The organism is Pseudomonas sp. D8002, assembly GCF_013385695.1.
Lineage (GTDB): Bacteria > Pseudomonadota > Gammaproteobacteria > Pseudomonadales > Pseudomonadaceae > Aquipseudomonas.
In genome coordinates this window covers 70752-127996 of the sequence record NZ_JACAPM010000020.1, presented here as the reverse complement: position 1 = coordinate 127996, position 57245 = coordinate 70752, and the positions used below count along the sequence as shown (strand labels likewise).

The window sequence follows — 57245 nt, the reverse complement described above, 5'->3', positions numbered from 1 at the left end:
TACCCACTGCTTTGCCGCCCCGGTTCGGGACGCCCAAGGCATCAGCATTGCGACCCTGTGCATCGTCGCCCCACGGGCCGATGCGATCAAAAACTACAACGACTACCGCCGGGTGCTGATCGACAGTGCGAACAACCTGGCCCGTCGCATCAACGAATAGGAAACCCTTATGTCTGCCTTCAATGCCGTTGAAAAAGGCGCCGCCGCCATCGGTGCACATCTGGTCCGTGACGTCAGCCTGCCAGCCCTGGTGTTGCACCGTGACGCCCTGGAACACAACATCCGCTGGATGCAGGATTTCGTCAGCAACAGCGGTGCGCAATTGGCGCCTCACGGCAAGACCAGCATGATGCCCGCGCTGTTCCAGCGGCAGATCGAGCAGGGCGCCTGGGGCATCACCCTGGCCAACGCCGTGCAGACCCGCGCCGCGTATGCCGGTGGGGTTCGCCGGGTGTTGATGGCCAACCAACTGGTGGGCGCGCCGAACATGGCGCTGATCGCCGACCTGCTGGCCGACCCTGAATTCGACTTCCACTGCATGGTCGACCACCCGGACAACGTCGCCGACCTGGGCCTGTTCTTCGCCGCCCGTGGCCTGCGCTTGAACGTGATGATCGAATACGGCGTGGTCGGCGGGCGTTGCGGTTGCCGCACCGAACAACAGGTGCTCGACCTGGCCAAGGCGATCAAGGCCCAGCCTGCGCTGGCCCTCACCGGCATCGAAGGCTACGAAGGGGTGATCCATGGCGAGCACGCCATCAGTGGCATCCGCGAATTCGCCGCCTCCCTGGTACGCCTGGCCGTCGACCTGCAAAACAGCGGCGCCTTCGACCTGGCCAAGCCCATCATTACCGCCTCGGGTTCGGCCTGGTACGACCTGATTGCCGAATCCTTCGAAGCCCAGAACGCCGCCGGCCGCTTCCTCAGCGTATTGCGCCCGGGCAGCTACGTGGCTCACGACCACGGCATCTACAAAGACGCGCAGTGCTGCGTACTGGATCGTCGCAGCGACCTCAACGAAGGCCTGCGCCCGGCGCTGGAAGTCTGGGCCCACGTGCAATCGCTGCCGGAGCCGGGCTTCGCGGTGATCGCCCTGGGCAAGCGCGACGTCGCCTACGACGCCGGCCTGCCGGTGCCGCTCAAGCGCTACAAGGCTGGCGTGCTGCCAGCCGAGGGTGATGACGTGACCGCGTGCAAGGTCACCGCCGTGATGGACCAGCATGCGTTCATGGTCGTCGCACCGGGGGTTGAGCTGCGCATTGGCGACATCATCTCCTTCGGCACATCCCACCCGTGCCTGACCTTCGACAAGTGGCAAGTGGGTAATCTGGTGGATGAGCAGTTGCAGGTGATCGAAAGCCTGCATACCTGCTTCTAGACCGAGTCGCGCCTTTCGCGAGCAAGCCCGCTCCCACATTCGACCGAGTTCCTTCAGTTGAAATGCATTCAAATGTGGGAGCGGGCTTGCTCGCGAAGAGGCCCTCCAGTACATCGAGAGACCCCAGGCATGAACACAAAACCCCGCATCGCCCTCATCGGCGAATGCATGATCGAACTGCAACACCGCGCCGACGGCAGCCTGCAACAAAGCTTCGGCGGCGACACCCTGAACGCCGCCGTCTACCTGCGCCGCGAGCTGGGTGAGCCGAGCACCGTCGACTACGTCACCGCCCTGGGCGATGACAGCTTCAGCGATGCCATGTGCAAGCACTGGGCCGAAGAAGGCCTGGGCCTGGGCATGGTCCAGCGCCTGCCCGGGCGCCTGCCGGGTTTGTACTGCATCCAGACCGATGCCAACGGCGAACGCAAATTCCTCTACTGGCGCAATGAAGCGGCCGTGCGCGACTGCTTCACCACTCCGGCGGCCGAGCCGATCCTGGCAGCGTTGCCGATGTACGACGTGGTGTATTTCAGCGGCATCACCCTGGCGGTGCTGGGCGAAGTGGGCCGTGCGCGCCTGCTGGAAACCCTGGTCGAAACCCGCAAGCGCGGCGGCAAGGTGGTGTTCGACAACAACTACCGGCCACGCCTGTGGGCCAGCGTGGACGCCGCACGCGCGGCGTATCACGCGGTGTTGGCCGAGGTGGATATCGCCTTGCTGACCGAGGATGACGAGCGGGCGTTGTTCGGCTATGAAGACAGCGAGCAGGTGTTTGCGGCGTACCCGGCGATTGCCGAGGTGGTGCTCAAGCGGGGCGCGGATGCGTGTTTGATTCGCTGTGACGGTGAGCGGTTCGAGGTGCCGGCGTTGGTGGTGGAGAAGGTGGTCGACACCACGGCGGCGGGGGATTCGTTCAGTGCGGCGTACCTGGCCAGTCGGCTCAAGGGCGGCTCGCCGCAGGATGCAGCACTGGCCGGGCATCGGCTGGCGAGCCGGGTGATTCAGATGCCAGGTGCACTCATTCCCCGAGACTGACGCTGATCGTTCCCACGCTCCGCGTGGGAATGCAGCCAGGGACGCTCTGCGTCCCAAGAGCGGACGCAGAGCGTCAGGTGAGGCATTCCCACGCGGAGCGTGGGAACGATCAGCCATCAATCGCGGTAAAACACTTGCACCAGGTGATACCCGAACTTGCTCTTGATCGGCCCATGAACCACCTTCACGGGCTTCTTGAAGATCACCGCATCAATCACCCCCACCATCTGCCCCGGCCGCACTTCACCCAAATCACCGCCGCGCTTGGCGGAAGGGCAGGTGGAGTACTTCTTGGCCAACACATCAAACGCTTCGCCCTTGGCAATACGCTGCTTGAGCTGTTCGGCTTCCTCACTGGTTTTCACCAGAATGTGACGGGCTTGGGCTTTCATTGATCGGTCCTGATGTGAAACGGCGCGCGATTATGCCTGAAGTCAGGCCTCTGAGCTGATCATGCTGCGGATTTTGTTGGCCAGCAGGTCAATCGAAAACGGCTTGGCCACCATGTCCATGCCTTCCTCCAGGAACCCCTGGCGCTCGGCGGCTTTCTCGGCGTAACCGGTCATGAACAGCACCTTCAGGTCCGGCCGGTGTTGCCGGGCGATTTCCGCCAGTTGCCTGCCGTTCATCCCCGGCAAGCCCACATCAGTCACCAGCAAATCCACGCGCAAGTCGGACTCCAGCAACGGCAGCGCCGCCCGTGCATCCGCCGCCTGGTGTGCGGTGTAGCCCAGTTCATCCAGCACATTCACCACCAGCATCCGCACTGCCGGGTCGTCCTCGACCACCACCACGGCTTCGCCTTCCAGCGCTACCGGGGCTTCGCCCTGGGTAGCGGGCGTGGTCCGCTCCAGTGCCGTGCCATGCAGGCGCGGCAGGTACAGGCGCACGCAGGTGCCCTGGCCCGGTTCGCTTTGGATGGTCACGTGGCCGCCGGATTGCTGTGCAAACCCATAGATCATCGACAGCCCAAGCCCGGTACCCTGGCCGATGGGCTTGGTGGTGAAGAACGGGTCGAAGGCCTTGGCGAGGATTTTCGCGGTCATGCCGGCGCCGTTGTCGCTCACGCCGAGCATCACATAGTCGCCGGCCTTGACCGGTTCCAGGGTGGTGATGTCGGTGCCGTCGAGGTAGCTGTTGGCGGTTTCGATGCACAATTGCCCACCGTCGGGCATCGCATCGCGGGCGTTGATCACCAGGTTGAGCAGGGCGTTTTCCAGCTGGCTGGCGTCGGTGTTCACCGGCCACACGTCGGTGCCCAGTTGCACCTTGAGTTCGATGTGCGCGCCTTTGGTGCGGCGGAACAGGTCTTCCAGGGACGCCACCAATTGATTCGGGTCGACCGGCTTGCGGTCCAGGGATTGGCGGCGGGAGAAGGCCAGCAGGCGATGGGTCAGCGCAGCGGCGCGATGAGCCGAGGATACGGCGGCGTCGGTGAAACGGCCGATCTCGTCGCTGCGCCCGGCGGCGATATAGCGTTGCATCAGGTCCAGGCTGCCGATGATCCCGGTGAGCATGTTGTTGAAGTCATGGGCGATGCCGCCGGTGAGCTGGCCGACCGCTTCCATCTTCTGGGCATGGCGCAGGGCGTCTTCGGCACGCTCGCGCTCGAACATCTCGTTTTGCAGGCGCTGGTTGGCTTCGGCCAGGGCCTGGGTGCGCTGGCTGACGCGCTCTTCAAGGTTTTCGTTGAGGTGGCGCAGGGCTTCCTCGGTGAGTTTGCGCTCGGTCTCGTCGATCACAAAAATATAGAAACCGTTGACTGAACCGTCAGCGCTGAAACGCGGCAGGTACTTCATCAGCGCGTGGCGTGGCCGCCCGTCATGGTGCGGGGTGACGGTGACAAAACTGCAGGCCTTGCCCTTGAGCGCCGCCTCGATCTTGTCGACGCGCCCGGCATAGATTTCGTCGCCCACGACTTCGCGGATGCTCTTGCCGTACAACTCCTGCGGGGTCATGCCGTACCATTCCAGATAGGCACTGTTGTTCAGGCGAAAACGCTGCTCGTGGTCGACATAACCGATCAACACCGGCATGGCGTTGATGATCAGTTGCAGCTCGGTCTGGCTTTGGCGCAGGGCCTGTTCGGTGTGCTTGCGCTCGGTCAGGTCGAGGGCGGCGCCGAGAAAACGCGCCGGTCGGCCATGGTGGTCCTTGTAGCAGCGGCCCCGGGCAAACACCCAGCGCACTTCGCCGTCGGCGCGCTGCAGGCGGTATTCCTCGGCGTACTCGGTGCCGTGGGTGATGCAGTGCTTGATGCTGCGGGCCACCATGCCACGGTCTTCGGGGTGCACGCCTTGCAGGTAGTCGCTGATGGGCAGCAGGTCGGCGTCGCACGGGTCAACACCGTGCAGTTGGGCGAAATGGGCGTCGGCGATAAAGCGGTCTTCGCCGATATCCCAGTCCCAGGTGCCCACGGCATCGGTGGCGGCCAGGGCCAGCTGCAGGCGTTGCTCGGTGTTGCGCTGGGCCTTGAGGCTGTTCTCGGTGCGCTGCTGCAGTTCCAGGGCGATGCGCCGGCGCTCGTTGGTTTCGATGGCGGTAATCAGGATCCCGGCGACCTCGCCACGTTCGTCGCGGATCGGGCTGTAGGTCAGGTCGAGCCAGATCTCGGTGTCGCGGTCGTTGCGCTGCAGGACGAAACGCTGCTCGGTGAAGGTGCGCACCTGGCCCATGAGGACGGCGCTGTAGATCGGGTCGGTAAACGGCTTGAGCTCAGGCCAGATCAGGTCAGCCGGTTGGCCGAAGGCTGCCGGATGCTTGTTGCCCGCCAGCATCGCGAAGCCATCGTTGTAGATCTGGGTGAGTTCGGCGCCCCACAGCAACAGCATCGGCATCGGTGAATGGATCACGATGTCGACGGCTGTACGGAGGCTTTGCGGCCAATCAATGGCGTCACCGAGGGGGCTTCGTGCCCAGTCCAGCCGCGCAATCAGTGCTGCGGCCTCGCTGCCGGTGGGTGATACGTTCATGTAAATGCCCTGCGCGTAACGCTTGAAGAATGACAAAAGCCGATTATCCCGCGACCCGGGGCCGGCTTTCCACCCTCGAAAAATAGCATGCTTGAGGGGTTTGTCTTCAAATGAGTGCTTAAAGGCTAAAACGTTTCATCTTTCTGCCAGCTCCCGGCGATCACGAAATTGCTCCAGCGCCTCGGGGTTGGCCAGTGCGTCGGTGTTCTTGACCGCCTCGCCATGCACCACGTTGCGCACCGCCAGCTCGACGATCTTGCCGCTGATGGTGCGCGGGATATCCGTCACCGCGAGGATCTTCGCCGGCACGTGGCGCGGCGTGGTGTTGGCGCGGATCACCTGGCGGATCTGCTGCTCCAGGCCGTCGTCCAGTTCGATGCCATCGTTGAGGCGCACAAACAGCACCACCCGCACGTCATCCTGCCAGCGTTGGCCGATGGCCAGGCTTTCCAGGACCTGAGGCACTTTTTCCACCTGGCGATAGATCTCTGCGGTGCCGATGCGCACGCCGCCGGGGTTGAGCACGGCGTCCGAGCGGCCATGGATCAGCAGGCTGCCGTTGGGCCGCTGTTCGGCGTAGTCACCCTGGGCCCACACGCCGGGGAACTGGCTGAAATACGAAGCCCGCAGTTTTTCCTGGTGCGGGTCATTCCACAGGCCGATGGGCATTGCCGGGAAGTGCCGGGTGCACACCAGTTCGCCTTTTTCGCCCACCAGCGGGTGGCCCTGGTCGTCCCACACTTCGATAGCCATAGCCAGGCTCTTGCACTGCATCTCGCCACGGCGCACCGGCAGCACCGGGTTGCCGATCACGAAGCAGGACACGATGTCGGTGCCGCCCGACATCGACGACAGGCACACCTCGGGCTTGATCTCGCGGTACACGTAGTCGTAGCTCTGGGGCGACAGCGGCGAGCCGGTAGAAATCAGGCCCTTGAGGCTGCCCAGGTCATGGCTCCGCCGCGGTTGCAGCCCGGCTTTCTCCAGGGTGGCAAGGAACTTGGGGCTGGTGCCGAACACGCTGATTTTTTCCTGGTCGATCAGGTCCATCAGGCGTTCCGGCCCGGGGTGAAACGGCGAGCCGTCATACAGCACCGCCGTGGCGCCGATGGCCAGTACCGACACCAGCCAGTTCCACATCATCCAGCCGCAGGTGGTGTAGTAGAACAGGCAGTCATCCCGCGACAGGTCGGCGTGCAGGCCGTGTTCCTTGAGGTGGGTGAGCAATACGCCGCCGGTGCCGTGGATGATGCACTTGGGCACGCCGGTGGTGCCGCTGGAATAGAGGATGTACAGCGGCTGATCGAAGGGCACGGCGACGAAATCGGGCTCGCCGCCGGGGGTGTAGAAGTCGTCCCAGAGCGCGACGTGGGCCCGGGTCTGATACTCCTCGGGACGCGCCTGCGGGCGGGCATACGGCACGATGATCAGTTGTTGCAGGGACGGCAGCCGTTCGAGGATTTCATTGAGCTTGCTGCTTTGGTCGATGACCTTGCCGGCGTAGCGGTAACCGGCGCAGGTGATCAGCACCTTGGGTTCGATCTGGCCGAAGCGGTCGATCACGCCCTGGGTGCCGAAGTCCGGCGAGGAGCACGACCAGATGGCGCCGAGGCTGGTGGTGGCGAGCATGCCCACCAGGGTTTGCCAGGTGTTGGGCATGCACGCGGCCACCCGGTCCCCCACGCCCACGCCGGCCGCCCGCAGGCTGCGCTGCAGGCCGGCGACATGGCGGGCCAGTTCGGCGTAGGTCAGTTGCTCGCGCTGGCCGTCTTCGCTGATCGCGACCACGGCGGGGTGATCGTCGCGGCGGCGCAGCAGGTGTTCGGCAAAGTTCAGGGTAGCGCCGGGAAACCACTGGGCGCTGGGCATCTCGGCGTCTTCGATCAGCACCGCGCTGGGCGGCGTGCGGAACTGCACGTCGAAGAACTCGACAATCGACTGCCAGAAGTCCGGGCGCTGGTCGATGCTCCACTGGTGCAGGGCCGGGTAGTCGCTGATCTGCAAGGCATGGCGATCATTGATGAAGCGCCGGAACTGGTCCATCCGGGTGTTGTGGATGCGTTCGGGGGAGGGTTGCCAGAGTATTTCGGACATCAGGAAATCTCTTTTTTATTATCTGATCTATCTAACGACACCGATCAAAATGTGGGAGCGGGCTTGCTCGCGAATGCGGTGGGTCAGTTCCAGATGTGTTAACTGATACACCGCATTCGCGAGCAAGCCCGCTCCCACATTTGAGCTGCGGTGTCTTGGGAATCGTCGTTTACTGGGCCAGCCAGCCACCGTCGATATTCCACGCCGCGCCCCGCACCTGGCTGCCGGCTTCGCTGCACAGGAACAGCACCAGCTCCCCCAATTGCGGCGGTGTCACGAACTCCAGCGAAGGCTGCTTCTCCGCCAGCAAATCCTGCTGCGCCTGCTGCGGGTCAATCCCGCTGGCAATGCGGTCATCAATCTGCTTCTGCACCAGCGGCGTCAGCACCCAGCCCGGGCAGATGGCATTGCAGGTGACATTACTCTGGGCTGTTTCCAGGCCCACCACCTTGGTCAGCCCGATCACCCCGTGCTTGGCAGCGACGTAAGCCGCCTTGCCCACCGAACCCACCAGCCCATGCACCGAGGCGATATTGACGATCCGCCCCCAACCCTTGGCTTTCATGCCCGGCAGGCTCAACCGCGTGCTGTGGAACACCGACGACAGGTTGATTGCAATGATCGAATCCCAGCGCTCCACCGGGAATTCGTCCACCGGCGCCACATGCTGGATCCCGGCGTTGTTCACCAGAATGTCGATGCCGCCAAACTCGCGCTCGGCGTAGGCGATCATCTCGGCGATCTGCGCCGGGTCGCTGACGTCGGCCGGATGATGCCCGACCTTGCCGCCGAAGGCCTGCACCTGGGCGATCACCGCGCTGGCATCGCCGAAGCCGTTGAGGATCAGGTTGGCGCCGGCCTTGGCCAGGCTCAGGGCGATGCCCAGGCCGATGCCGCTGGTGGAGCCGGTGACCAGGGCGGTCTTGCCGTTCAATGTCGTCATATCAACCTCACACAATGCCGGTGGCGTAGAAAGTACCAATCACCACGAACACCGCGAGGGTCTTGATGATCGTGATGCCGAAAATATCTTTATAGGCTTCGCGGTGGGTCAGCCCGGTGACCGCCAGCAGCGTGATCACGGCGCCGTTGTGGGGCAGGGTGTCCATGCCGCCGCTGGCCATGGCCGCGACCCGGTGCAGTACTTCAAGGGGGATATTGGCCGCATGGGCCGCTGAAATAAAGCTCTCCGACATGGCCGCCAGCGCGATGCTCATGCCGCCCGAGGCGGAACCGGTGATGCCGGCCAGCAGGGTCACGGTAATCGCTTCGTTGACCAGTGGGTTGGGAATGCCCTTGAGCCAGTCCGCCAGCACCAGGAAGCCCGGCAGCGAGGCGATCACCGCACCAAAACCGTATTCCGAAGCGGTGTTCATCGCCGCCAGCAGCGCGCCGCTGACGGCACTCTTGCTGCCCTCGGCGAGCTTGCTGCGAATCGCCGAGAAGCCGAACACCAGCACCACGATAATCCCCACCAGCAACGCCGCCTGCACCGCCCAGATTGCCGTGAGCTTGGCGACTTCGGTCTGCACCGGCGCGCTCATGCCCGGCAGGCTGAGGGTGTGGGTCTTGCCGTACCACAGCGGAATCCAGTGGGTGAACAGCAGGTTCATGAGGCCCACCAGCAGCAGCGGCGACAGGGCGATCCAAGGGTTGGGCAGCTTGATGTCTTCGGCGGTTTCCGGCTCGTTGCGCAGCTCGGTCCCATAGCCTTCACCGGCGCGCTGGGCCTTGTTGCGCTGGCGGGCCAGGTACAGCATGCCGGCGCAGAACACGAAGATCGTGCCGATCAGCCCCAGCCACGGCGCGGCCCAGGCGGTGGTGTTGAAGAAGGTGCTGGGGATGATGTTCTGGATCTGCGGCGTGCCGGGCAGGGCGTCCATGGTGAACGAGAACGCGCCGAGGGCGATGGTCGCCGGCAGCAAGCGCTTGGGGATATTGCTCTGGCGGAACATCTCGGCGGCAAACGGGTACACCGCGAACACCACCACGAACAGCGACACGCCGCCGTAGGTCAGCAGGGCGCACACCAGCACGATCACCAGCATCGCCTGGCGGGTGCCGAGCAACTGGATCGCGGCGGCGACGATGGAGCGCGAGAAGCCGGAGATTTCAATCAGCTTGCCGAACACCGCACCGAGCAGGAATACCGGGAAATACAGCTTGAGGAAGCCGACCATTTTCTCCATGAACACCCCGGTGAACGCGGGAGCGACGGCGGAAGGGTCGGTGAGCAGCACGGCGCCGAGGGCGGCGATGGGGGCGAACAGGATGACGCTGTAGCCACGGTAGGCGGCCAGCATCAGCAGCGCCAGGGCCGCTAGGGCAATGATCACACTCATGGTGTGTCTCCATCTGATTGTTATTTTTGTGGGGGTGAGGCGGTGGGGAGGGGCTTTAGCGAGATGTGTGCCAAGTTATTAACCTGTTGAAATATATAGAGAAATTCTTGATCTGTGAGAGCGTTCTCAGGTTTTGTCCCGAATTTGAGACTGTTGGAGATCAAATGTAGGAGCGGGCTTGCTCGCGAATGCGGTGTATCAGGCAGTAATTCAGGCACTGACACACCGCATTCGCGAGCAAGCCCGCTCCCACATTGGATTTTCTCTGTATTTGGAATTGTGTCTCTTTTTGGAGACTAGGCGATGCCCAGGGCAACCATTTTCTTATACAAGGTCGACCGACCCAGCCCCAGCCGCTTCGCCGCCTCCACCACATTCCCCTCACAGTGCTTCAACGCCGCCCCAATCACCTGCCGATCAAACCGCTCCCGGGCCGCGCTGAAACTCTCGCCCTCAACGGTCTCTACCGAACTCTGCTCAACCGGGCTGAACGTACCAATCGCCGCGCGAATTTCACTGGCATCCAGCACCAGGTCATCACTCAACAGTGCCGCCCGCTCCAGCACATTGCGCAGCTCGCGGATATTCCCCGGCCACGCATGCTGCGCCAATAACGCCAAGGCCTCGCGGTCCAGCTCATGCTGGCTGCGCAACTCCTCCAGAATCGCCTCGCTCAACGCCGGCAAATCATCCAGCCGCGCGCGCAACGGCGGCACCTGGATCGGCAGCACGTTCAGGCGGTAATACAGGTCCGCCCGAAACTCGCCGCGCTTGATTGCCGCTTCCAGGTCCATGGACGTGGCCGCAATCACCCGCACATCGCTGTGGATCATCTCGTTGGAGCCCACCGGCTCAAACTCTTTCTCCTGCAACACCCGCAGCAATTTGCTTTGCAGTGGTAGCGGCATGTCGCCGATCTCATCCAGAAACAGCGTGCCGCCCTGGGCAATCTGCAACTTGCCGGGGCGGCCCTTGCGATCGGCACCGGTAAATGCGCCGGGCGCGGTGCCGAAGAATTCCGCCTCCAGCAAATCATGCGGGATGGCTGCGCTGTTGATGCTGACGAAAGCTTTATGGGCGCGAGGCGATGCACCATGAATCGCCTGGGCCAGCAGCTCCTTGCCGGTCCCGGTTTCCCCCAGCAGCAACACTGGCGACTCCGCGCTCGCACTGCGCCGCGCCCGACGTTTGACTTCCAGGCTGGCCGCGCTGGTGCCGATAAAGTGCGCGAAGTTGTATTTACTCTGCCGCGACCTCAGCAGCGACCGAGTGGAAGCCAGTTCCTGCTGCATGCTCAGGTAGCGCTCGATCAGCGGCGACAGGTTGCGCAGCTCATCAAACAACGCAAACCCGATGGCGCCGATCACCTTGCCGGCGTCGTCATGGATCGGCAGGCGCATCACCACCAGCGGGCCTTTGGGCGTGTCCTGAATATCCAGCAATATCGGCTGGTCGTTACGCACCACCTGGCGCAACAGGCTGTTGGAAATCACCTGCTCGCAGGGTTGCCCGATGGCTTCGTCGGCGCTTTTCAGGCCGAAGCGCTTGGCGTAGCGCTCGTTCATCCAGACGATGTTCGCGTCACCGTCGACAATCACCGTGCCTTCGCTGGACTGCTCGATGATCTCGAACAGCGACTGGATCGCCAGGCCGCGAACGTATTGGTAATCCTTGAGGCTGCCAGTGGTGCTCATGGGTGCGCCGCCGCGAGGAGTTCCCGGGTGTAAGGGTGTTGAGGCGCGGCAAACACTTCATCGCTGGGCCCGCGTTCCACCACCTTGCCGTCCTTGATCACGATCATGTCGTGGGCCAGGGCCCGCACCACCGCCAGGTCATGGCTGATAAACAGGTACGTCAGGCCGTACTTTTCCTGCAACTCAAGCAACAGGGCGACCACCTGTTTCTGCACGGTACGGTCCAGTGCAGAAGTGGGTTCGTCCAGCAGGATCAGCGCCGGCTTGAGCACCAGCGCACGGGCGATGGCGATGCGCTGGCGCTGGCCGCCGGAGAATTCATGGGGGTAGCGATGGCGGCTGGCAGGGTCCAGGCCCACGTCTTCCAGCACGCGGATCACTTGGGCTTCGCGGTCCTTGAGGCTGCACGGCGCATGCACTTCCAGGCCTTCGCTGATGATCTGCGCCACCGACATCCGCGGGCTGAGGCTGCCGAACGGGTCCTGGAACACCACCTGCATCTGCTTGCGCCACGGTTGCATCTGCTTTTGCGTCAGGCCGTCGAGGGCCTCGCCCTGGAAGCGAATCGCGCCGCTGGAATCCAGCAGCCGCAGAATCGCCTGGCCCAGGGTGGATTTGCCCGAGCCGGACTCGCCGACAATCCCCAGTGTCTTGCCGCGCTGTACCTCCAGGCTGATGCCATCCACCGCTTGCAGGTATTGCTTGCGCCGGAACAGTCCGCCGCCCAGCGGGAACTGCACACTCAGGTTATCCACCTGCAACACCGTCTCCCGCGCCTCGTGATTCAAGACGATGCCTGCCGGTTCAGCATCCAGCAGCAGGCGGCTGTAAGGGTGCTGCGGGGCGCAGAACAGGGTTTCGCAATCCGCCTGTTCGACAATTTCCCCGGCCTTCATCACGCACACCCGCTGGGCAATGCTGCGCACCAGGTTGAGGTCGTGGCTGATCAGCAGCAGCGACATGCCCAGGCGTTGTTGCAGGGACTTGAGCAGCAGCAGGATCTTGCGCTGCACCGTCACATCCAGTGCAGTCGTCGGCTCATCGGCAATCAGCAGTTCCGGTTCACAGGCCAGGGCCATGGCGATCATCACCCGCTGGCGCTGGCCGCCGGAGAGTTGGTGGGGGTAGGCCTTGAGGCGTTCCCGGGGCTTCTGGATGCCCACCAGTTCGAGCAATTCAAGGATCCGCGCCTGGGCCTGTTTGCCGCCCAGGCCCTTGTGCAACAGCAGGGTTTCGCCGATCTGCTTCTCGATGCTGTGCAGCGGATTCAGGGACGTCATCGGCTCCTGGAAGATCATCGCAATCCGGTTGCCCCGCAGTTTTTGCAGGGTGGCGGGCGAGGTGCCGAGCAGTTCCTGGCCGCGATAGCGCACCGAGCCGGTGGTTTCGGTGCCGGCTTCGGGCAGCAGTTGCAGGATCGAATGGGCGGTCACCGATTTGCCCGAACCCGACTCGCCCACCAGCGCCAGGCACTCGCCGGGGCGCACGTCCAGGCACAGCTTGCGCACCACGGTCTGGCCGTTGAAGGCGACACTCAGGTCGCGAATCTCGATCAGGTTTTCAGTCATCTCAACGGCCTTCATGAGCGTGGGTCGAAGGCGTCACGCAACGCCTCGCCGATAAACACCAGCAACGACAGGATCAGCGCCAGGGTGAAAAACGCGGTCAGCCCCAGCCACGGCGCTTGTAGGTTCTGCTTGCCCTGGGCGATCAGCTCACCCAATGACGCGCTGCCGGCGGGCATGCCGAAACCGAGGAAATCCAGGGCGCTCAGGGTAGAAATCGCCCCGGTCAAAATGAACGGCAGGTAGCTCAGGGTCGCGGTCATCGCGTTCGGCAGGATATGCCGGCGGATGATCTTGCCGTCCCCCAGGCCCAACGCCCGCGCGGCCTTGACGTACTCCAGGTTGCGCCCCCGCAGGAACTCGGCGCGCACCACGTCCACTAGGGCCAGCCAGGAAAACAGTGCCATGATCCCCAGCAGCCACCAGAAATTCGGTTCGACAAAGCCTGACAGGATGATCAGCAGGTACAGCACCGGCAGCCCGGACCACACTTCCAATATTCGTTGCCCGAGCAAGTCGACCCAGCCGCCGTAATATCCCTGCAACGCACCCGCCGCGATGCCGATGGCGGCGCTGATGGCGGTGAGAGCCAGGGCAAACAGGATCGACACCCGGGCGCCGAAGATCACCCGCGCCAGCACGTCGCGGGATTGGTCATCGGTGCCCAGCCAGTTCACGCTCGATGGCGGGCTGGGGGCAGGGCGGGTCAGCTCATAGTTGGGGGTGTCGTCGCTGAACGGGATTGGCGGGAACAGCATCCAGCCGCCGTCCTTCTTGATCAGGTTCTGCACGTATTCACTGCGGTAATCCGCCTGGAACGGCAGTTGCCCGCCGAACTCCTGCTCGGTGTAGCGCTTGAACACCGGGAAATACAGTTCGTTCTGGTAGCTGAGCACCAGGGGTTTGTCATTGGCGATCAACTCGCCGCCGAGGGTCAGGATAAACAGGCCGATAAACAGCCACAGCGACCACCAGCCGCGGCGGTTTTTCTTGAAGCGTTCAAAGCGCCGACGGGCCACGGGAGAGAGCTTGAGCATCAGGCGTTCCTCGCGGCGAAGTCGATACGCGGGTCCACCAGGGTGTAGCAGAGGTCACCGATGAGTTTTATCAAAAGGCCAAACAGCGTGAAGATAAACAATGAACCGAACACCACCGGATAATCCCGTGAAACCGCCGCTTCGTAGCTCATGCGACCGAGGCCGTCGAGGGAGAAAATCACCTCGATCAGCAGCGAACCGGCAAAGAACACCGCGATAAATGCCTGGGGAATCCCCGAGATCACCAACAGCATGGCGTTGCGGAACACATGCCCGTAAAGCACCCGGCGTTCACTCAAGCCTTTGGCCCGGGCGGTGACCACGTACTGGCGGGTGATTTCATTGAGGAACGAGTTTTTCGTGAGGATGGTCAAGGTGGCGAAGCCGCCGATCACCAGGGCGCTGACCGGCAGTACCAGGTGCCAGAAGTAATCGGCGATCTTGCCGACGGTGCTCAACTGGTCAAAGTTTTCCGAGACCAGCCCGCGCACCGGAAACCAGTTCAACGAAGTGCCGCCGGCGAACACCACGATCAGGAACATCGCAAACAGAAATGCCGGCATCGCATAGCCAATCACGATCGCGGTGCTGCTCCACACATCGAAACTGCTGCCATGGCGCACCGCCTTGCGAATCCCCAGCGGGATCGACACCAGGTAGGTGATCAAGGTGGCCCACAGGCCGAGGGAAATGGTCACCGGCATCTTTTCGAGGATCAGGTCGGTCACGCTTTTGCCACGGAAGAAGCTGTTGCCGAAGTCCAGCTGGGCGTAGCTCTTGAGCATCAGCCACAGGCGTTCCGGCGCGGGCTTGTCGAAGCCGTATTGTTTTTCGATGTCCTTGATCAGTTTCGGGTCCAGGCCTCGGCTGGCCCGTGAACCGCTGCTGAGGCTTTCGGCAGACGAGCCGCCGACGCCACCGCCACCGATGCCTTGCAGGTGGGCGATGGCCTGTTCCACCGGCCCGCCGGGCGCGGCCTGCACGATAACGAAGTTCACCAGAAGGATAATCACCAGGGTGGGAATGATCAGCAGCAAGCGCCGCACGATATAGGCAAACATCAGCGGGCTCCCGGGCGTTTGGTCAGTTCGGCTTTCATCTGCTCGTTAGTGAGCGGTGTGGGGCTGATTTCCCACCAGGTTTCCAGGGCCTCATCGGTCTTGGCTTCCACGGCCGGGCGGCCGAAGCGGTTCCACCACGCGGCGGAGGTGCCCGGCGGGTAGTAGTTGGGGATCCACAGGTAATTCCATTGCAGCACGCGGTCCAGGGCGTGGGCGTAACTGAGCATCAGCGACTGGGTATCGGCCTTGACCAGGCCGTTGATCAGGCTGTCGACGGCCGGGTCTTTCAGCACCATGTAGTTGTTGGCGCCGGTATCAAACGCGGCGGCCGAACCGAAGTAGTTGTACAGCTCCATCCCCGGCGAGGTGGTAACCGGGAAGCCGGTGACGATCATGTCGTAGTCCCGGGCCATCAGGCGGTTGACGTATTGCGAGGAGTCAATGCGGCGGATGTTGAGGGTGATGCCGATCTGCGCCAGGTTGCGCTTGTACGGCAACAACAGGCGCTCAAGGCCGTTCTGGGCGTTGAGGAAGGTGAACTCCAGCGGCTCGCCCTCGGCATTCACCAGCTTGTCACCGTCGGGCTTCCAGCCGGCCTGTTCCAGCAGGGCCAGGGCTTGCAGCTGCTTGTCGCGGATCATCCCGGTGCCGTCAGTGGTGGGGGCCTTGAACACCTGGGTGAAGACTTCGTCGGGAATCTGCCCGCGCAAAGGTTCCAGGATCGCCAGTTCCTGGGCGTCCGGCAGTTGGGTCGCCGCCAGCGGGCTGTTGGAGAAGAAGCTCTGCTGGCGGATGTACATGTTGCGCATCATCTGCCGGTTGGCCCACTCGAAGTCCCACAGCATGGCCAGGGCCTGGCGCACGCGGCGGTCCTTGAACATCGGTTTTTGCACGTTGAATACGTAGCCCTGGGCCGGCTGCGGTGCCTCCTTGGCCAGGTGCGCGCGTTGCAGGCGGCCATCATCGAGGGCCGGGCCGTTGTAGCCGATGGAGTAGCCGGTGGCGGAGAATTCGCGGTTGAAGTCGTAGGCACCGCCCCGCAGGACCTGGCGCGCCACTTCGGTGTCGCCGAAGTATTCCAGGCTCAGGTGATCGAAGTTGTACAGGCCGCGGCTGATGGGCAGGTCTTTGCCCCACCAGTTCGGGTCACGCTTGAACGTGATGGTGTTGCCGGCATCCACCTTACTGATGGTGTAGGGGCCGCTGCCGAGGGGAATCTCGTAGCCGCCGCCGTCGGCGAAGTTGCGGGTCTTCCACCAATGCTCGGGGAACACCGGCAGGGTCGCGACATCCAGGGGCAGGGTGCGGTTCTCATTGCTTGCGAAATCGAAGCGCACCTGGCGCGGGCCTTCGACTTCGACGTGTTTGACGTCGGCGAACAGCGTGCGGTAGCGCAGGCTGCCCTGGGTCATCAGCAGGTCAAAGGAGTAACGCACGTCTTCGGCGGTGATCGGTTGGCCATCGGCGAAACGCGCCTTGGGGTTCAGGTAGAAACGCAGGGACAGACCGTCGTCTGACCGCTCCATCTTTTCCGCCACCAGGCCGTAGACCGTGTAGGGTTCGTCCAGCGAACGCAGGGCCAGGGGCGAATACAGCCAGCCATCGACCTGGCTGACCCCGATGCCTTTGTCGCCATAAGGCAGTACATGGTCGTAGCGCCCGATTTCGATCGCCGAACGCCGCAGGCTGCCGCCCTTGGGGGCATTGGGGTTGGCGTAGTCGAAATGGGTGAAGCCGGGTTGGTATTTGGCCGGCTCGCCGTACACGGTCAATGCCGATTGCGGCGCGGCGATCACGGCGGTGCTGGCCAGCAACAGGGCCAGGGTGGAGCAAAACAGGGTAGAAAAAGCGACTCGCATTATCAGCCTTGGGCGCCGGGTGAAGAGGTAAAGGGATTTGTACGCTATGCGCGTACGCCTCGCCAGTCATCACACTGTCACAGATGCACAACGGCCCACCAAAGGGTGGGCCGTTGTTTTAAACATTAGCGCGGACTGGATCAGTCCTGACGGCTGGTTACTTCCAGCAGGTGATAACCGAACTGGGTTTTCACTGGGCCTTGCACGGTGTTGACCGGGGCGCTGAATACGACGGTGTCGAATTCCTTGACCATTTGGCCCGGGCCGAACGAACCCAGGTCGCCGCCTTGACGGCTGGACGGGCAGGACGAGTTGGCTTTGGCAACTTCGGCGAAGTCGGCGCCGCCTTCGATTTGCGCTTTCAGTTCGTTGCACTTGTCTTCGGTGGCAACGAGGATGTGACGGGCGGTGGCTTTGGCCATGAGGGGTATCTCCTTGGGTAAAAATGCTGAGCGTACCGGATTCAGGTGGTTATTTCCTGGCAAAGTTCCCCTGGGTTGCCTGGACGGTCAGGATCGGGCCATTACGCCGCTGTGGGTCAGCCAATCGATAAACAGCGCAAACAGCTCCGCCTGGGAGTTGATTTCAAGCTTGGTATACAAATGCTTGCGGTGCATGCGCACGGTTTCCGGGGAAATGCCCAGCACCTGCGCGGTGGATTTCACCGAGTGCCCGCGCAATATCAGGTGGGCGATTTCCCGTTCGCGCACGGTCAATACGCCGCTGCCAAAATGCATGAACGCCGCTTCAATCTGCTGATGCACCTGGGTCTGGGTGAAGGCCTCGTCGCTGATCACCTTGCACAGCCCGCCCGTGGTGCCGAAGCGGCGCAGCAGTTCGCGCACGATGGGTTGGGCGGTTCGTTGCAGTGCCAGTTGTTCGTCGCTGAACTGGCCGGCACTCAGCCCCTGGAACATGCACAACGAAATCTTGCTGTTGGGGCACAGGTCGACGATGTAGTAGCTCTCCTGGGCGCCGCCGCTGCGCAGGTAGTAGGTTTTGTAGTACTCGCTGTTGAAGAAATCGTCCGGGGCGATCTGCGCCAGGTGGTAGAAACCTTCGGCCAGGCCCTTGTCTACCGCGAGGCAGAACGGGTCCAGCAGGTAGCCCCGGGAGAAGTAACGGTTGATGATCTCTTCGTAGTGCGGCCGGGGGATGCCTTGCTGGTAGAGCAAGTGTGGCGCCTGGCCCTGGCGCTCCAGGCTGATCATCATCGATTCGATAGGGGTCAGCGCACTGAGGGCGCAGGCCAGGTGTTCGAGAAATGACGCTTCGTCGACGCTGGCGAAGGCGTGGGCCAACGCACCATTCCAGGCGTCAAGCACCTGGAAGGACGGGGCAGGGCAGTGATCGGCATGCTGGTTCATGCCGGCCAGTCTACCCGCCGGCCAGGGCCCCGGCAAAAGCACCGGGGCGCCCAGGCTCATCGGCCTTGATACTCGCCGCTCTGGCGCAGCTCTTCGGCGGTGTCGAGGATGCACTGGCGCAGGATTTCCACCACTTGATCCACCTGGGCATGGGTGATGATCAGCGGCGGCGACATCACATTCAGGTGGCCAATGGGCCGTACCAGCAAGCCTTTGGCCTGGGCCCGCAGGTGGATCTTCTCGCCGATGTTCACCGCGTCCGGCAGCAGCGCCTTGGTGTGTTTGTCGGCGACGAACTCAATGCAGGCCATCAGCCGCTGGCAGCGCACATCGCCCACCAGCGGCAGGTTGGACAGGGTTTGCAGGCGCTGTTCGAGGTACACACCGACGTCTTCGACATGGGCCAGCAGGTTTTCCCGCTCGATGATCTCGATGTTCTTCAGCGCCGCCACACAACTCACCGGGTGGCCGCTGTAGGTGAACCCGTGGGTAAAGCAGCGGCCCTTGCCCGGCTCGCCGATCACTTGCCAGATGCGCTCCGAGAAAATACACGCGCCCAACGGCAGGTAGCCGGACGTCAGGCCCTTGGCGGTGGTGATGATGTCCGGTTGCATGTCGAACACTTCCTGGGAGGCGAAGAATTTTCCCAGCCGGCCGAAGGACGTCACCACTTCATCCGCCACGTAGAGCAGGTCATAACGTTGGCAGACTTCCCACATGCGCCGGTGGTAACCCTTGGGCGGAATGATCACGCCGCCCGAGCCCATGATCGGTTCGGCAAAGAACGCGGCCACTTTGTCGGCGCCGATGGTCAGGATCTTGTCTTCGAACTCATCCACCAGGAAATCGAGGAACTGCGCCTCGCTCATGCCCTGCGGCGCCCGGTAGTAGTTGGGGCACGAAATGTGGTGGAACAAGTCGCTCATGAAATCGAATTCCGGCGCGCGGTCGGCGGCCTTGTTGCCGATGGACATCGTGAGGAACGTCGAGCCGTGATACGCACTGAAGCGCGAGATGATGTGTTTCTTCTCATGCTTGCCGCGACTGTTCTGATAGAACTGCACCAGGCGGTAGGCAGTATCGACGGCGGTGGAGCCGCCGGTGGTCAGGAACACATGATCAAGATCGCCGGGAGCCAGGCTGGCAAGCTTGGCGCACAGTTCGATAGCGGTGACGTTGGCCATGTCGCAGAACGGGTTGGAGTACGCCAGCTGGCGAACCTGGTTGGCGATGGCGTCTGCCATTTCCTCGCGGCCCAGGCCGATATTCGTACACCACATGCCGCCGACCGCATCCAGGTAGCGGTTGCCGGCGGTGTCGTAGATGTAGGCGCCGTCACCCGCCGCGATATTCAGTGAGCCTTGTTCACGGTGTTCGTCGAACATATGAAAACCGTGCATGTAATGGGCCTTGTCGGCGGCGTCCAGTTGGTCGTGGTCGAACTGGGCGAAAAAGTCAGGATTTGGCAGGGTCATGGCGTTTACCTTCAATGGCTGGGTTTCACTTGCCGGTCTTCACGGCATTCCAGGTACGGGTGATCAGGCGCACGGCGGCTTGGGACTGGCTTTTCTGGGTGAACAAGCGTTGCATCGTCGCCGAGTCCGGGTAGATGGCCGGGTTGTCGCGTATATCGGCATTTACAAAGGGCTTGGAGGCCAGGTTGCTGTTGGCGTAGTGAATGGTGTTGCTGACGCCGGCGATCACTTGCGGTTGCAGGAGGAACTCGATGAACTTGTGGGCATTCGCCACATGGGGTGCGTCGGCCGGGATGTAGAAGTTATCGAACCAGATCAGCGAGCCTTCCCTGGGGATGAAGTAACTCAGGTTGACCTTGGCCCCGGCTTCCGCCGCCCGGGCCTGGGACGTGGCGTAGTCGCCGGACCAGGTGGTGGCCATGCACAGCTCGCCATTGGCCAGGCCGTTGATAAAGCCGCTGGAGTCGAATTTGCGGATGTACGGGCGCACGGCCATCAGCACATCCTGAGCGGCCTTGAGGTCTTTGGGCGCCACGCTGTTGGAGTCCAGGCCGAGGTAGGTCAGGGCCAGCGGGATCATGTCGGTAGGGGAGTCGATGAAGGTGATGCCGCAGTCGGCAAAGCGCGAAATGATCTTGGGGTCGAAGATCATCGCCAGTGAGCCGATGGGCGCATCCGGCATGCGTTCCTTGATCTTGTCGATGTTGTAGGTCACGCCATTGCTGCCCCAGGTGTAAGGCGCGGAATAGGTCACGCCCGGATCATGGGTTTCCAGGCTTTTCAGCACTTGCGGGTCGAGGTTGTTCCAGTCCGGCAGCAGCGCTTTGTTGAGGGGCTGGAAGGCCTGGGCCTTGATCAGCAGCGGCACCAGGGACGCGTTGAGCACCACCAGGTCATAGCCCGAGCGCCCGGACAGCAGCTTGCCCTGCACGGTTTCGTAGGAGTCGTAGGTGTCGTAGATCACCTTGATGCCGGTGGCTTTCTCGAAGTCGGCGAGGGTGTGTTCCCCGATGTAATCGGCCCAGTTGTAGATGCGCAAGGTGTTGCCCGGGTCGTCAGCGGCCTGGCTGACGGACGTTGATGCAAGCAAGACAGCGCTGAACAGGGCGATAACGGCTTTATGCATGGCGAACCCACCTTGATGTTGTGCTTGTTGTCAGGCCGAGGGGCTGATTGCACTTTCAGGCAGGTGGCGGGTGGGGCGCCATACCCCGTTCGGGTAGGAGGCGGTCAGGGCAGTACGATGTAGTCGTTTCGCGTGATGACCGGGCGGTGTACGCCGGGTTCCAGGTGGATGTAGCGCCCGTCTACCAGGTCGATGGGCAGGCAGTCGTCGATATCCAGTACGCCGTCGGTGTGGGATTGCGTCCAGTGCGTGAGCATCTGCTGTTTGCCTTGGGCTGCCGCCTCCCTGGCCGTGCGCGCAACCACCAGCAGGTAGTGGTGTGCCTCGCCAAAGACGTTCGATTCATACCCGCCCAGGTTGATGAAGTACAGGCGCGGCGCCGCGGCGTTCGGCGCCAGGTGGCTGAGCTGGACTTTCCAGCCGTCAACGCCATCCACCGTCATCCAGGAGTCGATATGCACACCTTTCTGGCTGCCGAACCAGCCCTCGCGCAGTTGCGGGTAGGCGGCTTCCAGGGTGTCGGCGACGGCGAACACCACATCATGCACTTCGATTTTCGCCCGGGGGTGCTTACCCCCCAACATGACCACAAACAGCATTGCATGCCCTTTCTATGGCTGGGATGGAAAGGGCCACCTTCCTTCGATTGAACCCTTTTGTCCAGTCGGTGCCACACTGTTAATTCGCAAATTCATCAGGAGGTTGTCATGCGCACCATTGATCTGGCCGGCGTACCCGTCCCTGTCATCGGCCAGGGGACCTGGCGCATGGGCGAGGATCCCGGCAAGCGCAGCGCCGAAGTGGCCGCGTTGCAACTGGGTATCGATGAGGGCATGACCCTGATCGATACCGCTGAAATGTATGGCGAAGGCGGTGCCGAAGAAGTCGTCGGCGAGGCGATTCGCGGCAAGCGCGACCAGGTGTTCCTGGTCAGCAAGGTGTACCCGCACAATGCCAGCCACAAGGGCATTCCACGTGCATGTGAGGCCAGCCTCCAGCGCCTGGGCACCGACTACATTGATCTGTATCTGTTGCATTGGCGTGGGCAATACCCCCTTGAAGAAACGGTAGAAGCCTTCGAGCGCATGCGTGAGGCAGGCAAGATCGGTCGTTGGGGTGTGTCCAACTTTGATGTAGCAGACCTGCAGGAGCTGGCTTCCCCGGCCTGTGCCACCAATCAGGTGCTCTACAACATCGAGGAGCGCGGCATCGAGTTCGACCTGCTGCCATGGTGGCAGCAACACAATTTACCCTTGATGGCCTACTGTCCCATCGCCCAGGGTGGCGAGCTGTTGGCCAGCCCGACCCTCAAGCAAATTGCCCGTCGCCACGAGGTCACACCCGCCCAGGTTTCCCTGGCCTGGGTCTTGCGCCAGGACGGGGTGATCGCGATTCCCAAGGCGGTTACGCCAGAGCATGTCCGGCTCAATGCCGCAGCGGCGAAGCTGGTGCTGGATGAGCACGACCTGGACGCGATTGACCGGGTTTTTGGGGCGCCGAAGCGCAAGCATCCGCTGGCGATGGTCTAGTGGCCGACAGAAACGGTGCCGTCCATGGCGATGCCGTTTCTGTTTCGGTGGCTGCTTAGCCGGCTACCGGGCTGCGCCAGTCATCAGAGCCAGACGTACCGGAGACCTCATGGGTCCAGACGATTTTCCGGTAAGTGAAATACACATCCTCCAGATGCGTGAAGTGTGCGTTGTTCGGGTCCTGGCAATTGGGCATCCGTGACTGGATGTCCACCAGGATCGCGTCTTCCAACTCGATGGTGAAGTAGTGTTCCTGGGTTCCGGCTGAAGAGGTTCGGTACCACTCAAGGCGGCACTTGACCATTTCCCCGGAGGTCAATGCGCTGAACAGCAATGGCGACGATTTATCGAATACCTTGCTGATCATCAGGGGCTTGTGCACACGCTGGCCGGTGGGCTGGCCGGATTGCGGGTCACGGGGAATGATCACCTGATGCTGGAATGCTTCCACCAGGATCTGGTCTTCATGGCCTTCCTGGTAAATGTTGCCGACCGAGTCCTGGGTGAACGTGCCTGCCGTGATCAAGCCTTGCTTGGTGCCGGTGATGGATAGATACGCGGGTGTTGGCATGACGGGTTTCCTTGCCTGATAAATGAGGTCGTCCCGGCCGACGGACTTGCCGGCCGGGTAATGCTCGATATCAAGAAGCGTGCCGGAAAGTTCGAGCGTCAATGAAAGCAGGGGGTTAAGGTTTTATTGGTTTTAATTTTGAACGGCATTAAAGGTTTTAATTCGATTTAGTTGTATTTGTTTGCGCAGGGGTGTGCAGTTAGTTGCTCATGTTGATGGGCGTTGTTATTCGCAGAGTTCACCTCATTCATGACGATGCCTGGCGCCTTGGCTGCGCAAATTCTTGCGCGTCGGCGATTTTTCTATTCTTGTAGGAAACTCCTTAACTGCTATTTGGTGGCTTGAACAATGCTTTTTGCATGGATAAGGTTAGTGCTCTTCTCGTAGGGAAGGCAAACTTTAATCAATGTCCTGATGTGCGCTTGAATGGCCATTAGTTCACTGAACATGTTCAGGAAAGTAAAGTGCGGCCCATAATGGTTTACTCAGACAGGCTTTCCGATTATTACCTCGAACTTGCGCAGGCACCCAACTCGAAAACGAGTTATGCGGGGGCCGATATGCGTTTTTCGACCGAGTATGAGGCGCTTGAAACTGAACTGGGCAAGGCGCACTCCATTCACGGAAACAGTCAGCCTGACTGGCAATGGGTCGTGGAAAAAAGCGAGGCGCTGTTACGCCACCAGTCCAAGGACTTGCGGGTCGCTGTCTGGTTGACCTGGGCCTTGCATCAGCGCGAGTCCTTCCCCGGGCTACTCGCAGGCCTCGGATTGCTGCGCTACCTCTGTGAGCATCATTGGGCGGTCGTTTATCCGGGCAAGCTGCGTACCCGCAGTGCCGCCTTTGGCTGGCTGGTCCCGCGCCTCGAGCAGGTGCTTGCACAACCTGTTTCGCTCAAGGATCAGCGGCCCTTGTTCCACTGCATGCTCGAACACCTGGCGCGGCTGGACGAGTTGTGGACCGAACACCTTCTCGAAGATGCGCCACTGTTACTGCCGGTTCGCAGGCAGCTGTCGGACCGATTGCAACAGTCCACCGAAAGCGAACCTCCAGCAGGCGGTAGCACAGGGGTGATCGCCCATATCAAGCAGGTCGCGACTCAGTTGATGGCGCCCGAGCCCATTGTGGAAAACGAAAAGGACGCCCACAAGCTGCTGCGCACGCTGCAGGAACATGCCCGGCCCTTGTCGGCCTGGTGGCAGCGCCAGAATGCCACTGACCTGCGCGCACTGCGTCTGAACCGAACGTTGACCTGGCTGACGATCACCAGTCTTCCGGACTGTGACAGCGAACAGGTAACGCCTTTGCGCGGGCCGGCGCCCGACAAGCTCAAGCGGTACCAGGAGCGCTTTGCCCAAGGGCAGCATACCGACCTGCTGCTGGAGCTTGAGGGCAGCCTGGCCGGAGCACCTTTCTGGTTCGACGGCTTGTACCGGGTGTGGGAGTGCCTGCAGGCACTCCAGGCCGATCTGGCCATGACCGAGCTGGAAGTGCACTTCGCGCTGTTGCTCCAGCGTTTGCCGGGGCTTGCACAGCTGCGCTTCCACGACGGAACACCCTTCGCCGACGACGTCACCCGTGGCTGGATCAACACCCAGGTTGCCCGCCATTTGCAAGCCCCGGTTCCACTCAGGTCGGCACCTGATGCCCCGGCTGCGCCTTGGGACAAAGCGTTGCACGACGTCATGCCCGTGCTGCGCAAGGACGGGTTCAAGGTGGCTGTGCGGTCCCTCAAGCAGGGCATGCAAACCGCAACAGGTGATCGTGCCCGGTTTCATTGGCGGCTTGGCCTGGCCAGGTTGTGTTTGCTGGCAGGCAAGCATGACCTGGCCAAAGTCCAGCTCGATCACCTGGACCACGAGCTGCAGCACTCAGGCCTGCAGCGCTGGGAGCCCGAGTTGGCGGTTGAAGTGCTGCAGCTCTTGCATGGCTGCTGTGACGTATTGCCCCAGAGCCATTCCGTGCGTGAGCGCAAGGAAGATGTCCATCGCAGGCTGTGCCACTTCGATCTCGAAGCGGTACTTGAATAGGCTTTCGAGCCCCCCGAAAAAGGAGAAACACCATGGCGAAAGAAGGTTCGGTAGCCCCCAGGGAACGCATCAATATCACGTTCAAACCCGCCGTCGGCACTGCGCAGGAAGAGGTCGAGCTGCCGTTGAAATTGCTGGTGCTTGGTGACTTCACCCAGCGTGAAGACCTGCGCAAGCTCGAAGACCGCAAGCCCGTCGGCATCGACAAGAACAGCCTCGACGAGGTGCTGGCCAAGCAGGCCTTGGGCCTGGCCTTGAGCGTCCCCAACCGGCTGCAGGATTCAGCCGAACCTGACGAGTTGGCGATCCGGGTCAGGATCAATTCGATGAAGGACTTCAATCCTGCACAGCTGGTTGAGCAGATACCCGAGCTGAAAAAGCTCATGGACCTGCGCGATGCACTTGTGGCGCTCAAGGGGCCGCTGGGCAACACGCCGAGCTTTCGAAAGGCCATTGAAAATGCCCTCGCCGATGACGATTCGCGCAAGCGGGTATTGGCTGAATTGGGGCTGGACAGCTCCGCCGTATGACTCTCTCAGTTAAAAGGACACTGACACCATGACTACCAGCCAAAGCCCGTCGCATGCGCCCATCACGGATGAGTACAGCATTCTCGACAACATCATTGCCCAGACCCGCCTCAGCGCCGACGACGAGGCCTACAGTATTGCAAAGCGCGGAGTCTCGGCATTTATCGAGGAGCTGATCAAGCCGCAAAACAAGGGCGAGCCGGTCAAGAAGCGCCTGGTTGACCGGATGATTGCCGAGATTGACGCAAGGCTCAGCCAGCAAATGGATGAAATCCTGCACCATCCCGACTTCCAGGCACTGGAGTCTTCCTGGCGTGGCCTGCAGTTGCTGGTTGATCGCACCAATTTTCGTGAAAACATCAAGATCGAACTGCTCAGCGTCTCCCGCCAGGACCTGCTGGATGACTTCGAGGACTCACCGGAGGTGACTCAGTCCGGACTCTACAAGCACATCTACAGTGCCGAATACGGTCAGTTCGGCGGCCAGCCCGTAGGGGCAATCATCGCCAATTATTTCCTTTCCCCCAGTGCTCCCGATGTCAGGCTGATGCAGTACGTTTCCAGCGTGGCCTGCATGGCCCATGCACCGTTCATTGCGGCGGCCGGCCCTGGCTTCTTCGGCCTGGAGAGCTTTACCGGCCTGCCTGACCTCAAGGACCTGAAGGACCATTTTGAAGGGCCGCAGTTTGCCAAATGGCAGAGTTTTCGCCAGAGCGAAGATGCCCGCTACATCGGCCTCACCGTACCGCGCTTTCTATTGCGCACGCCGTACGATCCCGTTGATTGTCCGGTCAAGACGTTCGCCTACCAGGAACATGTGGCCAGCAGCCACGAACACTATCTGTGGGGTAATACGGCCTATGCCTTTGCTACCCGCTTGACGGACAGTTTCGCCCGGTATCGCTGGTGCCCGAACATTATCGGCCCGCAGAGTGGTGGTGCAGTGGAGGACTTGCCGCTGCATCACTTTCACAGCATGGGCGAGATCGAAACCAAGATTCCTACCGAGGTGCTGGTATCCGACCGACGCGAATACGAGCTGGCGCAAGAGGGCTTCATTGCCCTGACCATGCGCAAGGGCAGTGACAATGCAGCGTTCTTTTCCGCCAGTTCGGTGCAAAAACCCAAGTCTTTTGGAATCAGTGCCGAAGGCAAGGCTGCCGAGCTGAATTACCGGCTCGGTACCCAATTGCCGTACATGATGATCGTCAATCGCCTGGCCCACTATCTCAAGGTGCTGCAGCGTGAACAGCTGGGGTCGTGGAAGGAGCGCACCGACCTTGAGCTGGAACTCAACAAATGGATTCGCCAATACGTAGCCGACCAGGACAACCCCAGCACCGAAGTGCGTGGACGGCGCCCGCTTCGGGCTGCGCGCATTGTTGTCAGTGATGTCGACGGGGAGCCCGGCTGGTATCGCGTCAACCTGAGCGTTCGCCCGCACTTCAAGTACATGGGGGCAGACTTCACTCTGTCGCTCGTCGGCAAGCTCGATAAAGAATGAGCCGCCGCCACGTGATTACCCAAAACCGCAGCCTTTTCGAGCGCCTGGAGTCCGGCGTGGGGCGCAGCCCGCAAGGTTGCGTCGTGGAATCCGTGGCGGGGCATCTGGCGAAAATGCTCAGCACCCGTGCGGGCAGTGTCCAGACGCTACCTGATTACGGGTTACCTGATCTGAATGACATGCGCCTCAGCCTGCATGACGCGTTGAGCCAGGCTCGGTTCCTGATTGAGCGCTTTATCCAGGCCTACGAACCCCGTCTGAAGGATGTCCGTGTCAAGGCATTGCCACAGGACCGTGACCCGATGGTGCTGGCTTTTTCCATCGAGGGGGCCATGGAAGTCAATGGCATGACGCAAGCGGTCGCCTTTTGCGCCAGCCTGGCTCACGGCGCACGGGTCGAGGTCAAACCGAATGTCGTTTAGCCGCTACTACCAGGGCGAGCTGAGCGCACTGCGACAGTTGGGGCGACGGTTCTGCGAGCGCAACCCGGCACTCGCGCCGTTTCTTGGGGACGCTGGCCAGGACCCGGATGTAGAACGGTTGCTTGAGGGTTTTGCATTCCTCACCGGTCGCCTGCGGCAGAAGCTTGATGATCAATTGCCGGAGTTGAGTCACTCGTTGATGCATCTGCTGTGGCCCAACTATATGCGGCCGCTGCCGTCGTTCAGCATGCTGCAGTTTGATCCGCTCAAGCGCACAGGGCCGGCCATCAGGGTCGAGCGGGATACACCGGTGGAAAGCATTGCGATCGACGGTGAACGCTGCCGTTTTCGTACCTGTTACCCGACGCAGGTCTTGCCGCTGCAACTGGCCGCCATGGAGTACTCGGTACAGGGCGAGGGCGCTTTGCTCTGCCTGCGTCTGGAGATGACGGCCGAGGGCAACTTCAGTGAGCTGGAACTGAACTGCCTGCGTTTGCATCTCGCGGGGGAGCAGCCCGTCAGCCAGGCGCTTTACCTGGGGCTTTTGCGCCACCTGGACGGGTTCGAGTTGCTGCCTTTCGGGCGCGACGGGCTGCCGGTCATCGGCGCCGACGGCGAGCCTGTTTCGTTGCGTCTGTCCAGCAACGATATCAGTCCTGTGGGCTTTTCCGAGGATGAGGCACTGATCCCTTATCCGTTGAATACCTTTCGTGGCTATCGCCATTTGCAGGAGTACTTCGCCTTTCCCGACAAATACCTGTTTGTCGATGTGAGTGGCCTTGGCGCGTTGAGCAGGTTGCCTATTGACGTACTCAAGCAGCTACATGGCGTGACGTTACGCTTCGACATGCGTGGTCGCGGTATTGAGCGAATGGCGCCTACCCTGGACAACGTGAAGCTGTACTGCACGCCCATCGTCAATCTGTTCAAGCACGACGGCGTACCGATTCGCCTGGACGGCAAGCAGGACGAATACCTGTTGTTGCCTGGCGAATACGCCAGGGGGAACTGCGGTGTATTTTCCGTCGACAAGGTCACGGGATGGCGGCCGGGAGGCCTCGGGTACCAGGAATATGTTCCGTTCGAATCGTTTGAGCACGATTTTGGCAGCGCCGCGCCCAGCTATGGCGTTCGCCAGCGGCCATCCCTGCAACATGCCGGCCTGGATACCTGGCTGAGTTTCGACCGGTGTCCAGTGCATGAACAGGAAACCCTGTCGATTGAACTGACCTGCACCAACCACAACCTGCCATGCCTGCTGCAGGTGGGCGATATCAATCAGGCGTGCGAACAGACGCCCGAGTTTCTCTCGTTTCGCAACATCACCGCGGCAACCCCCAGCTTTGCGCCACCCCTGGACAGCGACTTCCTGTGGCGACTGATCAGCAATATGTCGCTCAACTATCTGTCATTGACCGATATCAACGCCTTGAGGGTGATCCTCGAAACCTACGACCTGCCGCGTTATCACGACCGCCAGGTGGAAAAGGTCAGCAGGCGAAGGCTGGGCGCCCTCCGTTCGATCAGTCACCAGCCCGTAGACCGGCTGCACCGAGGCCTGCCATTTCGCGGCTTGCGGGTTGACCTCACCATCGATCCTGAAGGCTACCTGGGGGAGGGCGACGTGTTCGTCTTTGCTTCGGTGCTCAACGAGTTCTTCGCGCTTTACGCCAGCCTCAACTCGTACCACGAACTGCGAGTCATCAGCACACAAGGAGACGTGTACCTATGGCCACCCCGGATGGGCCAGCAGCCCCTGCTTTAACCGCACTGTCCCGAGTGATTCGCGAGTACTCGGTGTTTCAGGCGGTTGCGCAGATTATCGAGCGCCTGCGCGAGGCGCATCCCTCGCTGGACGATGAGGCGCTTTACGATCAATTGGAGTTCCAGGCCAACCCAGGCTTTGGCTTTCCCGGCAACGACATTGATCGTGTGGAGTTTTTTGTCGAGCACGGCCATTTGCGGGCACGGCTTCGCCTCAATGTGCTGGGCCTGTTTGGTACAGGGTCACCGCTGCCGGCGTTCTATGGCGAGCAAGCCTTTGCCGAGGTAGCGGGCGGTAATCCGACGCGGGAATTTCTTGATCTTTTTCACCATCGCCTGCACCGGCTGATAGTGCCGATCTGGCGAAAATATCGTTATCAGGCGAGTTTTCAAACGGGCGCCCGCGATCCTTTTTCCGAGCAGATGTTTGCATGGGTGGGCCTGGGTGGCAGCGCGATTCGCAGCGCGGCTCAACTGAACTGGAAACGCCTTTTGCCCTACCTGGGGCTGCTGAGCCTGCGCGTGCACTCCGCCGCGCTGATCGAGACCGTGCTGCGTTATTACTTCAAGCACAACCGGCTGGTCATCGAGCAGTGGGTCGAGCGCAGGGTAGTGATCGACCAGGAGCAGCGCAATGACCTTGGTCGCGCCTATAGCTCGTTGGGTTCGGACCTGGTGCTGGGGGAGTGCCTTATCGACCGCAGTGGCATGTTCAGGGTTCATGTATTGGCACTCGATTGGCAGCGTTTTCACGAGTTTTTGCCCACCGGGGCGGGTTACGAGCCGCTGTGTGCGCTGGTGCGTTTTGCCGCCCGGGACCCCTTGGAATACGACGTGCGACTGGTGTTGGCGGCGGGCGAGGTCCGGCCGTTGCACCTTGGCGAGCACAACGTCTGCCGCCTGGGCTGGACCAGTTGGCTGGGGCATGAGCGGGCAGACGGCGTGGTCATCCTGGCCAGTAAAAATCATTAGGGATTGATGGATATGATGAATGTGGATCTGCAACAACTTATCCAGGCATTGACGGCGTCCACACGGCGCGACCTGGAACGCAGCGCCGAGCGTTGTGTCACCCGGGGCGGCGGCGAGGTGCTGGTGGAAGACTTGCTGCTGACGCTCCTGGAGCATCCCGAGGGTGTTCTTATGCGAGCGCTGCAGGATGCGGGCGTGGATGCCGGGGAATTGCAGGCCGTGCTGCAACCTCGGGTCGACCAGAGCGCGTCCCGCAATCCGGTGTTTTCGCCCGCCCTGGTGCAATGGCTGCAGCAGGCGTTGCTGGTTGCCCATCTGGAGCTGGGCCGACGGGAAGTGGACCATGGCGCCTTGCTGCTCGCCTTGTTGCGCAACCCGATGCAGCACGCTGGCAGCCGTTACCAGGCGGTGATGAGCACGCTTGATGCACCGCGTGTGCTCGGATTTCTCTTGAGTGAAAACGCGCAGGCGGCTCCCGCTGAGGCGGGGAGTTCCTTGCTGGAGCGCTTTACCCATGACCTGACTCGCCAGGCCCGGGACGGGAAACTCGACCCCGTGCTCTGTCGCGATAACGAAGTCCGGCAAATGATCGATACGCTCGCGCGGCGGCGCAAGAACAACCCCATTCTGGTGGGCGAGGCGGGTGTCGGGAAAACCGCGATAGTCGAGTGCCTGGCCCTGCGGATCGTCAGCGCGCAAGTGCCAGAGGTGCTCAGGAAGGTGCGCCTGCTGACGCTGGACATGGGCCTGCTGCAAGCCGGTGCCAGTATCAAGGGTGAGTTCGAGCGCCGCCTCAAAGGCTTGATCGATGAGGTCAACGCCTCGCCGCAACCGGTCATCCTGTTCATCGATGAGGCCCATACCCTGGTCGGCGCAGGCGGCTCGGCCGGCAGCTCCGATGCCGCCAACCTGCTCAAGCCAGCGCTGGCACGAGGTGAGTTGCGTACCATCGCCGCGACGACCTGGTCGGAGTACAAGAAGTACTTCGAGAAAGACCCGGCGTTGGCGCGGCGTTTTCAGCCGGTGCAGGTGCACGAGCCGACGGTTGACGATGCCGTGACGATTTTGCGTGGGTTGGTCCCGGTGTATGAGGCCAGCCACGGAGTCTACGTGCGCGATGACGCCGTGGTCGCCGCCGCGCAGTTGAGTGCCCGCTACCTGGCCGGCCGCCAGTTGCCGGACAAGGCTGTGGACGTGCTGGACACCGCTTGTGCCCGGGTGCGGATCAGCCTGGTCACGGCGCCGGACGAACTGCAGCAGTTGCGCGCCGAACTGGCCGAGGGCACGCGCCAGCAACGTGCCGTGCGCAGGGATGCCGACGCGGGGTTGGCCATCGATGAACAGGTGCTGCAGCACCTCACCCGGAGACTGGAAGAAGTAGAAGTCGCACAGTTACAGCTTGAACAACGCTGGACCCACCAGCGCGAACTGGCCGAGAAGGTGCTCTCGCTGCGCCAGCAACTTGCCGACGCCGGTAACCTTGGCGAAAGCACTGAGGCTCTCGCTCCGCTCCTGGCCCAGAACCATCAGGCGTTGCAGGCCATACAGCACGAACAGCGATTGCTCAGCTTCGAAGTATGCCCACGGTTGGTGGCACAGGTTATCAGCGCCTGGACGGGTATTCCCCTGGAGCAGCTTGCCCGCGAACACAGCGCGAAGGTCCTGAACTTTGCGGATGATCTGCGTGGTCGCATCCTCGGCCAGGAAGGTGCCGTGCAGGTCCTGGACCGTTGCCTGCGGGCTGTCGCGGCCGGCGTGAACAAGCCTGATGCCCCCGTGGGGGTATTTCTGTTGGTGGGCCCCAGTGGTGTCGGCAAAACTGAAACAGCCCACGCCCTGGCCGACCTGTTGTATGGCGGCGAGCGCTTTGTCACCACGATCAACATGTCTGAATACCAGGAGAAACACTCACTGTCCCGGCTGATCGGCGCACCACCGGGTTATGTCGGTTACGGGGAGGGCGGGGTGCTGACTGAGGCGGTGCGGCAAAAGCCCTATTCAGTGGTGCTGCTCGATGAGGTGGAAAAGGCCGATCCGGATGTCCTGAACCTGTTTTACCAGGTGTTCGACAAAGGGGTAGCCAATGATGGAGAAAAACGTGAAATCGACTTTCGCAATACCCTGATCCTGATGACTTCCAACCTGGGCAGCGATCTTGTCACCGGGCTGTGCGCCGACAGTCAACGACCGGCTGTCGAAGTACTGCACGCCGCGATCCGGCCGGTACTGACAGCTCATTTCAAGCCGGCGCTGCTGGCCCGTATGCGAGTCGTGCCGTATTACCCGGTGGCAGGCGCGGTGCTGCACCAACTGATTGAACACAAACTTCAGCGCCTGGGCCAGCGTCTGCTTCAGCGCAAGCTCGCATTCAGTCACGCAGGGGATCTTGTCGCACACATGGCCGAGCACTGTAGCCACAGTGGGAGTGGCGCGCGGTTTGTCGACCAATGGATCGAGGAAAACCTGTTGCCGCAGGTGGTGGATCGCCTGCTGGATGCGATGGCCGTTGGCAAGTCCCTGCAGTTCGTCCATGCCAGGCTGGATGCCAACGGCACCGTAATCTGTGAGTTCAGCTGATGGCGGACAATCCGTTTACCCAGTTGCCAAGCCCGCTGGACTACGCCGCTGCCTTGTTGGGATGGTTTACCCGGTTGGGCATCAATAGTGACGAATCGACATTGGCCGATGACTTTGCGGCAGGCGCCGCGCAATTGAGCGGCTGCGAGCTTGGCCAGTTGTACTTGCTCGACCAGGCCACCGGCCGCCTCGAACTGGCTGCCCAGTATTTGCCGGGCCTGTCGCCGCCAGGGGCGGTTGTGAGCTCGGGCGCGGATTTTCGGAACGAGCAACTGTTGCAGTACGTGCTGCAACAGAACCGGGTGTTTAACCTCACCGAGGCAGGCAGCAGTGTGTATGACACGGGGTTTCTGCCAGCGGGCGCGGCGTCCTGGCAATCACTCCTGTGCGTGCCGTTACCGGGGCCGAGCAAGCAGGTATCCGGGATGGTGTTGTGTGCCAGCCTGCGAGCGACGGAGCTGGCTGGCTACGGTGCGTCCCTGGGCCAATTGGGCAGTTTTGTCTTGAGCCAGTTGGCCCTGTTGCGGCGAATGCGCCGGGCTCCCGGTGCGTTGAAGGTGGTTCGCAGCACCCGCAGCACCAGCGCCTACGGCTTGATCGGAAACAGCACGGCCATGGACGAGACGTGCCGCCTGATCGGCAAGGTGGTGCATAGCCCCTACACCGTGCTGCTCCGGGGCGAGACCGGCACCGGTAAAGAGGTGGTCGCCCGGGCCATTCATGCTGCCGGCCCGCGCAGCAGCAAGGCATTTGTGGTGCAAAACTGCGCAGCGTTTCCCGAAGGCTTGCTCGAAAGTGAGTTGTTCGGTTACCGCAAAGGCGCGTTCACCGGGGCCGAAAGAGACCATGCCGGCCTGTTTGACACCGCCCACGGCGGCACGCTGCTGCTCGACGAAATCGGTGATATGCCGCTGTCACTGCAGGCCAAGTTGTTGCGGGTCCTGCAGGAGGGCGAGATTCGGCCGTTGGGTGCCAACACGTCCCACAAGGTCGACGTGCGAATCGTCGCGGCGACCCACCGGGACCTCACCAGCATGGTGGCTGAAGGAAGCTTTCGCGAGGACCTTTATTACCGGCTGGCGCAGTTTCCTATCGAGTTGCCGGCGCTGCGCCAGCGGGACGGGGACGTGCTGCAACTGGCCCGGCATTTCGCCGACAAGGCCTGTGCACTGTTGGGGCGAGCCACGGTGGGCTGGTCGAGTGCGGCCCTGGATCAACTGTCCAGCCACCACTTTCCCGGCAACGTTCGTGAGCTCAAATGCATGGTGGAGCGGGCGGTGCTGCTGTGCGACGACGAGGTGATCCTGCCTGCGCATTTATCGCTGCCATCAACCCTGTCCGCGCCCGCTGTCGACGCAACGCTGCGCCAGCGCATGGAGCGAGTCGAGCGGGTAGTGCTGATCGACTGCCTGCGCAAGAACCGTGGCAATCGAACCCGCACCGCCCGTGAACTGGGCCTCGCCCGGCGCACGTTGTTGTACCGCCTTGCACGCCTGGACATTCCGTTTGGCGAAGTCCAGGGAGAGTGCTGAATGGCACACCCTTTCAATTCCGGGAGATACCTGATGCCTGTTAGTCAGTGGCAAGCCCTGGTGCTTGTGTTGTTTTTGCTGAGTGGCTGTAACACCAATCATGTCTTTGACGACGATGACTACCGTCCGCTGGGTGATCCACGGTCCACCGGTCGTGGCCTGTGAGCGCGGAGGAGTCCTGCCATGCAGCTAGTGTTTGAGGTGTGCCCTGCGGGGCCAGCAGAGTCCGCGCCGGCGCTGCGCAAAGTCTTTGACGGTGTGGGGGGCGTCATCGGCCGGGGGGGCGGTTGCGACTGGACCCTGCCTGACACCAGTCGCCAGGTTTCCGGTCGTCACGCGGTGATCAGTTATCGTGACGGCCGGTATTTCCTGACGGATATCAGCAGCAATGGAACCCGCCTGGCAGGCCGCAGTGAGCGTCTGCATGAGGGGCAGCAGCAACCGATAGATGACGGCGCGGTATTTCAGCTGGGGCCGCTGAGTATTCGCGCACGACTGGTCAGCCCACCGCTGGGACAGGGCCAGGACGGATTACACAGGCTGATTCCCGATGATGCATTCCTTGAGCTGGACCCACTGCGGGCACTGGCCAGCGAACTGCAGCGCGAGGACGGGTCGCAAGAGCTGGCGGCCCTGAACATGACCACCTACGAGACATTGCGCTGGACGGACCACGCGGCGGCGGACCGGGATCACCTGACGGTTCCCGAACTTGTGAAGCCTGCGCGCCAGGTTGCCCCAAGTCCGCAATCGCCCGTTCCAGGTCACGGCTCAGGGCCATTCTGGTTGGGGTTTGCGCAGGCACTCGGTATTGATCTGGGCGACCTCGATGAGTCGGCAAGAGAAGTCCTGGCGATCAAGGCCGCGAGCTTGCTCCGGCAAATGACTGAAGGGTTGCAACAGAGCCTGGGCACCCGTAACGAGCTCAGGCAAGAGCTGAAACTGGCACTCACCCAGACGCCGCTCCAAAGCCCCAACCCACTTAGAGACAGCGCAGACGCCAGTGCGGCCTTGGGGTCGCTGCTGGGTGTCGGGCAGCTGGGGCAGGTTTCCGCCGAGATGCTTGTCATGCGGGCGTACCGCGACATGCAGGCTCACGAGGTGGCCTTGCTGGCGGCCTGCCGCGCGGCAGTACGCGGCGCTCTGGCAGCCTTTGCGCCCGGCCATTTGCTGCTGTGCTTCGAGCGCCAGGCAAGGCCGCCGCTGATTCCCCGGTGTGGCGCCCGCTGGCGCGCGTACCAGCGCCATTACCAGGCACTGATCGAGGACGAGCACTTGAGCGAGCGCCTGCTGGGCAGCGACTTCGCCAAGGCGTACGAGGAACAGATTCGTCTGATCTCAACCCTTCACCGTTATCCAGGATGATCTTCATGTCCCGAGTCACCGTTGCATTGTTGTGCGCTGTAATGGGTTTGCTGGGTGGTTGCTCCCTGTCGCCCTTTTCGAAGTTGACCAAGCTGGACCTGACACTGACCGCCAGCGAACGGGTCAACCCTGATCTCCATGGTCGCCCGTCGCCGATCGTGGTGCACCTGATGGAGCTTCGACACGCCGTGGCTTTTGAAAATGCGGACTTTTTCAGCCTTTATGCTCATGCCGAGCACACGTTGCCCAAGGACCTGGTGAACCTCGAAGAGCTGGAGTTGCGCCCCGGCGATCACTCCACGCTCAAACTCAGTCTCGAGCCAGGCAGTCGTTATGTCGGCGTGCTGGCGGCGTACCGTGATTTGCCTCACTCGCAATGGCGCTATGTGTTGCCGGTGACCGCGCAGCGATTGACCGGCGCTGAACTGATCCTTGATCAGGCCGGCATTCGGTTGGTCAACCCGCAACCCGCGAAGGTGGGCGACTGACATGTACAGCCAAAAAGTCATCTGGCAGGAAGGCATGTTGCTGCGCCCTCAGCATTTCCAGCAAAACGATCGGTACCACGATCAGCAACTCACGCGCCGCACCCAGCTGTTGTGCCGTCACGCCTGGGGCTTCCTGGCCCTGGAAATCGATGTGCAATACCTCAATATGGGCAAGGTCGTTATCAGCCAGGCCAGCGGCATATTGCCGGATGGCAGCCTGTTCGAGCTGGGCGGCGCGATGGAGTCGCTGGTGCTGGAGGTTCCGGTAAATACCGGGAAGCAGTCGATCTACCTGGCCTTGCCGCTGGCCACAGGTAACTGTGTTGAAGCCCGTCGACCCGAGCAGATTGATGTGTTGGCGCGCTACAAGACTCTTGCGGTAGACGTCAGCGACTCCAACGCCGGGGAAGAAGCTCGTCGTCAGGTCAATTGCGGGCAGCTGGATTTTCGCCTGTTGCTGGGGGAGCAACACAGCGACCCGCATTACGTGAAGCTCAAGGTTGCCCAGGTGCTCAGTTGCACCGAGGAGGGCGTCAGCCTGGACCCCGATTTTATCCCGAGCTTCATTCACCTGCATGGTTCCGGCTACCTGCTGTCTTGCCTCAAGGAAGTGATCAGCCTGCTCGCTTACCGGGGGGATGCCATCGCCGAGCGGATTCGCGCCAACGGTACCGCCGCCGGCGCGGAGGTTGGCGACTTCCTGATGTTGCAATTGATCAATCGCACCGAACTGGTCTTGCGTCACTACCTGGGCCTGAGCCAGGTCAGCCCTGAAACGCTGTATCGAACATTGCTGTCGATCCTGGGTGAACTCGCGACGTTTGCCAGCGACAGCAAGCGTGCGCACTTCGAGGGGCATTACCGGCACAGCGACCAGGGCGCCAGCTTTCGTGGATTGATGGAGCCGATTCGCAGCCTGCTGTCGATGGTGCTTGAGCAGCATGCCATTGAGCTGGCGCTGCAGCCTCGCCAGTACGGGGTGCTGGTGTGCCCGGTGAGCGATCTCAACCTGCTGGGTTCGGCGACCTTCATTCTGGCCGCCAGCGCCCATTGTGACGCCGAGGAGCTTCGACACCGGCTTCCGGCGCACCTCAAGGTCGGCCCCGTGGAGCGGATTCGCGAGTTGGTCAACCTGCAGTTGGCGGGCATCAAGGTCAAGCCGCTGCCGGTGGCTCCCCGGCAGATACCGTTTCATGCCGCCAACACCTATTTCATCCTTGAACTCGGTGCCCGGGACATTGAGCAGTTGAAGCAGTCGGGAGGATTTGCCTTCCACGTCAGCGGTGAATTTGCCGAACTGGAACTGAAATTCTGGGCCATCAGGAACTGAGACCATGGACAGGGAATACCCGCAGGACGAGAAAACCGTCCTGCTTGATCGACAGGGACGCGGACCGGCGCAGGGACCGATGACCGACTTCGCATCGCCGCCGCGTTTCGAACAACTGGAAGACCGGATGATCTACGCGGCCCGCTTGCAGGGCGCGGAGCATTTCGACATTGGCCTGAACAGTTTGGTGGCGCCTGCCTGGGAGCTGTTGTCCGAGGTGGTCCGCCTCAAGCGCAGTACCGCCGAGGAAAGCCTGCGCGCCCTGAATGAACGACTCTCGGCTGCAGTCACGCTGTTCGAGACGCGGGCCCGGCATGACGGGGCCCAGGCCAGCGAGGTCATGGCGGCGCGGTATGTGCTGTGCAGCGTGATCGACGAGGCAGTGGTCACCACCTCATGGGGCAGCCAGAGCGATTGGTCGAAGATGAGCCTGCTGAGCAGTTTTCACAACGAAACCTTCGGCGGCGAGAAGTTTTTCCAGTTGCTTGAGCGCATGTCGAGGGACCCCTTCAAGCACCTGGCGATGCTGGAGTTGATGTACCTGTGCCTGTCCCTCGGGTTTGAGGGCAAGTACCGGGTCATGGAGCGTGGGTTGTTGCAGCTTGAACAGGTTCGGGACGCGCTGTATCGGCAGATCCGGCATGTGCGGGGTGATACGCCTGCGGCGTGCGCGCCGTCGCCCAGGCCGGAACAGCCGCGCCGGAAACGGCTGAGGGTCGTGTCGCTCACCTGGATTGCAGTGTTTGTCGCCGCCAGCCTGTTGAGCCTGTATGCAGGATTTGCCTGGGTGCTGGGCCAGCAGCGTGAAGCGATGTTGCAACCGTATCAACTCGTGGCGCCGGATATGTTCCGGGCGCCGCTCTAACGCAGGGAGCAACGCATGAACGCATTCTTCAGGAGCGCGGGCGCCGTGCTGGGCAGGGTTTGGGTCTGGAGCCTGCTGCTGGTGCTCGCGGTCGCAATGACCGTGTGGTTCTTCGGGCCACTGCTGGCTGTCGACGACTATCGATTCTGGCAAGCGGCGGCATCGCGCTTGCTGACAATCAGCGGGCTGTTTTTGTTGTGGGGCCTGGCGATGGTGTATGCCAATTGGCGCAGTATGGCCCGGCAATCAACCGTCGATGACGGCGAGCCACGCCCGCGCAAAGGCCAGATTGAAAACGAGCAGCGGCACCTGCGCGGTCGCTTCAAGGACGCTTTGTACACCCTGAAACACTCCCGGATTTATGGTGAACGCAGCCCGCGTTGGCGTAATGCATTGCCCTGGTATTTGCTGATCGGCAAGGAAGGCAGTGGCAAGTCCCGGATGTTGGCCGCCAGTGGCTTGCAGTTGCTCCAGGATCAGGGCGCGTCGGTAGCGACGCAGGGCGGTGCCACGCGGGACTGTGACTGGCATTTCGCCGAGGACGGCGTGTTGCTCGACGTCGCCGGCCGCTACCTTACCCAGCCTGACAGCCAGGTGGATGGCGCGGGTTGGTCGACGCTGCTGGAGCTGCTCAAGGTGCGGCGCCGGACACGCCCGCTCAACGGTGTGGTGGTGGCGCTGTCCACGGACACATTGCTCCATGGCAGCGAGCGTCAGCTGGAGAATGAGGCGCGGGCAGTCCAGAGTCGGTTGCTGGAGATCCGCCAGACGTTGCATGTGGAGGTGCCGGTCTACCTGGTGGTGACCCAGGCCGACCACCTGCCGGGGTTTGCGGAGTTCTTCGAGCGGCCGTTGGGCGAAGGCAGTGATGCGGTGTTGGGCGAATCTATCGTCCCAGGCAAAGCGGGTATTGGCATTGCCCAGGTACGACAGGCGTTTGAAGCACTGCTGCAGCGCTTGAGCGGTGAGCTTGTGCAGCGCCTGCACCAGGAACGCAACAGTGATCTGCGCGGACGGATGCTCGACTTCCCCCATCAGGCGGCCCGGATTGGCGAGCGCCTGAGCCTCTATATCGACGTTGCTTTTTGCGGCCCGCGTTATCAGCACACCAACGGCTTTCGTGGTTTCTACTTGACCAGCGCCGACGGTGGCCCACAGGCACTTGAACCACGTGCGTACTTTATCCAGGGCTTGTTCAGCCGGGTGATTCTGGCGCAAGCCGACCTGGCGGACCTCGATAGCCAGGAGCGCCGTCGAATCCGCCGGCACCAGGGGGGGCTGGCCCTGGGCGCGCTAGTGGTCGTCGTGGCGGCGGGCTTGCTGTGGACCCACAGTTACTCCTCCAATCATCAACGTCTGGAGCAACTGCAGGCGCTGGCACGACAGCCCGCACCCGTGCAGCCTGGGTCAGACGCTACCCAGGCACTCCTGCCGCTGCTGGACAGCCGCCTGGCGGCCACGCGGATTTTCCCCTTGCCGGGTGAAGCCCGGCTGGTTGAGCGGATGGGGTTGTATCAGGGCAGTATCAGCCGTCCAGTGCTGGAGCAGGCCTACGAGCGTGCCTTGGGGCGGCTGTTGCTGTCCCAGGTCAGCGAGATGCTGCAGGAACAGGTTCGCGGCAGCCTGGAAGATCGTGAACGGCTGCTGGATAACCTCCGGGCGTACCTGATGCTCAACCTGCGGGAGCGTCGGGATGTCGGCTGGCTGCGTGAGCGGGTGGCGGGGCATTGGTCTGTACGGTTTGCCGGTGAGCCCTCCGTGCAAAACCGGTTGAATGAACATTTCGCGCGCTTGCTTGAGCAGCCGTTCGTGCAGCCGCTCGATGACGAGCTGGTGGCCCGCGCGCGCCACGTGTTGCGCGGCGAATCGCTGGTTGACGTGGTGTACCGGGTGCTGCGCGAACAAGCTCGCGGCCTTGAACCGTTGCGCCTTGCACACGGGCGGGTGTTTGACGGGGGCGAGCGTTCCATTCCGGGGTTTTATACCCGCACGTACCAGCGGCATTTTGAAGCGCAGGGCGCGCGGCTGGTGAATACCATCGTCCAGGACAACTGGGTGCTGGGAGAGGGCGCCGACCTGAGCGCCATGGATTTGCAACGGTTGATGGTGGAGCTTGAACGACGCTACTTCAGCGAGTATGCCGATGCCTGGAGCGAGGCGCTTGGGCAGGTTGGCCTGCGTGAAACTGAAAACTCCAGGCAAGCCGTCGAGCAGCTCGCCAGCTTGACGTCGGCCCAGTCGCCGTTGTTGCAGTTGTTGCAGCAGGTTCGTGACCACACGCGCCTGCCGTCGGCCAGTGAGCGCCTCGACGAGCTGGCTGCCAAGCTGCCTGGGCCAGCGGCAGAGCGGTTGCCGACCGCCGCCGGGCTGGTCAATGCCTTGCCCGACAGCGCACGGCGAGCCATGCAGCGCCGCTTCGAGCCCTTGCACCAGTTGCTGGACAGCCAAGAGAACCCGGGGGCCGAGTTGACCGGCGTGTTACAGGCGCTCAACGACTTGCACCTGCAGTTGGCGAGCTTGAATCGCGAAGGCGCGCCGGAGCCGGTCGCGTTCGAGATGGTCAAGCGGCGGATCCAGGGGCAACAGGATGCGCTGAGTAACCTGCGCAACGTGGCCGCTCGTTTGCCGCTGCCGCTGGCGGGCTGGTTCGAAAGCCTGGCCGACGAGCATTGGCGCCGCCTGCTCGACCAGGCCTATCGGCATGTGAACCAGCGTTATCAGAGCGAGGTATATGGTTTCTACAGCAGGGCGATCAAGCTGCGTTTCCCGTTCAATGCCCACGCCAGCAGCGACGTTTCCCTCAACGACTTCCAGGAGTTTTTCAAGCCTGAGGGGATCATGGCGCGATTCTTTGACAGCTATCTGAAGCCTTTCGTCAGCGGTGATTCCGGGCGCTACAGGCTGCGTAGCCTGGATGGGCGCAGCTTGCCGATGTCTCGGGCGTTGCTCGACCAGCAGGCGAAGGTGCAGGTGATCAGGCGCGGTTTTTTTGCGGATGAGCCGGGGGACTTGCAGGTTCGTTTCACGCTCGCACCCTATAGCCTGGACCCGTCGGTGAGTCGCGCGGTCTTGCGTTTGGGTGGCCAGCAGATGGAGTACCGGCACGGGCCGATTGTCCCCATGGCGATGCAATGGCCAGCCGAGGCTGAGAATGGTCGCAGCAGCCTGGTACTGGAGCGTGGCAGCGAGCGGGCGCTGGGGCTCGAAAAAAATACCGGGGCCTGGTCCCTGTTTCGCTTGTTCGACTTGATGCAGAGCGAACCCTCCAGCGGGCAGGATGAGCTGATCCTCAAGGCTGACCTGGCAGGCTTGCGCGCCAACTACCTGCTGACCAGCCGACGCACACCCAATCCATTCCAGATGGCGCAGTGGCGAACTTTTCGCCTGCCGGAGCAGTTGTGAGCCAACCTCGCGACCGCTGGCACAGCGCCGGTCGCACAGACCGTGGAAAGGTCCGTTTACGCAACGAGGATGCCTTTCTCGATTGCCCCGGGACGGGCTGCTGGGCCGTGGCGGACGGGATGGGCGGGCATCAGGCGGGGGATATCGCCAGCCAGTTGGTGGTCGATGGCCTGGCGTCATTGCCCGGCCAGGGCAGCCTGGATGAACGCGTCGAGGCGACCCGTCGTTGCCTGCAATGGCTCAACCGGCGGCTGGGCGATGAATTGACGCTGGCCTCCCATGGCGCCGAGGCCACCATGGGAAGCACGGTCGTGGCGTTGTTGCTTCAGGGCGATCGCGCTGCGTGTGTCTGGGCCGGTGACAGTCGTTGCTATCTGTGGCGCGGGCAGACGCTGTACCAGCTGTCGCGAGACCATTCGCTGTGTGAGCAATTGATTGACCAGCAGGTGAGCCCGGAACAGGCCAGGGCCCATCCAGACGCACGGGCCTTGACCCGGGCCATCGGCTCGCGGGCACCACTGAGCCCGCAGGTCCTGGAACTCGGTACCTTGGCAGGGGATGTGTTTCTGTTGTGCAGCGACGGCCTGTACCAGGCGCTTAGCCACTCTGAGTTGGGCCAGGCCTTGAGCCAGGGAAACCCGCAACGTGTCCTGGACCAGCTGTTTGCAGGTGTCTTGCGCGGCACGGCCGGCGACAACCTGACCGCTGTGGTGGTGCAGTCATACGCGACCTGACCCACTTTGCCTTTGCCAAGGCCCCGGTAAACCCACCGCGCGACGGAGCCCCCGAGTTGCTGGCCGGGCGATACCTGATCGAGCGCGTGTTGGGCGCAGGCGGCATGGGCGTGGTCTATCGTGCGCGGGACCTGCTGCACGAACAGTTTGGCGAACCCTGTTCCAGTGTCGCGATCAAGGTGTTGGGCGAAGCCATCCGCGAGTCTGCGGATGCCCACGTGTTGCTGTACAACGAGTTTGCCCTGACCCGCAGCCTGCGGCATGAGCAGGTGGTGCGTGTGTATTCATTTGAAGTGGATGCTCCCGGCCAGATCGCATTCTTTACCATGGAACTGCTCCAGGGCATGACTCTGGACCGGTTGCTGCTGGAGTGCCCCGGCGGTTTACCCTGGCAAGCGCTGCAAGGCATCGCCATGCAATTGCTCGACGCGTTGCGCCATAGCCATCAGCAGGGTGTGCTGCACGGGGATGTGAAACCCGCCAATGTCATGGTGGGAGACGGCGGGTTGCGCTTGTTCGATTTCGGTCTGGGCGAGGCTTGCGGGCAGGCCCGGGCGGGTTCTCCAGGCTTGAGTCGCAGCCGCTTCAATGCCTGGACGCCCGCGTACGCCGCGCCGGAGTTGCTGGCTGGCGGAGCACTGTCGGCCAGCGCCGACCTGTATGCAGTGGCCTGTGTGTTGTACGAATTGGCACAAGGCCGGCGCCACGCCAGTGACAGGCCGGCCCGGCCCAGGCAACTGCCTCGTCATTGCTGGCCTGTATTGCGTACGGCGTTGACGGCTGACCCTGAACGCAGGGCCGTTACCCTTGATGAATTACGCGCGGTGCTCGCTGATCGCAGGAAGGGCCTGGGCCGCTGGTTCTAGACGGGCAAGTCGTGCAGCTGGCAATACTCGAACCAACTCAGGCCTGCCATTTGCGCCACCTCCTTGTGCACCTCAAGGCGTTGCGCCTCGAACTCCGCCGGGGAATGCGCCGTCAATTTCAGCGTCAGTTCCCAGGCAAACAAGCCCTGTTGCTCCGCTTCTGCCTCGAAGGCTTCATGCAGGCGCTCGGCGCGGTACTGCTCCATGGTTTCCCCTTTGGCCTGGGCCGCCAGGGGGTTCAATGTATTCAGTTCCGCGGCCAGGGCCGGGTGTTCACTCAAGAATCGGTCCAGGGCTAGCTGGTGGTTTTCGCCGGGTTGGGACAAAGGTTTACTCCACGGTAAGAGAGACGGTCAGTGTGGCTTGGACATTAAAAAAGCCGCCATGGCTGCATAGGCGGGCAAGGTCACCCCATCATTGGCGGCGTTGCCGGCCACCGGGTGGGAGGCATAGCGAACAATCACCATTTCGGCCTTGGGGTCGATGTAGATGCTCTGGCCATGCACCCCGCGGGCCATGAAGGCGCCGTCGGGATTGTGGGTTACCCACCACATGTTGCGATAGCTCCAGCCCTTCAATTGAGCGTAGCCGGCCTGGGCGAACGCCTGCTTGTCGCCGCCCTGGCGAATATCCGTCACCACGTTTTCGGGCACGATCTGCTGGCCATTGAAGCGCCCGCCGTTGCGCAGCATCTCGGCAAACCGGGCCAGGTCCCGCAGCCCGGTGTTCAGGCCGCCACCGGCGAAGGGTGTGCCGATGGAGTCGACGGTGAAGTAGGCGTCCTGTTCGGCGCCAAGCCGACTCCAGATGCGTTCGCTGAGCAGTTGCGCGACATTGCGTCCGGTCGCGCGGGCAATCACCCAGCCGAGTACGTCGGTATTGACGGTCTTGTAGCCGAAGGCACGCCCGTGTTCGCCACGCTGCTTAACCGTTTGCAGGAACTCGTAGTAGCTGCGCGGCCCGGTGTAGTCCTTGGGTTTGGGCAGCGGGTTGCCGGCCTGGGCGTGGGCCCAGACTTCGGCGTTGGGGTCGGCATAATCTTCGCTGTAGTCCAGGGCGGTGGTCATGTCCAGCACCTGGCGCAAGGTGGCGCTGCCAAAGGCCGAGCGGCCGAGTTCGGGCACGTAGTCGACGATCTTTTTCTGTGGGTCCAGGGTGCCATCGGCCACCAGCATCGCGCCCAGGGTACCGATCACCGATTTGGTGACTGACATGGCCGCGTGTTGCCCATCCTCCTTGAGCACCCCGAAATAACGCTCATAAACCACCGTGCCTCGATGCATCACCACGATGCCATCGGTGTAGGTGGCGTCCAGGGCCTGGCGCCAGGTCAGCGGCTGGGCTGCACCCACTGGCTGCACGGGGATTGCATCGAGTGCCGGGTCGAGTTTGCGTGGCAATGCCAGCGGTGCGCCGAGCCCGCGGGAGACGTTCACCGTGGGCATCAATTGGCGAAAGTTGGCGACACTCCAGCGCATCGCCGGGAAGCGGAAATAGCTGCCGTCTTCAAAGCGTACGGTGCGGTCGGCCGGCGGCGGTGCGCCGACCATCCATTGCAGCCTGGCCGGGTCGCTGGCCTGGGCATCGGCGAAGGTCGGGGTGGCGGCGCCGGCCAACGGGCTGGTCAGCCCCAGCAGCGCACAGGCCATGAGGGGAGTGAATCGCAGCATCAGTCGAGTCCGTTCGAGGGGTGCGTCGTTTTTTACGACAACCAGTGCGCCAAAGGATGGGCCAACCCGAGCCAATCGACAAGCAGCAAGCCCCTGCGGTGATTCTGAATAAATGCGCCAGGGGCGGCAAAAGCCTTTCGCTTGCGGTGTCAGGGCGTGTAGCGTTACCCCGTGATAAGGCGACAGCCAGGTGTTATTTTGCGACCCTGGCATCAGGGACCGAGGAACAGGTGATGGCGCAAACGCTGTTCAAGCTTTTCTTCACCCAGCGGCTGGCGGCCCTCGCCAGTACCGAGTCGTTGCGGGCCATACGCGAGGGGCTGTTGTGGATCCTGCCGTGCCTGCTGGTATCGGCCGGTTTCCTGATCCTGTCCGAATGCGCCCGAGTGCTGGGTTTCGACCCTCAGGTGGTGGCCTTCCTGGCGGGGTTGCACAACCAGATCAGCTCGGTGATCCCGCTGCTGGTGGCAGCCTCCATCGGTTACATGCTCGCTATCCAGCACCGCCTGCCGCAACTCCCGGTAGCGTTCCTGTGCCTGGCCCATGTAGTGATTGCCACGTTTGTGCTGCGGGATTTTCCCCGAGCCTCGGCGACCTTCGTGTTGTTCATCGCCATCGCCTCACCGCTGATCAATGTGCCCGCCATCGCCTGGCTGCATCGGCGTCGCTGGACGCGGTTGATCAACGAAGACCTGGTGGGGCACAACCTCAAGGGCACCCTCAATATGGTGGTGCCGGGGGCAATCACGGCGCTCGGGCTGGTGCTCGTGCTGTCGTTGCTGTTGCAGATTCCGCAGGTGGCACAGCTTCAGGGGCCGCAGGTGCTCGATGCACTGGAGACGCCCTATGGCAGCGGCCTGTTTGTGACCCTGATGAATTCGCTGCTGTGGTTTTTCGGGATCCATGGGGTCTACGCCATGCAGCCGTTTTTTGATGTGCTGGACCAGGCGGTCGGGCTCAATAATGCGGCGGCGGCCGCGGGCGAGCCGGTCAAATATCTACTGAATGGCGGCTTGCTGGGCAGTTTCGCGTTTATCGGCGGTTCGGGTGGTGCCCTGTGCCTGCTGCTGGCGATCCTGCTGTTTTCCAAAAGCCGGTCCATGCGATTGGTGGCGATGGCGAGCCTGCCGTTGTCGTTGTTCAATGTCAGTGAAGTGCTGTTGTTTGGTTTGCCGATCATTCTTAACCCGCGGCTGTTCATTCCCTTTCTGGTGGTGCCGGCGTTCAACGTGATACTGGCGTTGATGGTGGTGCAGATTGGCTGGGTGTCGCCTGCGGTGGTGAGTGTGCCGTTTACTGCACCGGTGTTGCTCAACGCCTATTTAAGCACCCACGGTGACCTCGCGGCGGTGTTGCTGCAGGTGGTGTTGCTGGGGGTTGGCACGCTAATCTATGCGCCCTATGTGCGCGCGATCAACCGCCAGGCCTCGGAGGGCGGCACGGTGTATTTGAAGTCGCTGGACATGACCTTTCGCGGCCTGGAAGAAAAAGGCCGCTTGCTGGAGCTGGACCCGGTGATGGCGTCCCACAAGGCCCAGGCGCGCCAGGTCAGCGAGTTGAGCCATATCCAGCAGATCAGCGACTACGAGTTCTACCTCGAATTCCAGCCGCAGATTTCCACCCGGACCGGGCTATGCACCGGTTGCGAAGCGTTGATGCGGGCCCGGGACGCCGAAGGTACGGTGCATTCACCCTGGGAGTTCCTGCAATGGCTGGCCCATGCCAGGTTGATGCCCGACGTGGATGTGTGGGTGGCATCCCAGGCTGTGCGCCAGTACCAGAAGTGGCAGAAGGTCGGGTTTACGTTGCCGATGACGATCAATATCTCCAGCGCCACGCTGACTACCCCGGCGTATGGTGATCGGCTGGTGGAGATACTGGCCCAGGCCCACGGGCAGGTTTCGGTGGAGATCACCGAGGATGCGCTGGTGGGCGATATCCAGGGCACGCGGCAGATGATCGAGAAGCTCCAGGCGATTGGTGCCAAGGTGTATATCGACGACTTCGGCACCGGATTTTCAGCGCTGAGTTACCTGCACCAGTTCCCCGTGGATTTCATCAAGATCGATCGCAGTTTCGTGGTCGCCCAGCATGATCCAAAGGGCGCCCAGGTGTTGACCGGGATGCTGCGGTTCTGTGAGGCGTTGAACCTCGGCGTGGTGGTGGAGGGCGTGGAAACCGCCGAGCAACTGGCGTTTTTGCAGTCGGGCTCGGAGCTGATCATCCAGGGCTGGTACTTCAGCAAGGCGCTGCCGGGCGATGAACTGGAGCGGTTCGTGCGCGGGCGGTATACCCAGATGCAATCTAACGCTCCAGAACCCCTCTGAAGGTTGCGCTCAACGCCCGCAATGTCTCGCGGGAGCGGCCGTCGCTGATGCGGCTATGCAGCACGATTTCACTGACGGGCAATGCCGGTAATCCGTACTGTTCGCTGACGTCCACGGCGCCCGCCGGCGCCACTCGCCGGGCCAGCGCCGCCACACCCAGGCCGGCGCTGACTGCCGCACCTACCGCCATTACGCCGCCGCCGACAAACACTTCGGTCCAGTCAATCCGCGCCTCATCCAGCGCGCGCACCGCCAGGTGTCGCACGCCGCAGGGCGAGGCCATGGTTGCCATGCGCAGGGGCGTGCCGGGCGTGTGCTGCCAGGTAGGCGCGGCGAACCAGCCAAAGCGCTCCACCACCAATACCTCACCGTCCTGGCGATCGCCTTCGTTGCGCACGATCACCGCGTCCAGTTCGTTGCGGTCGAACGCCGCCACCAGGTCGCGGGACGAAGCGATCCGCACCTCCAGGATCACCAGCGGGTCATAGGCAGCCAGGCGGCTGAGCCACAGTGGCAGGTCCGGCCCGGCCACGTGGTCGCTGATGCCGATCACCAACCGTCGCGGGGCGCCATTGCCCATGTCACCCAACGCCCGTTCGTGGGCATTGAGCAATGCGCGGGCGGCGACGATGAACTGCTCGCCCTGGGGCGACAGCCGCACATGCCGCGGTGTGCGCACCAGCAGGCGATAACCGAGGCGTTCTTCCAGGCGCTTGAGCTTGAGGCTGATGGCTGCCTGCGAGGTGTCCAGTGCCTGGGCCGCGCGGGTGAAACTGGCGAAATCGGCGACCAGGACAAAGGCATGCACGGTGTCGATATCCAGCGGCTTGAGTGCGTCGGTCATTTCAGTTCCTTATCACACCTATATCTGGTGATATCTTGCTGAAATCATGGGCGCTGCGCAAGCTGGGCACTCATCTGAACAGGAGCGCCATGATGTTTGCCAAACAGTATTCACACCGCTTGCCAGCCGATTACGACATGGGTGTCATCCGTGAGCGGGCCGCTCGCCTGGGGCCGTTGTGGGATCATGCCGAGGGTTTGCTGTTCAAGGCGTTTATCGCCCAGGAGCGAGGGCAGGGGCCGGGGGTGGGTAACCTGTATTCGTCGGTTTATCTGTGGTCGGATCCTTTGCAGGCTGCGGATTTCTTGCTCGGCGAGCGCTTCCAGAAGGTCCTCGACAGTTTTGGCCAGCCGCACATTGAGTCCTGGTTACCGTTGGATGTGCAGCGAGGTCCGGCGCAAGACGCCTTGAGCCTGTATCGGGAGGAGTGGGCGCTGGCGCCGGGGGCGGACCGCGGGCAAATCCTCGCCGCAGAAAAGGCCCGCAACCAGCAGCTCGCGGACAGCAGCGATAACTTCGCGGTGTTTCTGGCGCTGGATGTGCAGGCGTGGAAGCTGGTGCGAATTACCTTGTCGGCCAAGGTGCTGGATGTGAACCATCCGGGCAATGGCTACGAGGTGTTCTACCTGGCGCGGCCCGGGGTGTGAATGCCGGTAGCCGCCGATGCGTCGGCGGCTACCTGTACCGTCAGGAATTGAGACGCGCCTGAGGCTGGCTCAGCTTGCGCTCGGCCACGGCGCCGAACACCAGGCCCAGGGTGGTCCACAGCACCAGTTGAATCCCCAGGGAAGCCACGCGGAATTTCCACAGCAACACTGCCGAGAACTGTTCCGGCACTTCGTTGATGGTCGGGAACAAGCTGCCGGCCACCGACACGATCACGATGTACAGCGCCACACCGAGAATCGCGCCTGCCCATAGGCCACGGCTGGCAATCAGCTTGCGCGCCGCGTTGATCGCAATCACCGCAGCCGCCACCGACACCAGCAGCATCAGGAAGAACAGCTTGGTGCGTTGCGCGATGGTGGCCGGGTCGCCCACCGATGGCGGGTTGGCCGGATACTTCAGCCCCGGCACCACGATGATCGTCACAAACGCCGCCAATGCCAGCAGCGCTGCCAAGCCACGGGGGCCGACCTTGCCGATGCGGCCCAGGGAGTAGGCGAACACCAAGGCGAAAATGCCACCCAGGGAGACGCTGTACAGCACCACGCCGGTGAACAAGCCGAAGGTACTTTGTACTTCGCGGCTCACCAGTTCTTCTTCCGGCGCGTCGCCGTGAATCTGTGCCATCTGATCTTCGAAGGCGATGGCCTTGTCGATCTGCGGCTCACCAAAGGTCTTGGCGAAGCCGAAGGCCAGGATGCCGGCGAGCAGGCCCACCAGCATCCCGCGAACGAGTAAATGCCCTGTCATGTCGTCACGCTCCAATCAATGGCAGGGGAAACCCAGCAGGTGGCGACCGTCATGCACAAACTCATGCACGTACATGCCTTTGAACACGGCCGTCGCGCCTTGCTCGGCGCCGACGAAGTAAATCGCGAGCAACAGCAGCAGGCCGCCGAAGATCGCCCAGGGCAGGATTTCGCCCAGGGGAATGGACGGTATTGAAACGTCGGAGCCAGTTGCAGCGGTATAAGCCATGAGAACCTCCAGGGATGACGCGTCCCGAAATGGATAGCGAGTTGGCTGAAACAGGGTCTGGCTTACGGCTAAAAGGCCGAATACAGTGGCGCGACCGCGCCGGCATTGAACCGGCTTCCTGTTGCAGAATAGTTGAAACATGTTGAAACAACTTCGCAAGTCTACGCTGACTGCACCTTAAAACCAGAGCGATTTGTCATGCAGGCCACCCGTTTGACCCTTGTTGCCCACGCCAGCACCCGTGCCCAGAAACAGGCACGCTTTGCGCTGGATGAGTCGGTGGAGATGGACTGGCAGCAGGCGGCGCTTTCCCAGGGGCAACGCTTCAAGCGTGCACCCCTGGTGCTGTGCGGCCCGGAGGCGCGGACCCGGCAGACGGCGGCGCTGTTTGCCGACGATGCTTTGGTTGAAACAGCCCTGCGCGATTGTGATTTTGGCCGCTGGCAAGGGTTGGCGATCGAGGAGGTTCAGCAGGCCGAACCCGAAGCGCTTCAGGCCTGGTTGACCGACAGCACCTCGGCGCCCCACGGCGGCGAGTCGGTAGTGCAACTGTGTGAGCGGATAGGACAGTGGTTGCAGTCCCTCGAGCAATCCCCGGGGCATGTCGTGGCGGTGACGCATCCATTTGTGATCCGCGCAGCGCTGCTGCATGTCATGCAATGCCCACCCGCCATGTTCAACCTGATCGACGTGGAACCGCTGTCATCCACCGAGTTGCGATTCAATGGGCGTTGGCGCCTGCGCCTGGAAACTCACGCCTGACGTCCCGAACATGGCAAAATCCGTTCCCCGCACCGAGACCACCCATGAAGACTTTCCCATGAAACGCATCCTGATCATCGGCATTGGCGCCGGCAACCCTGACTACATCACGATGCAGGCGGTCAAGGCGCTCAACCGCACCGACGTGTTTTTCCTGATGGACAAGGGCCAGAGCAAGGACAAGCTGATCGACCTGCGCCGGGAAATCTGCGAGACCTACATCACCGATCACGCCTACCGCTTTGTCGAGGCCGATTGTCCCGAGCGGGTGCGTGGCGATATCGACTACACCACCGCCGTGAAGGACCTGAACCGCGACAAGCAGCAGACCTTCGAACGGATGATCAATGAAGAAATGGCCGACGGCGAAGTGGGCGCATTCCTGGCCTGGGGCGACCCCGCACTGTACGACAGCACCATTCGTATCCTGCAGGCGATCCTCGCCAGCGGCAGCTGCGAATTCGAATTTGAAGTGATCCCCGGGATCACCAGCGTCCAGGCGTTGGCGGCGCAGCACAAAGTGCCGCTGAACCGCATCGGTCGCTCCATCGAAATCACCACCGGGCGCCGGTTGGCGGCGGGGCAGGCGAGTGATGCCGACACCCTGGTTGTCATGCTCGATGCCGAAGATTCCTACCGCACCGTGGCCGATCAGGACCTGGATATCTACTGGGGCGCCTACCTGGGCACACCGGATGAAATCCTGATCAGCGGCAAAGTGGCCGAGGTTGCCGAAGAGATTGAACGTGTGCGCAAGGCGGCGCGCCAGGCCAATGGCTGGATCATGGATACCTATTTGTTGCGCAAACCCTAGAGGTTGATGCTCATGCTCAAACTGATTGCCCTGACAGTGGCGCTGTTTACCGGCGCCGCACAGGCCGAAGACGTATTGCACACCGACCTGCCGCTGCCTTACCTGGAGCAGACCCAAAGTGATGCACGCAACGAGCCGCTGGTGATCTTCCTGCACGGTTATGGCAGTGACGAGGCCGACCTGTTCGGGCTCAAGGACCGCTTGCCGTCGACCTGGACCTACCTGTCTGCACGGGCACCGATGCCGGTGGAGGGCGGTGGTTATCGATGGTTTCGCAAGAAGCCGGGCGATGGCGATTTTGATGGCGAGACCGCCGACCTGCAGAGCAGCGCCAAGCTGATCGAAGCCTTCGTCGCCCAGGCCACCACCAAGTACCACACCCAACCTGAGCGGGTGTTTCTGGTGGGGTTCAGCCAGGGTGCGATCATGTCGTACGAAGTCGGGTTAAGACATCCCGAAACCCTGCGCGGGATTTCGGCGTTGAGCGGCAGCCTGCTGCCGGTACTCAAGGCCGAACTCAAGCCGGATGCGCGACTGGGCAAGCTGGCGATTTTCATCGGTCACGGGACGCTGGACCAGGCGCTGCCGTACTACTCGGCAACGCGGGCCAACGAGGTATTGCAGGGGATTGGCCTCACCCCGGAATTCCACGGCTACCCGGGGATGATTCATACCGTCGGTGAGGCGGAGTTGCTGGACTTGAAGCAGTGGCTGGAAAAGAGCCTGCACTGAGTCCGACGATGTGGACGCGGTCAAAATGTGGGAGCGGGCTTGCTCGCGAAAGCGGTGGGTCAGTTAATACATGTGTTGACTGAAACACCGCTTTCGCGAGCAAGCCCGCTCCCACATTGGATTTTCACTGCCAGATAAAACCGGTTATTTACCGCCGATAATCTGCTTCACCAACAGTGCATGACCGGCTTCATCATCCGCCCGGGAAATGGCCTGCACCACCAATTGGTGGCTGCCGGAGCCCGTCAGGAAGGTGGAACTCAGTGTCTTGCCACCGCCCATGGTCGCGGTGCTGTCGACCTGGCGCAGGGCCAGGCCTTTCACGGTGAGTTTCTTCTCGGCACCTTTCTTGAAGTCCGGCAGGGCGGCGCTTTGTTCCTTGACGAAATCCGCCACGGCACCGTCGAGGAACTGCGGGTCGTTGTCCTTGATCAGGCCGGCGACACTCGGTTTTTCGACGACGAAGATCACGCTTTTGGTGGCCTGGTCACTGTACATCGTGCCGCTGGCGCCTGCGGTGCCGTGCTCGGCATCACCGGCCGGCAGTGGGTCGGCCAGGTAGGACTTGGGCAGGTTGAAGCTGAACTTGCCATCCAGGGTGGAGATGGTCTGGGTGGCGGTCTTCTGCGCCGCTGGCTTGCTGGCGGCGAGGACTTGGCTGGCGCCGAACCCGGCGGCCAGCGCGAGGGCCAAGAGGGCTGCGGTCTTGCTGAGGGTGGCCATGAAGCTCTCCAGGGATGAACGAAATTGCGCCGTATTCTGTCAGAAAATTCGCAAGATCGTTCATCTCCATCCCTACACCTTGTCGGACTCTTCCTCGATCCGGTCCATCTCAAACAGCCGTGCCAGTTCCGTCCGGGCTTCCTGGGCAGACTGCATCACCTTGGCCGCGTCGTCATACACGGCGTGTTGGGCCGCCAGCAATTGCAGGTCATGGTTTTTGAAGCGGCTGATGCGCGCGTCGGCCTGGGCCTGGGTCAAGCCAAGGCCCACCAGGGTGCGGCGGCTCATTTCCAGGCTGGAGTAAAACGTCTCGCGCACCGGTGACGCGTCGAGGTCCACCAGGCGGTGCACATGCTGGCGGTTACGGGCGCGGGCGATGATCTTCATGTGCGGGTAGAGGCTGCGCACCAGCTCGGCGGTCTTGATGTTGATCTCGGGGTCGTCCATGGCGATCACGAAAAACTCGGCCTGGTCGACTTTCGCTGCGTGAAGGATTTCCGGGCGCTGCGGGTCGCCGTAGAACACCGGCATGCCGCCGAAACTGCGGGTCAGTTCGATGGTTTCCACCGAGGTGTCGAGGGCAATGAACGAGATGTTCTGTGCCCGCAGGATCCGCGCCACGATCTGCCCCATGCGGCCCATCCCGGCGATCACCACCCGTGGCGCATCGCTTTCGATGGCACGGTATTCCTCGGGCACTTCCACCGGCTTGGCCTTGGGCTTGAACAGCTTGGGGCAGAGCAACAGCAGCAATGGCGTCACGGCCATGGACAGGGTGATGGTCAACACCAGGATGTCGTAGAGGTGCGGCTCGAACAGGCCTTGGTCGCGGCCGATCTTGAACACCACGAATGCGAACTCACCACCGGCTGCCAGCACCACGCCCAGGCGCAGCGCGCTTTCAGGGTTCAGGCCGCCTGCCAGGCGACCCACGCAAAACAGCAGCGGCAACTTGATGGCGATCAGCAGCAGGGTCAGCCCCAGCACGATCACCGGCGCGCTGAACAGCAGGCTGATATTGGCGCCCATGCCCACGCTGATAAAAAACAGACCCAGCAGCAGGCCCTTGAACGGTTCGATCTGCGATTCCAGCTCATGCCGGTATTCGGAGTCTGCCAGCAGCAACCCGGCGAGGAAGGCGCCGAGGGCCATGGACACGCCCACCAGCTCCATCAGCCATGCGGTGCCGATCACCACCAGCAACGCGGTGGCGGTGGAGACCTCCCGCAGGCCGGTCTTGGCGACGATGCGAAACACCGGCCGCAACAGATAGCGCCCGCCGATGATCACCACGGCGATGCTACCCAGTACTTCCAGGCCGTGTCGCAGGCCCTGGGAGGTGGTGGCGGGATGATCGCTGCCCGCGAGCAGCGGCACCATGGCGATCAACGGGATGGCGGCGATGTCCTGGAACAACAGAATCGCAAAGGCCAGTCGCCCGTGGGGCTGGTTGAGTTCCTTGCGCTCGGCGAGGCTTTGCAGGCCAAACGCGGTGGAGGAGAGCGCCAGGCCAAGGCCCAGCACAATCGCGCTGTTCCATGATTGGCCAAACACGAACAGCGCGACCACGCCGATCACGGTGCCCGTCAGCAACACCTGCGCCAGGCCTACACCGAACACTGCCTTGCGCATCACCCACAGACGCTTCGGTGACAACTCCAGGCCAATGATGAACAGCAGCAATACCACCCCAAGTTCGGAAAACTGGCTGACGCTTTGCGGGTTGCCCACCAGGCCCAGCACCGATGGGCCGATGATCACCCCGGCCAGCAAGTAACCCAGCACGGCACCCAGTTGCAGGCGCTTGGCCAGGGGCACGGTCAGGACGGCAGCGAGCAGGAATACAACGGCTGCTTGTAACAGGTTGCCTTCATGGGGCATTGGGGACTCCGGGATCGTTTTGCTGAATCAACAGGTTTTCCTGTAGGAGCGAGCTTGCTTTGCAGGTCCCAAGGCCTTCGCCTCCGGGTTCATTGGATGTCGTCCGGTTCTTTCGCGGCACTCTCCAAACTATTAATACCATTTATTTCAATGAGTTTTATGCACGTGGCGGTCGGGATCATCCGTGGTGCCGGCGCTGTGGTCGTGTCTTCAGCCGCGCGAAAGGGTGGTTTTTTATGGGCTGAGCATTGTGCGGGAATAATCTACAAACACTTTTCCGGGACAGACGGAAGCCTGTACACGCCAGGAACTCCTACAGTTATGCTCTTGAGTTTATATTCCATGGATGGCATATTTGCATGAGTTGGGACGTTGAATACACGGACGAGTTTGGAATCTGGTGGGGCGGTCTGGATGCAAAGGAGCAATCCTCAGTATCGGCCAGTGTGGATTTACTGGGCCTTCTGGGGCCAGGCCTTGGCTTCCCCCACAGCAGTGACATCAAGGGCTCCAGGCATGGCTGCCTGCGAGAGTTGCGGGTGCAACATGCCGGGCGGCCTTACCGCGTCCTGTATGCATTTGATCCGCGCCGGTGTGCCTTGTTGCTGATTGGCGGGGATAAAACCGGTCGAGGCCGGTGGTATGACGAATACGTCCCGCTGGCTGAGAAGTTGTATGACGAACATTTGGAAACACTGCTTAAAGAGGGCCGTCACCATGGCTAAAAAATTCAGTGAGCTGCAGGCTCGCATGACACCGCAAGCCCGGGCCGATGCAGAGCGCATCTTCCAGCAACACCTGAAAGAAATGCCCCTGCATGAACTGCGCAAGGCGCAACAGATGAGCCAGGATACGCTGGCCAAGGCGCTGAATATCAATCAGGCGGCAGTGTCCAAAATGGAGCGGCGTACCGACATGTATATCAGCACGCTGCGTAACTATATCCGCGCCATGGGAGGAGAACTGGAGATTGTCGCTACGTTTCCTGATGGCCAGGTAAAGATCGAGAACTTTGCCCACTGAGTCATCCGCTCCGTCAAAGCCCGGCCATGCGCCGGGTTTTCTGTTCGCTGAATGCCTGTCGTCATTGTGCAGCTTAATGGACAATACTCGCCATTCTCGCCCCATCGGACATCAACGTGAACCAACTTCTCGCCATGCGTGCCTTCGTCCGTGTCGTCGAAACCGGCTCCTTCAGCCGCGCGTCCGACCAGTTGGCACTGCCGCGTTCCACCGTCAGTAAACTCATCACGGACCTGGAGAAGCACCTTGGCGTCAAGTTGATGCATCGCACCACCCGTGCGCTGGCGGCGACGCCGGAGGGGTTGGAGTACTACAGCCACGCGCTGTGCCTGGTGGCGGAACTCGATGAACTGGACAATGCCCTGCGCGGGCAGAAGCTCAAGCCCGGCGGCCACCTGAAAGTGGATGCGCCGGCGTCCTTTGCCAATTGCCTGCTGATCCCGGCGCTGGTGGATTTTCATCGTGAGTACCCTGAGATCACCATCGCCCTGGGCATCAGCGACCGCGCCGTGAATATCGTGGGGGAGGGCGTGGATTGCGTGCTGCGCGCTGGCAAGCTCGATGACATGGCGATGATCGCCCGCAAGGTTGTCGACCTCGAGTACGTCACTTGTGCGGCCCCCGGCTACCTGGAGCGCATGGGTACGCCCGTGTCTCCCGAGGACCTCGAGAAGAACCACCTCAAGGCGGGGTATTTCTTTGCCGGGTCGGGTAAGCCGGAGCCGTTGATTTTCGAGAAGGGCGCGACTCGGTATGAGGTAGGCAACTGCGCGTTTTCCACCAACGAAGGCAACGGCCTCAAGGAAATGCTGCTCGCCGGCCTGGGCGTCGGGCAGCATTTCAAGACCATCGTTGACTACTACGTAGAGGCAGGCCAGTTAGTCCCGGTACTCGAAGACTGGACCCGGCCCGCCACGCCGTTGCACGTCATCTATCCACCCAATCGCCATCAGAACGCCCGGCTGAAGGTGTTTATCGACTGGGTGATCGAGCGGTTCTGCGTCAGGCAATAATCGCTGTCACGCGGATTTCAATGCGCATTGCCGGCAGCCCCAGGGCTTCTACTCCCAGCTCAGTCCAGATGGGGGCGTGATTGGGCATGTAATGGCGGTACCACTTGACCATCTGCTCGTTCACCTCCGGCGGGAAACCTCCCACGTGGTAGGAATTGACGTGTACCACATGCTCCCAGCCGGCGCCGGCTGCCGCCAGGGTGCGTTCGAGGTTTTGAAAGGCCAGGGCGATCTCGTCGGTGAGGGATTCGGGAATCTGGAACTCGTCATCCCAGCCGCCGTGGCCCGAGGTTTCGACGCGGTTGCCGATTTTGACCGCCTGG

The 57245-nt window shown here is 61.9% G+C and carries 51 protein-coding genes, 1 pseudogene and 1 riboswitch (2 of these 53 cut by a window edge); of the genes and pseudogenes, 28 read left to right on the top strand and 24 right to left on the bottom strand.

The genetic code is table 11. The features are described 5' to 3' along the window. The 3 genes from HX807_RS12295 to HX807_RS12285 all read left to right on the top strand — a co-directional run. On the top strand, positions 1 to 160 hold the final stretch of the coding sequence (locus HX807_RS12295; RefSeq protein WP_003208002.1) for an IclR family transcriptional regulator. 605 nt of this gene lie to the left of the window's left edge; the window shows 160 of its 765 coding nt (coding positions 606-765); the start codon falls outside the window, past its left edge; the stop codon is at positions 158 to 160. Between the two features lie 9 nt (positions 161 to 169). Further along, positions 170 to 1378 carry an amino acid deaminase gene (locus HX807_RS12290; RefSeq protein WP_003208003.1) on the top strand — a complete coding sequence of 403 codons (1209 nt, stop codon included), beginning with the start codon at positions 170 to 172 and terminating at the stop codon, positions 1376 to 1378. A 129-nt stretch (positions 1379 to 1507) separates the two neighbouring features. Then, entirely contained in the window at positions 1508 to 2416 is a 909-nt protein-coding gene (locus HX807_RS12285; RefSeq protein ID WP_177050106.1) for a sugar kinase, read from the top strand. 116 nt (positions 2417 to 2532) lie between these two features. Here the strand turns inward: HX807_RS12285 and HX807_RS12280 are convergent. From HX807_RS12280 to HX807_RS12210, 15 genes and pseudogenes are all read right to left on the bottom strand, one after another. Further along, positions 2533 to 2823, bottom strand: a pseudogene (locus HX807_RS12280) (peptidylprolyl isomerase); the annotation flags it as partial. A 27-nt stretch (positions 2824 to 2850) separates the two neighbouring features. Beyond that, entirely contained in the window at positions 2851 to 5388 is a 2538-nt protein-coding gene (locus HX807_RS12275; RefSeq protein ID WP_023658930.1) for a PAS domain-containing protein, read from the bottom strand. A 135-nt stretch (positions 5389 to 5523) separates the two neighbouring features. Next, on the bottom strand, positions 5524 to 7482 hold the full coding sequence (locus HX807_RS12270) for an acetoacetate--CoA ligase (RefSeq protein WP_177050103.1): 1959 nt from the start codon (positions 7480 to 7482) through the stop codon (positions 5524 to 5526). A 169-nt stretch (positions 7483 to 7651) separates the two neighbouring features. After that, a complete protein-coding gene (locus HX807_RS12265; protein ID WP_177028300.1) occupies positions 7652 to 8425 on the bottom strand; it encodes a 3-hydroxybutyrate dehydrogenase in 774 nt (257 codons plus the stop codon). A gap of 7 nt (positions 8426 to 8432) precedes the next feature. Then, on the bottom strand, positions 8433 to 9824 hold the full coding sequence (locus HX807_RS12260) for a GntP family permease (RefSeq protein ID WP_102606532.1): 1392 nt from the start codon (positions 9822 to 9824) through the stop codon (positions 8433 to 8435). 296 nt (positions 9825 to 10120) lie between these two features. Continuing rightward, positions 10121 to 11518, bottom strand: coding sequence for a sigma-54-dependent Fis family transcriptional regulator (locus HX807_RS12255; protein WP_003208015.1), 1398 nt, complete (start codon positions 11516 to 11518; stop codon positions 10121 to 10123). After that, positions 11515 to 13086: an ABC transporter ATP-binding protein gene (locus HX807_RS12250; protein WP_177050102.1), complete on the bottom strand. Its 1572-nt coding sequence runs from the start codon at positions 13084 to 13086 to the stop codon at positions 11515 to 11517. The genes HX807_RS12255 and HX807_RS12250 overlap by 4 nt, the downstream gene beginning before the upstream one ends. An 11-nt stretch (positions 13087 to 13097) precedes the next feature. Then, positions 13098 to 14120, bottom strand: coding sequence for an ABC transporter permease (locus tag HX807_RS12245; protein WP_003208019.1), 1023 nt, complete (start codon positions 14118 to 14120; stop codon positions 13098 to 13100). Next, positions 14120 to 15181 carry a microcin C ABC transporter permease YejB gene (locus HX807_RS12240; RefSeq protein WP_003208021.1) on the bottom strand — a complete coding sequence of 354 codons (1062 nt, stop codon included), beginning with the start codon at positions 15179 to 15181 and terminating at the stop codon, positions 14120 to 14122. Before HX807_RS12240 ends, HX807_RS12245 begins: the two co-directional genes overlap by 1 nt. Next, complete coding sequence (locus HX807_RS12235; RefSeq protein ID WP_003208022.1) at positions 15181 to 17040, bottom strand: extracellular solute-binding protein; 1860 nt, start codon at positions 17038 to 17040, stop codon at positions 15181 to 15183. Before HX807_RS12235 ends, HX807_RS12240 begins: the two co-directional genes overlap by 1 nt. Positions 17041 to 17180: 140 nt before the next feature. Beyond that, entirely contained in the window at positions 17181 to 17462 is a 282-nt protein-coding gene (locus HX807_RS12230) for a peptidylprolyl isomerase (protein ID WP_003208024.1), read from the bottom strand. A gap of 87 nt (positions 17463 to 17549) precedes the next feature. Further along, entirely contained in the window at positions 17550 to 18467 is a 918-nt protein-coding gene (locus HX807_RS12225; RefSeq protein ID WP_008436999.1) for a response regulator transcription factor, read from the bottom strand. Further along, positions 18464 to 19882, bottom strand: a complete 1419-nt coding sequence (locus tag HX807_RS12220) for an aminotransferase (RefSeq protein ID WP_177050100.1) — start codon at positions 19880 to 19882, stop codon at positions 18464 to 18466. Before HX807_RS12220 ends, HX807_RS12225 begins: the two co-directional genes overlap by 4 nt. Before the next feature lie 25 nt (positions 19883 to 19907). Continuing rightward, positions 19908 to 21008, bottom strand: coding sequence for a polyamine ABC transporter substrate-binding protein (locus HX807_RS12215; RefSeq protein WP_177050098.1), 1101 nt, complete (start codon positions 21006 to 21008; stop codon positions 19908 to 19910). 104 nt (positions 21009 to 21112) lie between these two features. Further along, entirely contained in the window at positions 21113 to 21607 is a 495-nt protein-coding gene (locus HX807_RS12210) for a DUF1543 domain-containing protein (protein WP_177050096.1), read from the bottom strand. A 108-nt stretch (positions 21608 to 21715) separates the two neighbouring features. Here HX807_RS12210 and HX807_RS12205 point away from each other — a divergent pair, with 108 nt between their 5' ends. After that, complete coding sequence (locus HX807_RS12205; protein ID WP_177050094.1) at positions 21716 to 22537, top strand: aldo/keto reductase; 822 nt, start codon at positions 21716 to 21718, stop codon at positions 22535 to 22537. Positions 22538 to 22592: 55 nt separating this feature from the next. Here the strand turns inward: HX807_RS12205 and HX807_RS12200 are convergent, their stop codons facing one another. Next, positions 22593 to 23108, bottom strand: coding sequence for an Hcp family type VI secretion system effector (locus HX807_RS12200; protein WP_003208034.1), 516 nt, complete (start codon positions 23106 to 23108; stop codon positions 22593 to 22595). Between the two features lie 476 nt (positions 23109 to 23584). Between HX807_RS12200 and tssA the strand changes: the two genes are divergently transcribed. The 16 genes from tssA to HX807_RS12120 are packed head-to-tail and all read left to right on the top strand — an operon-like array spanning position 23585 to position 43489. Continuing rightward, positions 23585 to 25138 (top strand): type VI secretion system protein TssA, encoded by a 1554-nt coding sequence (tssA, locus tag HX807_RS12195; protein ID WP_177019440.1) that lies wholly within the window; start codon positions 23585 to 23587, stop codon positions 25136 to 25138. Between the two features lie 32 nt (positions 25139 to 25170). Next, entirely contained in the window at positions 25171 to 25668 is a 498-nt protein-coding gene (gene tssB / locus HX807_RS12190) for a type VI secretion system contractile sheath small subunit (RefSeq protein ID WP_003208038.1), read from the top strand. Positions 25669 to 25696: 28 nt separating this feature from the next. After that, positions 25697 to 27172, top strand: a complete 1476-nt coding sequence (tssC, locus tag HX807_RS12185) for a type VI secretion system contractile sheath large subunit (protein ID WP_003208039.1) — start codon at positions 25697 to 25699, stop codon at positions 27170 to 27172. Continuing rightward, positions 27169 to 27594, top strand: a complete 426-nt coding sequence (tssE, locus tag HX807_RS12180) for a type VI secretion system baseplate subunit TssE (RefSeq protein WP_003208041.1) — start codon at positions 27169 to 27171, stop codon at positions 27592 to 27594. Before tssC ends, tssE begins: the two co-directional genes overlap by 4 nt. After that, the gene (tssF, locus tag HX807_RS12175; protein ID WP_177050091.1) at positions 27584 to 29359 is read left to right on the top strand and encodes a type VI secretion system baseplate subunit TssF; all 1776 of its coding nucleotides are present in this window, start codon (positions 27584 to 27586) and stop codon (positions 29357 to 29359) included. The genes tssE and tssF overlap by 11 nt, the downstream gene beginning before the upstream one ends. After that, complete coding sequence (gene tssG / locus HX807_RS12170; protein ID WP_008437010.1) at positions 29323 to 30330, top strand: type VI secretion system baseplate subunit TssG; 1008 nt, start codon at positions 29323 to 29325, stop codon at positions 30328 to 30330. The genes tssF and tssG overlap by 37 nt, the downstream gene beginning before the upstream one ends. Before the next feature lie 12 nt (positions 30331 to 30342). After that, positions 30343 to 32907, top strand: a complete 2565-nt coding sequence (gene tssH / locus HX807_RS12165) for a type VI secretion system ATPase TssH (RefSeq protein ID WP_177050089.1) — start codon at positions 30343 to 30345, stop codon at positions 32905 to 32907. Further along, on the top strand, positions 32907 to 34439 hold the full coding sequence (locus HX807_RS12160) for a sigma-54-dependent Fis family transcriptional regulator (protein ID WP_087694178.1): 1533 nt from the start codon (positions 32907 to 32909) through the stop codon (positions 34437 to 34439). Before tssH ends, HX807_RS12160 begins: the two co-directional genes overlap by 1 nt. A gap of 33 nt (positions 34440 to 34472) precedes the next feature. Then, positions 34473 to 34604, top strand: a complete 132-nt coding sequence (locus HX807_RS12155) for a hypothetical protein (protein WP_003208049.1) — start codon at positions 34473 to 34475, stop codon at positions 34602 to 34604. An 18-nt stretch (positions 34605 to 34622) separates the two neighbouring features. Next, the gene (gene tagH, locus HX807_RS12150; protein ID WP_177050087.1) at positions 34623 to 35804 is read left to right on the top strand and encodes a type VI secretion system-associated FHA domain protein TagH; all 1182 of its coding nucleotides are present in this window, start codon (positions 34623 to 34625) and stop codon (positions 35802 to 35804) included. A 5-nt stretch (positions 35805 to 35809) separates the two neighbouring features. Then, positions 35810 to 36292 (top strand): type VI secretion system lipoprotein TssJ, encoded by a 483-nt coding sequence (tssJ, locus tag HX807_RS12145; RefSeq protein WP_177050085.1) that lies wholly within the window; start codon positions 35810 to 35812, stop codon positions 36290 to 36292. Between the two features lies 1 nt (position 36293). Further along, positions 36294 to 37622, top strand: a complete 1329-nt coding sequence (gene tssK, locus HX807_RS12140; RefSeq protein WP_177050083.1) for a type VI secretion system baseplate subunit TssK — start codon at positions 36294 to 36296, stop codon at positions 37620 to 37622. Positions 37623 to 37626: 4 nt separating this feature from the next. After that, the gene (gene icmH / locus HX807_RS12135; protein ID WP_134326851.1) at positions 37627 to 38487 is read left to right on the top strand and encodes a type IVB secretion system protein IcmH/DotU; all 861 of its coding nucleotides are present in this window, start codon (positions 37627 to 37629) and stop codon (positions 38485 to 38487) included. A gap of 15 nt (positions 38488 to 38502) precedes the next feature. After that, a complete protein-coding gene (gene tssM, locus HX807_RS12130; protein ID WP_177050081.1) occupies positions 38503 to 41889 on the top strand; it encodes a type VI secretion system membrane subunit TssM in 3387 nt (1128 codons plus the stop codon). Then, complete coding sequence (locus HX807_RS12125; RefSeq protein ID WP_177050079.1) at positions 41886 to 42623, top strand: PP2C family serine/threonine-protein phosphatase; 738 nt, start codon at positions 41886 to 41888, stop codon at positions 42621 to 42623. Before tssM ends, HX807_RS12125 begins: the two co-directional genes overlap by 4 nt. After that, positions 42611 to 43489, top strand: a complete 879-nt coding sequence (locus HX807_RS12120; protein WP_177050131.1) for a serine/threonine-protein kinase — start codon at positions 42611 to 42613, stop codon at positions 43487 to 43489. The genes HX807_RS12125 and HX807_RS12120 overlap by 13 nt, the downstream gene beginning before the upstream one ends. Here the strand turns inward: HX807_RS12120 and HX807_RS12115 are convergent. Together HX807_RS12115 and HX807_RS12110 are read right to left on the bottom strand one after the other, a co-directional pair. Then, a complete protein-coding gene (locus HX807_RS12115; RefSeq protein ID WP_087694170.1) occupies positions 43486 to 43815 on the bottom strand; it encodes a DUF6388 family protein in 330 nt (109 codons plus the stop codon). The two genes, HX807_RS12120 and HX807_RS12115, sit on opposite strands and share 4 nt — an antisense overlap. 27 nt (positions 43816 to 43842) lie before the next feature. Next, positions 43843 to 45138 carry a serine hydrolase domain-containing protein gene (locus tag HX807_RS12110; protein ID WP_371316162.1) on the bottom strand — a complete coding sequence of 432 codons (1296 nt, stop codon included), beginning with the start codon at positions 45136 to 45138 and terminating at the stop codon, positions 43843 to 43845. A gap of 254 nt (positions 45139 to 45392) precedes the next feature. Between HX807_RS12110 and HX807_RS12105 the strand changes: the two genes are divergently transcribed. Next, positions 45393 to 47486: an EAL domain-containing protein gene (locus HX807_RS12105; protein WP_177050077.1), complete on the top strand. Its 2094-nt coding sequence runs from the start codon at positions 45393 to 45395 to the stop codon at positions 47484 to 47486. On the opposite strand, the gene HX807_RS12100 is transcribed toward HX807_RS12105, so the two are convergent. Next, positions 47464 to 48330 (bottom strand): LysR family transcriptional regulator, encoded by an 867-nt coding sequence (locus HX807_RS12100; protein ID WP_087694167.1) that lies wholly within the window; start codon positions 48328 to 48330, stop codon positions 47464 to 47466. The two genes, HX807_RS12105 and HX807_RS12100, sit on opposite strands and share 23 nt — an antisense overlap. 92 nt (positions 48331 to 48422) lie before the next feature. Here HX807_RS12100 and HX807_RS12095 point away from each other — a divergent pair, with 92 nt between their 5' ends. Next, positions 48423 to 48977 (top strand): DUF4865 family protein, encoded by a 555-nt coding sequence (locus tag HX807_RS12095; RefSeq protein ID WP_102604786.1) that lies wholly within the window; start codon positions 48423 to 48425, stop codon positions 48975 to 48977. 40 nt (positions 48978 to 49017) lie between these two features. Here the strand turns inward: HX807_RS12095 and HX807_RS12090 are convergent, their stop codons facing one another. Both HX807_RS12090 and HX807_RS12085 read right to left on the bottom strand, forming a co-directional pair. Then, the gene (locus HX807_RS12090) at positions 49018 to 49746 is read right to left on the bottom strand and encodes a CbtA family protein (RefSeq protein WP_177050075.1); all 729 of its coding nucleotides are present in this window, start codon (positions 49744 to 49746) and stop codon (positions 49018 to 49020) included. 15 nt (positions 49747 to 49761) lie between these two features. Then, on the bottom strand, positions 49762 to 49974 hold the full coding sequence (locus HX807_RS12085; RefSeq protein ID WP_003208073.1) for a CbtB domain-containing protein: 213 nt from the start codon (positions 49972 to 49974) through the stop codon (positions 49762 to 49764). Positions 49975 to 50005: 31 nt separating this feature from the next. Then, a riboswitch (cobalamin riboswitch) is annotated at positions 50006 to 50145 on the bottom strand. A gap of 27 nt (positions 50146 to 50172) precedes the next feature. Here HX807_RS12085 and HX807_RS12080 point away from each other — a divergent pair. Genes HX807_RS12080 through HX807_RS12070 form a run of 3 tightly spaced genes read left to right on the top strand, consistent with a single transcriptional unit; the run spans position 50173 to position 52282 of the window. Next, on the top strand, positions 50173 to 50736 hold the full coding sequence (locus tag HX807_RS12080; RefSeq protein ID WP_177050073.1) for a histidine phosphatase family protein: 564 nt from the start codon (positions 50173 to 50175) through the stop codon (positions 50734 to 50736). A gap of 58 nt (positions 50737 to 50794) precedes the next feature. After that, positions 50795 to 51550: a precorrin-6A synthase (deacetylating) gene (cobF, locus tag HX807_RS12075; protein WP_003208076.1), complete on the top strand. Its 756-nt coding sequence runs from the start codon at positions 50795 to 50797 to the stop codon at positions 51548 to 51550. 12 nt (positions 51551 to 51562) lie between these two features. After that, the gene (locus HX807_RS12070; protein ID WP_177008244.1) at positions 51563 to 52282 is read left to right on the top strand and encodes an alpha/beta hydrolase; all 720 of its coding nucleotides are present in this window, start codon (positions 51563 to 51565) and stop codon (positions 52280 to 52282) included. 144 nt (positions 52283 to 52426) lie between these two features. On the opposite strand, the gene HX807_RS12065 is transcribed toward HX807_RS12070, so the two are convergent. After that, positions 52427 to 53005: a hypothetical protein gene (locus HX807_RS12065; RefSeq protein WP_003208079.1), complete on the bottom strand. Its 579-nt coding sequence runs from the start codon at positions 53003 to 53005 to the stop codon at positions 52427 to 52429. A 72-nt stretch (positions 53006 to 53077) separates the two neighbouring features. Further along, on the bottom strand, positions 53078 to 54886 hold the full coding sequence (locus tag HX807_RS12060) for a monovalent cation:proton antiporter-2 (CPA2) family protein (protein WP_008437055.1): 1809 nt from the start codon (positions 54884 to 54886) through the stop codon (positions 53078 to 53080). A gap of 359 nt (positions 54887 to 55245) precedes the next feature. On the opposite strand from HX807_RS12060, the gene HX807_RS12055 reads away from it, so the two are divergent. The 3 genes from HX807_RS12055 (at position 55246) to HX807_RS12045 (ending at position 56922) form a co-directional block, all read left to right on the top strand. Beyond that, entirely contained in the window at positions 55246 to 55611 is a 366-nt protein-coding gene (locus HX807_RS12055; RefSeq protein ID WP_003208083.1) for a type II toxin-antitoxin system RelE/ParE family toxin, read from the top strand. Continuing rightward, complete coding sequence (locus HX807_RS12050) at positions 55604 to 55909, top strand: XRE family transcriptional regulator (RefSeq protein WP_003208085.1); 306 nt, start codon at positions 55604 to 55606, stop codon at positions 55907 to 55909. Before HX807_RS12055 ends, HX807_RS12050 begins: the two co-directional genes overlap by 8 nt. 116 nt (positions 55910 to 56025) lie before the next feature. Next, on the top strand, positions 56026 to 56922 hold the full coding sequence (locus tag HX807_RS12045) for a LysR substrate-binding domain-containing protein (RefSeq protein ID WP_371316471.1): 897 nt from the start codon (positions 56026 to 56028) through the stop codon (positions 56920 to 56922). Here the strand turns inward: HX807_RS12045 and HX807_RS12040 are convergent. Then, positions 56912 to 57245, bottom strand: partial view of a RidA family protein gene (locus HX807_RS12040; RefSeq protein WP_177050071.1) — the 3' portion only. The gene runs 68 nt beyond the window's last position; the window shows 334 of its 402 coding nt (coding positions 69-402); its start codon lies off the right edge, out of view — the gene reads right to left on this strand; the stop codon is at positions 56912 to 56914. The genes HX807_RS12045 and HX807_RS12040 overlap by 11 nt on opposite strands.

Bases quoted from the DNA above. Each gene is read 5' to 3' on its own strand.
- HX807_RS12090 (WP_177050075.1), bottom strand. From the start codon at position 49,746: ATGACAGGGCATTTACTCGTTCGCGGGATGCTGGTGGGCCTGCTCGCC.
- tssB (WP_003208038.1), top strand. From the start codon at position 25,171: ATGGCGAAAGAAGGTTCGGTAGCCCCCAGGGAACGCATCAATATCACG.
- tssJ (WP_177050085.1), top strand. From the start codon at position 35,810: ATGTCCCGAGTCACCGTTGCATTGTTGTGCGCTGTAATGGGTTTGCTG.
- HX807_RS12215 (WP_177050098.1), bottom strand. From the start codon at position 21,008: ATGCATAAAGCCGTTATCGCCCTGTTCAGCGCTGTCTTGCTTGCATCA.
- HX807_RS12290 (WP_003208003.1), top strand. From the start codon at position 170: ATGTCTGCCTTCAATGCCGTTGAAAAAGGCGCCGCCGCCATCGGTGCA.
- cobF (WP_003208076.1), top strand. From the start codon at position 50,795: ATGAAACGCATCCTGATCATCGGCATTGGCGCCGGCAACCCTGACTAC.
- HX807_RS12085 (WP_003208073.1), bottom strand. From the start codon at position 49,974: ATGGCTTATACCGCTGCAACTGGCTCCGACGTTTCAATACCGTCCATT.
- HX807_RS12095 (WP_102604786.1), top strand. From the start codon at position 48,423: ATGTTTGCCAAACAGTATTCACACCGCTTGCCAGCCGATTACGACATG.
- HX807_RS12160 (WP_087694178.1), top strand. From the start codon at position 32,907: ATGGCGGACAATCCGTTTACCCAGTTGCCAAGCCCGCTGGACTACGCC.
- HX807_RS12065 (WP_003208079.1), bottom strand. From the start codon at position 53,005: ATGGCCACCCTCAGCAAGACCGCAGCCCTCTTGGCCCTCGCGCTGGCC.
- HX807_RS12270 (WP_177050103.1), bottom strand. From the start codon at position 7,482: ATGTCCGAAATACTCTGGCAACCCTCCCCCGAACGCATCCACAACACC.
- HX807_RS12245 (WP_003208019.1), bottom strand. From the start codon at position 14,120: ATGCTCAAGCTCTCTCCCGTGGCCCGTCGGCGCTTTGAACGCTTCAAG.
- HX807_RS12250 (WP_177050102.1), bottom strand. From the start codon at position 13,086: ATGACTGAAAACCTGATCGAGATTCGCGACCTGAGTGTCGCCTTCAAC.
- HX807_RS12240 (WP_003208021.1), bottom strand. From the start codon at position 15,181: ATGTTTGCCTATATCGTGCGGCGCTTGCTGCTGATCATTCCCACCCTG.
- tssC (WP_003208039.1), top strand. From the start codon at position 25,697: ATGACTACCAGCCAAAGCCCGTCGCATGCGCCCATCACGGATGAGTAC.
- icmH (WP_134326851.1), top strand. From the start codon at position 37,627: ATGGACAGGGAATACCCGCAGGACGAGAAAACCGTCCTGCTTGATCGA.
- tssH (WP_177050089.1), top strand. From the start codon at position 30,343: ATGATGAATGTGGATCTGCAACAACTTATCCAGGCATTGACGGCGTCC.
- HX807_RS12220 (WP_177050100.1), bottom strand. From the start codon at position 19,882: ATGACCCTGCCAAATCCTGACTTTTTCGCCCAGTTCGACCACGACCAA.
- HX807_RS12100 (WP_087694167.1), bottom strand. From the start codon at position 48,330: ATGACCGACGCACTCAAGCCGCTGGATATCGACACCGTGCATGCCTTT.
- HX807_RS12060 (WP_008437055.1), bottom strand. From the start codon at position 54,886: ATGCCCCATGAAGGCAACCTGTTACAAGCAGCCGTTGTATTCCTGCTC.
- tssM (WP_177050081.1), top strand. From the start codon at position 38,503: ATGAACGCATTCTTCAGGAGCGCGGGCGCCGTGCTGGGCAGGGTTTGG.
- tssE (WP_003208041.1), top strand. From the start codon at position 27,169: ATGAGCCGCCGCCACGTGATTACCCAAAACCGCAGCCTTTTCGAGCGC.
- HX807_RS12235 (WP_003208022.1), bottom strand. From the start codon at position 17,040: ATGCGAGTCGCTTTTTCTACCCTGTTTTGCTCCACCCTGGCCCTGTTG.
- HX807_RS12080 (WP_177050073.1), top strand. From the start codon at position 50,173: ATGCAGGCCACCCGTTTGACCCTTGTTGCCCACGCCAGCACCCGTGCC.
- HX807_RS12205 (WP_177050094.1), top strand. From the start codon at position 21,716: ATGCGCACCATTGATCTGGCCGGCGTACCCGTCCCTGTCATCGGCCAG.
- HX807_RS12265 (WP_177028300.1), bottom strand. From the start codon at position 8,425: ATGACGACATTGAACGGCAAGACCGCCCTGGTCACCGGCTCCACCAGC.
- tssK (WP_177050083.1), top strand. From the start codon at position 36,294: ATGTACAGCCAAAAAGTCATCTGGCAGGAAGGCATGTTGCTGCGCCCT.
- HX807_RS12050 (WP_003208085.1), top strand. From the start codon at position 55,604: ATGGCTAAAAAATTCAGTGAGCTGCAGGCTCGCATGACACCGCAAGCC.
- HX807_RS12200 (WP_003208034.1), bottom strand. From the start codon at position 23,108: ATGCCAACACCCGCGTATCTATCCATCACCGGCACCAAGCAAGGCTTG.
- HX807_RS12070 (WP_177008244.1), top strand. From the start codon at position 51,563: ATGCTCAAACTGATTGCCCTGACAGTGGCGCTGTTTACCGGCGCCGCA.
- HX807_RS12285 (WP_177050106.1), top strand. From the start codon at position 1,508: ATGAACACAAAACCCCGCATCGCCCTCATCGGCGAATGCATGATCGAA.
- HX807_RS12110 (WP_371316162.1), bottom strand. From the start codon at position 45,138: ATGGCCTGTGCGCTGCTGGGGCTGACCAGCCCGTTGGCCGGCGCCGCC.
- HX807_RS12255 (WP_003208015.1), bottom strand. From the start codon at position 11,518: ATGAGCACCACTGGCAGCCTCAAGGATTACCAATACGTTCGCGGCCTG.
- HX807_RS12260 (WP_102606532.1), bottom strand. From the start codon at position 9,824: ATGAGTGTGATCATTGCCCTAGCGGCCCTGGCGCTGCTGATGCTGGCC.
- HX807_RS12275 (WP_023658930.1), bottom strand. From the start codon at position 5,388: ATGAACGTATCACCCACCGGCAGCGAGGCCGCAGCACTGATTGCGCGG.
- HX807_RS12155 (WP_003208049.1), top strand. From the start codon at position 34,473: ATGCCTGTTAGTCAGTGGCAAGCCCTGGTGCTTGTGTTGTTTTTGCTG.
- tssG (WP_008437010.1), top strand. From the start codon at position 29,323: ATGGCCACCCCGGATGGGCCAGCAGCCCCTGCTTTAACCGCACTGTCC.
- tssA (WP_177019440.1), top strand. From the start codon at position 23,585: ATGGTTTACTCAGACAGGCTTTCCGATTATTACCTCGAACTTGCGCAG.
- HX807_RS12105 (WP_177050077.1), top strand. From the start codon at position 45,393: ATGGCGCAAACGCTGTTCAAGCTTTTCTTCACCCAGCGGCTGGCGGCC.
- HX807_RS12055 (WP_003208083.1), top strand. From the start codon at position 55,246: ATGAGTTGGGACGTTGAATACACGGACGAGTTTGGAATCTGGTGGGGC.
- tagH (WP_177050087.1), top strand. From the start codon at position 34,623: ATGCAGCTAGTGTTTGAGGTGTGCCCTGCGGGGCCAGCAGAGTCCGCG.
- HX807_RS12225 (WP_008436999.1), bottom strand. From the start codon at position 18,467: ATGAGCCTGGGCGCCCCGGTGCTTTTGCCGGGGCCCTGGCCGGCGGGT.
- HX807_RS12210 (WP_177050096.1), bottom strand. From the start codon at position 21,607: ATGCTGTTTGTGGTCATGTTGGGGGGTAAGCACCCCCGGGCGAAAATC.
- HX807_RS12230 (WP_003208024.1), bottom strand. From the start codon at position 17,462: ATGGCCAAAGCCACCGCCCGTCACATCCTCGTTGCCACCGAAGACAAG.
- tssF (WP_177050091.1), top strand. From the start codon at position 27,584: ATGTCGTTTAGCCGCTACTACCAGGGCGAGCTGAGCGCACTGCGACAG.